Here is a 57,671-nt window from a genome sequence, read left to right on the forward strand (position 1 = left end):
TTGGGCTATTGTAACGCGTATAATCATGCAGCTCGGGGCGATTCCAGTCCCGCATATCAAGTACAGAGCCGGCATAAGCCATAAAATCAGCTGAGGTCTTGGGTACTTTATAAAAATAGATATCGCTAGAATCTGTCGCTAAAGTATGTTGATGCTTTATTGCCATTATATCGGCTACAGAGCGATCATGTGTTTTCACAAATGCATTTTTTGCACGAAGATAGCGACCATTAAAATGAGCCGAATCCCATAACTCAACATCGAGCTTATCCACGGTACCAGCTAATTGAACCAGAGACTTGCCTCTTTGACAAATAGATAATAAAGGTGATTTCACCCAATACATGCATAATAAGGAATTATCAGCTAGATTAATTCGAGATAAACTAATGACACCGGATAACTGCACTTTAGTTTTGTTTATAATATCTAGCTGTAAATATTGAGTATTCACTCCACTAATCTGAATATTACCACCGCCACTTGCCTTCAGTTTACGCAAGACAATATAGCCTCCCAGCGTAGTGTCTCCCGAATTATCAATTGATAATTCAAGGAATCCTGAATGAATATTATTTCCTACAATGGTGCCCTCTCCCTCATAGGAAAAACCCTTTAAAACATTGGCATGAATTTCTGCCGTGACTTCACCAAAGTTAGGATGGCCTTTGGGCAATTTAATCAACAAATTATTCCCTTTAGGTTCAATAAGAACATTTCCTAAGTCTCGAGGATCGCCACGAAGAATGATTTCTTGATGTTTGTAACCGCTATGCAAACTGACATTAATTATTCCTTCAACCCGTACTTGGGTAAAGGGAGGGACGAAATGTTCCTGCGCTCTTCCTTTTAATGTTGGTGGGAGTACTTGTGGCTGATGAATGCAACTTGAAAGTAATAGGCTAAATATCAAGAAAAAATACCGCATCAACAGGATCCACGTTCTAGTTATCGAATTACCCTACATTAGATGAAGTTATCAAGATGCGCAAGATACAATTCCCATATTAAAACCAAGAATCGTTATTAAAATCGGAAATCATAATCTTTCCGGGACAAGTTTCATAATGCTCAAAATCTGGGGCTTTTTGCACCAATGATTGCAAGGATTCATTAGCCGGAATTAAGGCCGGTAACTGGATGTAAATATCGATTAACATACCCTTTTTGCAGCCCAAATAAACCTTTCGCGTTGCATTTCGCCCGAAGGAGCGGCGAATCATTTCTCTTAACTGTCCTCGTTGTACTGTATATCCTATATGTTCATGCAAAAACTGGCCTAATGCAGTTTGATTCGCCTCTCTATTTAAGCGGATTGCGAGAGAGAAATAATCATCAGCAGATAAGGTTTGACAGCTACCATGTTTGTTCCATTCATAGCGCTCAAGACAGCTACCATGGGCATAACTTGGCATCATTTGTTTTAGATTACCAGCGACAGTTGCACTTAAAGAAAGCGGGGAGTAATCGCAATTACGACTACGCATTAAACCATGACAATAATTATATTGTTGACCACAGTTTCGCTGGCTGGGCCATAAGCCATGTAATACGAGATGACTGGCTTGAAATGAATTAGAGCGCAGATGCAAACATTCCGGTTTACCCGTTTCATGCCCGTGAGCTTGGCAAAAGGCAGGCTGCCAACTAAGTGCTAACACATAAGAATCCGCCAAACCAGGACGTTGAATACAGGAACTATTAGTGCTTAACTGATAATTATACCCTCCACAATCGGTATTAACCCATCGCAAAGAATTAGCAGCAGGATTATTCCACTTAATTCTTAGCCACTTTGGATTAAACAGTCGATTAATCTCTTTGATTTCGTATTGTTGGCCCGGTTGGATGAATAGCTGCTCCGGATTAGTTTTTTTATTTTTAGACAGATAAGCCGGGCATGATTTACTAACAATCAAATGACCATTGACCTGGATTGACGAGTAAGAAAAAAGGGGGATTACCGCAAAAAATAGCACAATTAATCTTATCATTCGGTATCCAATTAAAGTCCGTATAAGCGGCAGATTATTCCTTTAATTTAACTCAAATTGGATAATTGAATCTAGATAAGACCAACGCTAGTCTCGTTTCAAATAATAAGAAAATAGAGCAGATGATGGGATCATCCCCCCTTTGTTGACGCACAAAGTCCGTCAACAAAGGGGGAAAGATGGAGGAAACAGCAAGATTATAAGGCGGTAACGTCTTCCGCTTGTAGACCTTTAGGTCCTTTAGTCACTAAAAACTCTACTCGTTGACCCTCGAGCAATGACTTACGATTAGCGGAGCTGTTGATCGAACGAAAATGAACGAACACATCGTCTTGACCATTATCACGACTAATAAAGCCATAACCTTTCTCATCATTAAACCACTTAACGTGGCCGGTTTCTTTTGTACCAGACATTTCAACTTTCCAAATTAAATTAAAAACAACTTGCACTAGTAGAACCCAAGGTAGAAGCATTTTATTGCGACGCGATTCGCTACTTTGAACTACAAAAGAGGGATTTCACGAAGAAAATGTTTCAACGAGGAATACAAAAAAGCACAAGTGGCAATATTATATCCTAGTGCTTATTAAATAGCGAGGCATTGATAAATATTTAACTAGCGTTTATCACTTAATACGTGGAAAAAGTAGGCTAAGCCTTAGCCAAACATTGTACCCAATCCGACTTCGATTTAATGAAGCGAGTTTTTAAAATGAATTTGTTGGGCTAAGTCTCAATCTACACTAATTCCGGCTGCCTAAACTCGACAAATTCTTTTTGTAATTGACTCGCTAAATCGAGAAGCAATTTATCTTGCCCTTTTGCTGCAGCAAATTGCACTGCAAGAGGCAGTCTTTCATGATACATAACCGGTATGGTCATAGCTGGCAAGCCGGCTTGATTAAATAACGAAGTAAAGGGCGAAAACTCCGTATTTTTTTGTAAATAATCTGCGAAATTATCATCGGTTGCCAGACTGCCAATCAACAGTGGTAATTGCGCTAAAGCCGGAGTCAAAATCACATCGATTTCCATGAATAATTCATGAACGGGCCGCATGTGTTGATAGACTTTATTTTTTGCCATAATTAATTGGGAAGCGCTTATCGTTTTACCTTGTGTCATAAACTCCCAGGTAACCGGTTCAAGCTCATTTTTCTTAACTTTTCGATTAAAAATCAACTCTCCATATTCGATTTCTGCGCAAGTATTCGCTGCAATCATGGTGATGACTGATTCGCCTATTTCAGCCAAATTCAAATCCAATTTCCGTTTAACAACATGATGCCCAAGCGATGTTAATAGGCGAATCGCTTGTTCTAACACATCAATACAAGGTTTAGCGACAGGTACGGGGGCAAATGCACCTTCTAGTAGGGCAATTGTTAGAGGACGTGAGGATTGGCGCTGCTTAGAAAGACGATGGACTGATTGCCCAGGATTTTTAAGATTCGCTACAGTCAATAAATCAAATAAGAGGGCAGAATCACGTACGCTGCGAGTTAAAACATGACTCGTAGCCAACCCAGACCAAGCTTCTCCTACTAAAGGGCCGGTGGATATTAAACCAGGTGTCGGTTTAAAGCCAAATAAGCCGCAGCAGGACGCGGGAATACGAATAGAACCACCGCCATCATTCCCCGTGGCGACCGGGGCTATTCCCGCTGCAACTGCTGCTGCCGAGCCGCCCGAAGATCCTCCTGGAGTACGTTTTAAGTCATAGGGATTTTTGCAGGGTCCATGTAAAATAGATTCCGTCACATAGGATAAACCCAGTTCAGGGACATTGGTCGTAGCAAAAGGCAACATTCCTAAAGCAAGTAAACGCTTAATAAAATCACTAGTTATTGGGGAAATGGCGGAGGCACAAAAGCGCGAGCCCGCAGTATAAGGTACACCTTCTATCATAAACCCCAAATCTTTTACTAGAACAGGAACCCCATATAATGGCTCATCGCCTCGCATCAATTTCAGTTGTTGATAAGCCCAATCGCTACAATCTGCAACGATAGCATTCAGCACAGGATTAACTTCGTGCATGCGTTTGATTGCGCAATCTAAGGCTTCTTCAGCACTTATTTGTTTAGTCCTTATGAGCTTAGCTAAACCATGTGCGTCTTGTTTATAATATTCACTAAACTGCATAGGATTCTTCCTAAAATTTATTTCAGTTAATCCCCGCAACGTTGACTCGGGGCTTTATGGATTTGTAAAAACTGTTTAACTCTATATAAGAGCACCGTGTTCAGACCACGGGAGTCGCTAGATAATCGCGTTGAGTCAAGACTCTATATTTCTCGGGAGTTGTTCCCTCTCCCGCGAAAGAAATCATCCTACTAGTTAGCCTCTTGTGCGGGCGAGGGAGTGAATAGACGTATCGACCTCTCCCTTTTCTCGCGCAAGAAATCTGAATAATGGACCAGGCTCTTCGCGGGAGAGAGCTTCGCCTACCCTAGGTTTCTAAGCCATTCTCGCGAATGGAGACTTATAATCGATGGATTGGAGGAAGCGGGTTATTATCCTTCTTCTCAGACGATGAAGAACGTTGGAAATTAGACACCGCCTGCCAGAGTGGTTCCCCTCGCCATGCTTTTTGCGCGCCATTATCATGGTATAAAACTTGGGAAAGCAGGTGAATTTGTTGTTTTAAAACCGGATCATCCACTAAATTTTCTAAATCGATTAAATTTAACAAATTGGCCACAGGCCATTGCATCCGTCCCCATCTCAGCATGGCATCCCTTGCTTGTCTTGGATTATTGCTTAAACAGGCTTGTTGCACTTGCCTTAAAGCTTGGCCTTTACTGGGTTTATCAGGATTGGTCGATCGTTGCCGACGCCAAGCGATTATTGTCATTAGCCAAGCGATGGCAAATCCACCCGCAGCCCACCAAGCAAAACTCGTATGAGATTTCGCTGTTGGTTTTTCTAAGGGTTTATTGTCTTGGGGTTGAGGGCTTAATTGTTGTGCAGGTTTAGTGGTTACAACCGCTGGAGAAGTTGGGATCGGCTTATGTTGTCCTGCAGCAGCAACCACATTAATAGTAAACCCAGGCAATGAACTAATTTCTTCTTTGGCGGTCACTGTGTTGAACCAAGGTAGGTTTAATGGCGGAATCGTGACTTTACCCACTTTATTAAGCAAATAAGTTACTTTCACCGTTGAAGAACCGATGAGATCTTGCTGTTTAAAACTATTGTTCACTATCGGTTTATCGGGATAAATACTAAATTGATCAGAGCTACCAAAATTTAAAGTAGGCAGCAATTGCGCGGGTACTGCGACCGCTTGCAAAGTCACCTTTCGTTCAAGAGTATTCCCCTCAGTTAAAGAACTTGTGTTTTTATCATAACTTTCACTCAAGGTAATCTGTTTAGCAGGTAGCCAATTTCTTCCTTTATTTTGCGCGGGAATGGGCTGTACTTTAAGCACGACAGGCTGCGCTGCCACATTAACACGCCTAGGTCCATTCAAATCATAAACTAAGGCACTAAATGTAGGCGGATTAATTTTCAAATCACCACTTTTTTGCGGAAATAAGGCAAATTGCTGTTCTTCTACGGCATAAAGTCGCCCATTATTGGTGACTTGATAGCGTCGTCCGTCACCAAAAGGTACAAACAGTGCATCATCAACCTTTGGGGGTAAATAATTGGCATCGAGTAATCGGCTACTGTTAAACAATTTAACGGTATAAATAACTTGTTGATTGACAAAAGGCTGGCTCACATCGGCATCAGCCAACAACACCACATCTTGCTGTTGGGGTTGTTGCATAGCCCCTGGTTTGCTTGTACTGGGTTGATTGCCAGAAGGTGGATATTGGGTAATTTCAATACTGATTGGGTTGGTTTTTTCTTGGCCTATTCGCAAAGCAGGGATAGGTAGAACGCCGCTGCGCTTAGGCGTTAATGTGATGGTCCACTCACTCACGGCGCGAACTTTACCGTTCATGATGTTGTAATTTATATTACTTTCTGTCCCCACAATCGTAAAATCTTTTTGCAAGGGCGTTAAATCAGGCACCGAATTAATTTGATTCCCCTCAATTCTTAAATTTAAGGTGAAATTTTCCCCCATTTGCACTTGGGGTGCCTCGACTTGCAAAGTAACAAGCGCAAAGGCGATACTATTACAGCCAATCAAAAATAAACTTAATAATAATCGTTTCATTGATACCACCCACCTTCTCTACGTAGATGATCACGCAAAAATTTTTCTCGCATCAATCCACCGGGATCATCTGGAATTAATTTTAACCACTGGTCTTTTGCTTGTTGTTTTTCAAGTTCTTCAGCCGATTGCGTATTATCCTTGCCTGTAGCGGCATTTTTATTTTGTTTTGCTTTTGTCTGCTGATTTTTATCTTGCTGATCCTGACCCTTCTGGTTTTTATCCTGCTGATCCTGACCTTGCTGATTTTTATCTTGCTGATCCTGACCCTTTTGGTTTTTATCCTGCTGATCCTGACCTTGCTGGTTTTTATCCTGCTGATCCTGACCTTGTTGGTTTTTATCCTGCTGATTTTGGCCTTGCTGGTTTTTATCTTGCTGATTCTGACCTTGCTGGTTTTTATCCTGCTGATTTTGGCCTTGCTGGTTTTTATCTTGCTGATTCTGACCTTGCTGGTTTTTATCCTGCTGATTTTGGCCTTGTTGATTTTTATCCTGCTGATTTTGGTCTTGCTGGTTTTTATCCTGCTGATTTTCGCCTTGTTGATTTTTATCCTGCTGCTTTTGGTCTTGCTGGTTTTTATCCTGCTGATTTTGGTCTTGCTGGTTTTTATTTTTCTTTAAAAAATCTTCCAATAATTTACGATTGAATAAGGCATCTTTATTATTGGGATTTAGCGCAATTGCCTGATTATAAGCTTTAATTGCTTTCTCATATTGACCCAGATGAGCTAGTGCATTTCCCTGATTATAATAACTCTGCTCATTTTGCAGCGATTGATATTGTTTTGCTGCCTGATCATAATCTCCGGCGCGATAGGCCGCGGCTGCACGCCAATCTTGGTGCTGAAAGGTAGTCTCAGCCTGTTTATATTGACCTTGCTTCATCAGATTTTGCGCTTGTTGATCTTTAGTTGACCACAAATCAGCCCAGCTCCAGGCATAACTGTTACAAGCAAAAACAGATAATAATAACAGCCACCAAACTCTCATGAGGTTATCCTCTGTAACCATCCTCGTCTAAAAACTGGCAACAAAAAGAGTAGAGCCGGCAATAAAAACCAGCGCCCTTCATCTCGCCACAAAGGTATATCGTTAGATTCACTGAGCATAAATTTTTCTTGATTGACCGAATTTGTTAACCATTGATCGAGATCATCAGAGGTATCGGAGAATGGAATTAATTGTCCCTGACCCGCAGTCGCTAAATCTTGATATAAAGGACTCAAGGTTTTATTAGCAATAATTGGCATGACCGAAGTATAGATTTGCTTCGCAGCAAGATCTTTCGCGACTGCCGCGGCAGCAGAACTGGGTGTTTCCCCAGTCAGCACCAGTATTTGACCTTGTTTAAAGCCTGCATTCTTGATCAATCGACCAGCCTCTTCTAAGGCCGTATCCAGCTGCTGTCCTTCCACAGGCATAATGTCGGGGTTAAGTGAGGACAATAGCGCGTCTATTGTTTGTGCATCATCAGTAAGAGGAGAAACAACAAAAGGTTCGCTGGTATAAACTATTAAACCAAATTGGCCAACATCACGACGTTTAAATAAATCATGTAATTTAAACTTAGCTCGAGTTAGGCGATCAGGGGTTAAATCACTGACTAACATCGAATTAGACATATCCAACACGATTACTCTCGGCTGAATTTGTCTAAATGAAGGTACTGGCAAACGCGACCAAGTTGGACCGGCTAAACTAATGCATAGGCATAATCCACTGATAAGCAGCGAGAACAGCGCTAAATTGCGTCGTCCTTGCCCTTTTGATTGCACTAAATGTTCAAGTAAATGCTTATCACAGACTGCTGACCAAGCATCAGATTGCGGACCTTTTCGCCATATCAGCCAAAATAATCCAAGCAACGCTAAAATTGCCAAAAGCCACCAGGGACGAAGAAAATGAAACTCAGTCATAGTTGGGTACCTCCCGGCGAGAAAAAGCAGACTGTAATCCTGCTTTTTTGCCAAGCCAATAGAGTAGCAGTATGAGTGCCAAACTGAGTGGCCAAGAATAATAATCTTGTTGGGGCCGGATGGTTGCCTGATCCTGACTCACTGTTTCTAATTGGTTTATGCTTTCATAAATCTCTTGCAGAGATTGGATGTCTGTCGCACGGAAATAACGACCTCCGGTAATTTCTGCTACTTTTTGTAAAGTTTCTTCATCTAAATCTGAAGAAGGATTCGGGTTAAAAAAGAGCCCGCCCGTTGCACGCGGATCAGATTCCGACCCCAAACCAATCGTGTAAATTTTGATATCATCGAGTTTTGCCAATTCAGCCGCTTTTAACGGCAGTAACATTCCTGAATTATTCGCGCCATCGGTTAATAAGATAATCATTCGCCCTTGCGCTGGAACATCTTGTAAACGCTTGACTGCCAAACCAATGGCATCACCAATAGAGGTCGTTTGGCCGGCCAAACCGACTGTGGCATCTTCTAAACGCAGTAGCACATTTTGACGATCATAAGTAAGCGGTGTTTGTAAATAAGCGCGAGTTCCAAACAAAATCAAACCAATGCGATCACCCACGCGCGCTTGTACAAATTCTTCTGCAGCACGTTTGACCACCGCTAAGCGACTAACAGGGCGGCCATTTAGCAGCATATCTGACAGTTCCATACTACCTGATAAATCCAGGGCTAACATGATATTACGACCTTCGCGGGTCAGAGGCTGAGGTTCACCGACCCAACGCGGTCCTGCTGCGGCTATAGCTAATAAGCACCAAATAACAAAAAACAAATTGATCTGAGTTTGTCCTGCAAAAGCCGTTTTTTTGTTATCGACAATCGGCAGCAGAGCATTGTAGAAAGGCACCTTCAGCGCAGTAGGCAATTGCAGCACGGCTCGAGGAACTAAAAACCAAATCAAAAAAGGCAGCGGTATGCACAATAAAACCCATGGGTCAGCTAGCTCAAACATGGTGCACCTCGTTGCTTAATCCAAGCGTTTGCGCAGCGAAATAGGGGCTGCAAATCCGCATCACTTGTCGGTTGATAAGGCGTTTCCAATAGATGAGCTCGCAGCTTGTTAAAATCAATTTTCTTTGAAGTCTTATCCAAAAAATGAAGCCATGCCTCACCTTGGAGACTAGCCACTTCTTCTCTGGGAAAATACACCAAGGCCACGCGACGCAATAATTCAGATACTTTCATACTACAGACTTGGCTATTACGTTCCTGTTGATATTCCTGTTCATAGGTCTTCAGTAATCGCAAAGCTTGACGTTTTGGTCTTCCGTTTAAATAAGCACGCCGGGCTAGATAGCTTAAAACCGCGATAAGAATTAAAATTAATACGAGTAAAAGATACCATCCAGGTGCCAAAGGCCACCAACTAATTGGGGTGGGTAATTTAATGTCATGTAGTTTTGCCAGTATTGCTTGCGACTCAGCCACGCGATCTCCTAGGAAAAGTCTGACGTACAACCTGCGGTAAATTGGCTTCAGCCGTCAATTGCACGTATTGGATTTGCAAGCGCTTAAATTGCGCTTGTAAACGAGCAATTCGCTCTTCACAGTAATTTTTATAACCTTGAGTCACCTCATGAATTGTTGTATCCAGCAATAGTTCTTGCTGCCCATCCGTGATCGCATAATGTTGTGGTTTGGGGGGGGAAAGCTCCAAGGGATCGCAGATGTGATAAACCAAGACATCATTATGGTAACGTAAGCGACTTAAATGTTGTTCGCTATCTGCATCCATATTATAAAAATCGCTAATCAACACTAAAATACTACCTGGTCGCAAAACGCGACGAACCCGGGTTAAGGCATCACTTAAAGGTTTTGATTGGGAGCCATTATTTACTACTCCCATTTGCGTGTACTGACTTAATGACGCTAATAAAGGTAGAACTGCTGTTTCTCGGCTCCGAGGGGTAAACTCATTGTGTTCTTTTGCTGAAAAAAATAAACCGCCTACCCGATCGCCCTGTTTTATTGCAGTCCAGGCGAGCATTGCGGCAAGACGAGCAGCGATGACCGATTTAAACGCTAACCGGGTGCCAAAAAACATCGAGGGATTAAAATCGCTGAGAATAACAACAGGGCGTTCTCTTTCTTCCTGATAAAGCTTGACATGGGGGCGACCAGTGCGCGCTGTGACTCGCCATTCCATATGGCGAATTTCGTCACCGGCTTGATAGTTTCGGGCTTCGGCAAAATCCATACCTCGTCCACGTAATTTAGACAAATGATTACCTGCCCGTATAGCACTCCCCACGGGATTATAATGCACACGCTGTGCATAGCGCCTCAGAGCGATTAACTCATCCAGTTGAACTGTAACCCCTTCAGTCATAGCAAATCCTAAGGCACGGCAACCAATCGCAGTAAGGAATCGATGAAATCATCGCTGGTCACTCCTTCCGCTTCTGCTTCGAAACTTAATAGAATACGATGACGAAGAACATCATGAGCAATCACATGAATATCTTCCGGTGTGACATAATTGCGACCCGCCAACCAGGCGTGCGCTTTTGAGCAGCGATCCAGCGCAATCGTTGCGCGTGGGCTTGCACCGAAACGTACCCAGCGAGCCAACTCATCGCTATAAACTGCTGGATTTCGCGTAGCAACGACTAGTTGTACCAAATAATTTTCTAAAGCTTCACTGGTGTGAACTTGCAACACCTCCTGCCTTGCATCAAATAAAGTCACTTGACTCAAGGGCTGAATTGCTGCCGCTTGACTTCCTTCACCACCCGCAGCTTCTCGTCGGGCTAAGTTTAAAATGTCATATTCGACCTGCGCATCTGGATAGCCAATGCGGACATACATCAAAAAACGGTCCAACTGGGCTTCTGGTAAGGGATAGGTTCCCTCTTGTTCGATAGGATTCTGTGTTGCCATGACCAAAAATAATTCTGGTAATGGGTAAGTTTTGCCCCCAATCGTCACCTGTCGTTCGGCCATTGCCTCTAGCAAGGCAGATTGCACTTTAGCGGGTGCTCGATTGATTTCATCCGCGAGAATGAGATGATGAAAAATAGGACCGGGTTGAAAAACGAAAGAGCCATTTTCAGGATGATAAATATCCGTGCCAGTCAAATCCCCAGGCAGTAAATCGGGAGTAAATTGAATGCGATGGAAATCACCTTCGACCACAGAAGACAATTCTTTCACAGCACGCGTTTTAGCAAGCCCTGGCGCTCCTTCTACCAACAAATGACCATCTGCAAGTAAAGCGATTAACAAACGTGACACCAATCCTTTTTGTCCAAGAATGCGTCCATTAAGATGCTCACTCAATTGTAAGAGTTGTTGTTGCACTGCTTGCGTTGAACTAAGATCTAACTGCTCCATAAGCTTACCTTGTGCAAAAGAATATTATCCTAACGTGAAACTAAACCAATGCCAAGACGGTTCTGAGTCTGATCCTGCGATTAAATACAAAAATTTGCAAACTAAGTACTCTGAGGTACCCTATCTCTACAATTCATATTTCCAGCGAACTGGTAACAAACTACCCCCAGTTAACATTTTTTGGAGCACTATACATGTCAACTGCAATCGTATGGTTTCGGCAAGATTTACGTTGTCAGGATAATCCTGCCTTAGCGACAGCCTGCGAGCAACATCAATGGGTTATTCCGATCTATATCGCCGGAAAAAATCCTTTGGAATCAGTTGGTGCTGCACAAGGTTGGTGGTTGCATCATAGCTTGTTGGCTTTACAAAAAGAGTTAAAAAAACAGGGCTTGGATTTAGCTCTAAAACATGGACTTCCACTGGTGGTCTTGAAAGAGCTAATCAAAGAATTTCAGGTGGATGCAATTTATTGGAATCGTGGCTATGAACCAACGCGTATTGAGCAGGATAAAATCATTAAATCAGAACTAAAAACACTCGGTTTAACAGTTAAAAGTTTTAATGGTTATTTATTAAATGAGCCTTGGACAGTGAAAAATAAAGCGGGGGAAAATTTTAAAATATTTACCCCTTTCTGGAAGCAATGTTTGCGGCAAATAGAAATTCCCTCGCTAAAAACAATAAAGCATGGGCCCAGATATCCTGCCTTAAAATCTGACCAACTTAGCGATTGGAATTTATTGCCCAGCAGGCCAAATTGGGCTAAAGAATTTGCAGATTACTGGAAGCCAGGCGAAACATCTGCAACTCAAAAACTCAATTTTTTCATCGAAAATCATCTGCAAAATTATAAAAATTATCGTGACGAACCGTTTAGAGTAGCTACGTCTTATTTATCGCCGCATTTACATTTTGGTGAAATTAGCCCCTGGCAAATCTGGCGAGCGATGGAAGAGGCAAAACTGACAAAAAACTATCATTTGGGCTCGATTGAATGTTTTCAGTCCGAATTAGGATGGCGAGAGTTTTCCTATCATCTTCTCTATCATTATCCGAATTTACCACAGCAAAATTTCAGACAAGAATTTGATAATTTTTCTTGGCACAATGATCATCAAAACTTGTTGCGCTGGCAACGCGGTTTAACAGGTTATCCGATCGTGGATGCCGGGATGCGTGAATTATGGCGTACAGGTTATATGCATAATCGCGTTCGCATGATCGTCGCCTCGTTTCTAGTCAAAGATTTGTTGATTGATTGGCGCAAAGGTGCTGAATGGTTTTTGTATACTTTACTCGATGCAGACTTAGCAAGTAACTCTACTAATTGGCAGTGGGTTGCAGGTTCTGGCGTTGATTCTGCACCTTATTTTCGTATTTTTAATCCCGTTCTTCAGGGTGAAAAATTTGACCGTCAAGGAGAATATGTAAGAAAGTGGGTTCCTGAGTTAACATCCCTACCGCTTAAATGGCTGCATAAACCCTGGGAAGCACCCGCGCATGAACTTCCGATCCGTTTAGGCAGCGATTATCCCTACCCCCTTGTTGAGCATAATAGTGCCCGACAACTAGCGCTGGAAAAGTATAAGTCAATTAAATAATCAGCGGATTAAATGTGATTTCTTAGCATTAACTCGTCAGGGTAAGGTGATAAATAACTTTGACCCTCTAAATAGGGTTGTGGATGATTTATTAAATGATGATTAACTAAGGTAAGGGGTACAATTAAAGGTAGTAATCCCTGCCGATAATTATTAATAATTGTCACTAATTCTTGTTTATCATTTTTACTGAGAACTGTTTTAAAATAGCCTAGGCAATGTTGTAAAACATTCGCATGCGTATTCGGTGTCGCAACCAAACTCATAATCTTCATGAAATTATAAATATATTCAGAGGCCAAAACCGACAAATTTTTTTGATTTATTTGACTCACAAACTTACCCAAGTCTCGACTTTTACTAGGTTGATGAGCCATCAAGGTTAACTTATAACGGGTGTGAAACTTAATGAGTGCATTCACTGTAAAATCGGATTCTCTAGTGGTTTGCCAATCATGATAAATAAATAGTCTTTCGATAAAATTTTCACGTAGTTTGGGATCGTTTAATCGGCCTTCTTCTTCAATAGGTAAACAGGGGAATCTTTCTGCAAGCACCTTGGCAAACAGACCTTGTCCTAATTTAGGTGCGACTCCTTTGTCTTGATATACTTTAACTTGCTTCAGACCGCAGGTCGGTGATTGGCTTTTCAGTATATAACCACTAATATTAGTTAGTTGTTTTATTGTCGAATTAGCAAATTCCTGCATTATCTGAGTGTAATCTTGTTGCGGGTTATTCACCTCTACGAGACGGGGTGATTTAGGATTGCCCACCAAACGGATAGCTGCCCTCGGTATGCCTAAACCAATTGCAACCTCAGGACAAATAGGCAGAAAATCAACATAATTGGCAAGAAGCTCACATAAATAACTATTCCGTTTATGTCCTCCATCGAAGCGAACTTTTTCGCCAATAAGACAGGAAGATATTCCAAGTAAAATGCGTCTTTCCATCGTCGTTCCTTTTACTCTAGAAAAAAATACTTCTGCTTTAACGTTTTTCTAGATAATCTTTTTGCAACTCAAGCGGCATTAACTCCTGCAAGCGCTCATAAAGTTCAATAATTTCAACACAAAAAACCAATAATTGCTGCCGATCATCCCATAATTCATAATCAATTCCTTTGCGAAATGCATATTGTCGAGAGAGCATTTTTAGTAAACGGATATCCTGATTGGACAATCCGAGCTCAGAACTTAAGACAAGCAACTCAACGAGATTTTTGTGTTGATTGTTTGTTTTATAGTCATGAAGTAGATAGGCTTTTAAGGTTAACTCAAACGCCGAATACATGAGGGATACAACAGGATCTAAAGTATCAATGACTCCTCGCCCGGAAATAATTATTTCCGCATTATCTTGCAATAAATGCTCGGCACAATAAGCATGTTGAGTCGCAATTTTAATCAATTCTAAAGGCGAATAATATTTTTTATCCATTCACTTACCCAAAAACAAAGACTAGCGGTATAATACTCGTAATCGCTGTTCATTTCATCCGTTCTTAGCGCAGTCAAATGCAATCTTTCTTCAATAGTCCACTATCGATAGGAACATTAAATTTAGCACATCGCCTTATTCAAGGGCCTTTGGCAGGGTTTAGTTGCGCCCCTTTTCGAACCCTATTTGCGCAATTCAGACCCCCGGCTTACTGTGTTTCGGAAATGATTTCGGCCCATGATGTCATTCATAAGCATTCCCTGCATTCACGTTATTTGCATCGTGCTGTCAATGAAAAGCAGCTCTGCTATCAAATTGCGGGAACGAATCCGGTGATTATGGCGCAGGCAGCCACTCGTCTTGAAGCCATTGGGGCTAATTTGATCGACATCAATTGCGGTTGCCCTAAAACCAAAATTCGCAAAAAAGGTGCGGGAAGTGCTTTGCTGGAAAAACCTGAGGAACTCCTGGCGATTGTTAGCGCGGTACGCCAAGCCATTAAGATTCCGCTAACCGTTAAACTCCGTATTCTGGGAAATGAATCTGATTTTAAACTCGCTAAAAGTCTTGAAGAAGCCGGAGCAGACGCATTAATCATCCACGGTAGACGCTGGACCGAGGATTATGATCAAGCCAATAACTGGGAGCAAATAGCGCAAATAAAACAGCAGATAACCATTCCTGTTATTGCCAATGGCGATATTTCTGAGTACCAAAGTTTGCAAGAAGCCTTAAATCAGACCCGCTGTGATGCCTTCATGATTTCTCGTGCAGGAACGGGTAAACCCTGGTTGTATCAAAATTTACTTAACCAAGAAACCATCCAAATTAGTGCAAATGAATCGATTGGTCTTTTTTGCCAACATTTGCAAGGCTTGGCACAGTTAGAAAATGAATATAAGGCCTTATTACAAAGCAAATCGCTTGTCCGTTATTATTTCAGGAACCAGTTAGACGCGAATCAATTACAAGCTTTTTATCGCTTGGACAAACTTGCCCAAGTAGAATCTTGGCTTAGATCATTCTTGACTAAGCTCGATGACAGTGCATAATGCCAACATTGTGTGGATTTATGAAACATAATAGGAAAAATAAATGCCTAAACTCAAAACGATTATCGGCCATGCCTTTTTTATGGGTCGGTGGTTACAATTACCTCTTTATATCGGTCTTTTAGTTATTTTAGCAGCCTATGTTTATCGCTATCTGATTGAATTAGCGCATCTTGTTATCAATATTAATGGTTTTGATGATACCCATATTATGTTGGGAGTCTTAGATCTCATTGATGTGGTCATGATTGCTAATTTGCTCATCATGGTGGTACTTGGCGGTTATGAAACCTTTATCTCGCGCCTTGATTTACATACTCATCCTGATCAACCTGAGTGGTTGGATCATTTAGATGCAGGAGCGATGAAAATTAAACTTGCGCTTGCCTTGATCGGTATTTCTTCCATCCACTTATTAAGGACGTTTATTGATCCGACTAAACAAACTAATTATACGGTCATGTGGCAAGTAGTCATTCATTTGACCTTGCTTGTATCCGTCCTTTCTATTGCTTTTGCGAATCGGTTACTGACAAAAACTCAGGAAGAAAATGAGAGGGTGGCTTGACGGCATTGTTGCGTAGGTGAATTCCGAAGACTATTAACCCGTTCGGGCTGAGGTATCTTCACTTTTTTTTTGAATAATAGTCGAGCCAAATCCAGTGTTTTACTGAACCATTCAGCCTGAGGATGAGCGCCAGCGACGTCTCGAAGGCCTGCCTGAGGTACTCGAAGGGGGGCTTTGCACCAAGGCTTCGAGACAGCGCTACGCGCACCCGAGCATCCTGAGGCTCTCGAAGGACTCAGCCCGAACGGATGGAGCAACACCTATTTTTGCTCAAAAAAAAGTGAAGATCCCCCAGGCCTGCGGCTTCCTCAACCCGAACGGATTACGAACCTTTCTGGCATGTTTTTATCTAGATTTACGAAGAATTCAACCATGCGCAATGACGAAGAAACTAAATACTCCGCCCGCCGTCCACATTGAGAATCTGCCCGGTAATAAAAGGATTTTCCACAAGCGCCAATACCGCTTGCGCAATAAAAGCCGGATCGCCGTGTCGTTTTAGCGGTGTTTTAGCAATAATTTCATTCTGCAATTCCAACGACAGTGCATTCGCTTGCTCGGGCCAAGCAATCGCTCCAGGCGCAATCGCATTAACACGTACCTGTGGAGCAAACTCACGTGCTAAGGCTTTTGTTTGCATGACTAGCGCTGCTTTCGTTTGGCAATAGACAGTGTAATCTTTGAGTGGCCTTTCCGCATGAATATCCGTGAGATTAATAATGGCTCCCTGCTGCTTGGCAAGATAAGGTTGAGCGGCAAGACTTAATAAAAATGGAGCTTTCACGTTAGTCGTGAATAACGCGTCCCAATCGTTCTCTTCAAAATGAGTTAAGGGAGTACGGGTAAAAATAGAAGCATTATTGACCAAAAGATCCAACTGCCCCGCCCAGGCAATAGTCTCAACAATCAAACGCTGAGCTGCCTCGTGAGCACAGAGATCCTGTTGTAAAACAACTGCAGAATCCGGGCGTTGTTGATTGAGCAGCTCTGCTAAATTCTTCGCCTCAGGCGAGGAATGATGACAATGAATAAGCACTTTAAAACCTGCTTGATGCAGTTGTTTGGCGATGGCAGCGCCTATTCGTCGGCTAGCTCCAGTCACTAATGCGACTCTGATCGCTTGTTTATTGGCTTGATTCAAGGTAATGTTCCTCGTTTTATAAATTTTAATCAGTTATGAGTTTATTAAAATCGATTCACACTCAATTAGAGCAAGGCGACCTGCCTTTTGTTGAGTTTATGCAACTGGCGCTCTATGCACCGTATGTTGGCTATTATAGTGCAGGATTACAAAAATTTGGTATTCATGGCGATTTCATCACCGCACCCGAATTAACGCCTCTGTTTGGACAAACACTTGCTCACCAATGCAAAGAATTATTAGAAACGCTGTCATCACCGGTTTTGTTTGAATTCGGCGCTGGTTCAGGGCGTTTATGTGTTGATCTCTTAACCTCGCTAGAGCGCATGTCTTGCTTGCCCCAAACTTATTACATTCTTGAAGTAAGTGCCAATTTACGTCAACGACAGACTGAGTTAATTCAACAAGAAATTCCGCATTTGTTTGATCGCGTCACTTGGCTAGAGCGCTGGCCTGAACAAGCATTCAACGGTGTGATCATTGCCAATGAAGTACTTGATGCCATGCCGGTGCATCGTTTTTTGCAAACGCCAGATAGTATCCAGGAAAGTTTTATTCGTCTGGATGACCAGGGCGAATTAATCGAAGTTTTTAAACCTTGCACTAACCCACGTTTACTCGATTATATCAAAAACAATTTTCCGCAGGAGCAAGTCCCTTATCTTTCTGAAGTTAATTTATTTATCGATGATTGGATCTTGCAGTGTTCTAACATGCTCAATCAAGGGGCGATGTTTATTATTGATTATGGCTTCCCAAGGCATGAGTATTATCACCCGGATCGCAATACCGGTACTTTGATGTGTCACTACCAGCATCATGCGCACGCGAATCCACTCATTCATGTAGGCGAACAAGATATTACCGCTCATGTTGATTTTACTCATGTCGCTGAAGCTGCTTATACCGCTGGCTTTCATATTGCAGGCTATTGCAATCAGGCCTCTTTTTTGCTGGCTAACGGTTTGCTAAGCTTATTGGAAAATGAGGATAATGAGCCTGAGCGTATGAAAACACAGCAAGCGGTAAAACAACTCATTCAACCCAGCGAAATGGGCGAATTGTTTAAGGTGATTGCCCTCACCAAACAGATAGAATCAACCTTAAGTGGTTTTCAATTGCAAGATAAACGAGCGAGTTTATGATAAAAAAATACTTAACTACTGTGGAATTACAAAAAGAGTCGATGAAATTTTCAGCCGGCCACACCACTATATTCTCGGCGACAGAACGCGAGCCTTTGCATGGTCATATGTATGCGGTTTATCTAGCCCTCACAACTTGGGTAGAAGAAAACGGGATGACCTTTGATTATCGCTATTACAAAGAACGAATTCATAAATTATGTCGCTATTTAAATCAAACCTTTTTGATGCCGCAATTTTCACCTTTCTTAGAATACGCTGAAGATGAAAATTATTATTATTTCACTTTTAATCATAAGAAAATACCGTTTCTTAAAGAAGATGTAACCCTCATGCCAGTAACGAATATCACCGTCGAAGAATTGTCGCGTTGGTTTGTTGAGGAGTTAATTAAAGATAAGGCGGAATTAGATCGCCACCGCATTGAAAAAGTCGTGATCAAGGTCTTTTCAGCGCCAGGGCAATCAGCAAGCCACGAATGGCAACGCAGTTGAAAACACGATATAAAATCTGTATTCCCCATACCAATCGCGATTATTTTGACTATCAGGCTGAACATTTAAATCCAAGCATTGGCGCTCGCGTTTGGGTGCCTTTTCGCAATAAAACTCGTTTAGGGATAGTGATTGGTCAACATTCTTCGGAGGATGAAAGGACTGAACTAAAGTCAATCTCTACCGTGATCGACGACCAACCGCTAATCAGCGAAACGCTACTTCATTTGTGCCAATGGGTGAGTAGTTATTATCAATCCCCTTTATCGGAAGTAATCCCTTTAGCCTTACCTAAAAAATATCGTTTAGGAGCCAAGAGAGAATTACCTACCTGTGATTATTATGAATTACTTGCCCCACAAGAGACAGCGCAGAAAAGTCTCGCTCCTCGAGCTAAAAAACAATTAGCACTTATTGATTGTTTAAATCAGCAAGGTTCTCTAAGTAAATCGGCCTTGATGAAAGAAGGTTTTAGTCAGTCGCAATTAAATGCATTACTAGCGCTTAATCTTATTTCAATCACTCAGAAAATTGCCCTCCCAGAACAGCCCAGTCCACCGTCTGACGCCCCATTAGCCTTGAATGAAGAACAAGCTTTTGCTCTGCATAAATTGACGGAACACCTACAGGATTATCACTGTTTTTTACTGCAAGGTGTCACAGGTAGTGGGAAAACTGAAGTTTACTTACAGCTCATTACCCAGGTGTTAGACCAAGGACGGCAAGTGCTGATCTTAGTTCCCGAAATTGGTCTCACGCCGCAATTATTAGCCCGCTTTACTGCACGATTTAGTGAACCGATGGTCGTCATCCACTCTAATTTAAACGAAACAGAGCGACAAGTGGCTTGGCAATTAGCTAACGATAATCTAGTCAAATTAGTGATCGGCACACGCACAGCCGTTTTTACGCCAATGCCTTCTTTGGGTTTAATTATTATCGATGAAGAACATGATGCCTCTTTAAAACAGATGGATGGTGTACGATATTCTGCCCGCGACACGGCATTAATGCGTGCCTATTTAGCTAAGATTCCCATTGTCTTAGGTTCTGCCACCCCCAGTCTGGAGAGTATGCATAACTGTGTTTTGAACAAATACACACTTTTACGCCTTAACCAAAAAGCGTTGGCAACTTCTCCGTTGCGCTACCAACTTCTTGATATTCGCAATGTTAATTTGCAACAGGGCCTAGCCACTAAAAGCTTAACTCTCATTGCTGAACATTTGGCACAGGGAAATCAGGTTTTAGTATTTATCAATCGCCGCGGCTTTGCTCCGGTATTACTTTGTCATCATTGCGGCTGGATGGCTGATTGCCAGGCCTGTGATAGCCATCTTACTTTACATCGCAAATTAGGTAGGCTGGTTTGTCATCATTGCGGAATAATAAAAAAAATTCCTAGCCAATGTCGTTCTTGTCATAATACAGAATTGCTTCCTATCGGTGCAGGCACTCAACGTGTGCATGAGTTTTTACAAACCTATTTTCCCGACACAAATATTCTGCGGATCGATCGCGATGAGGTTAGAAAGAAGAATGAACTCGACCATCACCTAGAACGAATTAATAAAGGTGAAGCACAATTAATTGTCGGTACCCAAATGTTGGCCAAGGGTCACCATTTTCCACGTTTAACTTTGGTGGTCGTGCTGGATACCGATGCTGGTTTTTATAATCAAGATTTTCGCGCGCTGGAGCGCTTAGGACAACTTTTAACACAGGTTTCGGGGCGCGCGGGCCGGGCACAACATGCCGGGCAAGTGCTTATTCAAACTCATATTCCTAACCACCCCTTACTCAATCTGCTGATTCAACAAGGTTATGATGCTTTTGCCAAAGCGTTACTGGCGATGCGTCAACATGCCGAATTACCGCCCTATCATTTTTTAGCCGTCATTCGTGCGCAAGACAAACTCCCCTCTAAAGTGCTGCATTTTCTTCATACCAGCAAAGAACAATTGGAAACAGAAGGAATCCGAGTACTCGGACCCGCACCAGCTCCATTGGCTCGCAAAGCCGACCAACATCGCATGCAATTATTAGTCAAATCCTCCTCACGTAAAGTACTGCATCATGCACTGACGAAGCTCAGGCTCTGGTTGACAATGAACAAATTAAGCAATAATGTTCGCTGGAATGTGGATATCGACCCGATGGATTTATCATGACAACAACTAAAAAAATGGCCGTTCATCAAAAAGTCTTTTCGATTGAATGGGGTGATATGGATGCTTTAGGCCATGTGAACAATGGTCGCTATTTCGACTATTTTCAACAAGCGCGAATAGAATGGTTGGAAAGTATTAATTTAGTTCTGCAACAAGGTCAAGGTACAGGCCCAGTGGTCATTCACGTTGGTTGCACTTTTTTAAAGCCTATTATTTATCCGGCTACGCTTAAATTGACAAGTTCTTTGCACAGCCTTGGTCGCTCTAGTATGGTTATTGATCATGATATTTATCAAGATGATGAATTGATGACGCAGGGGACGAGTAAAATAGTATGGGTAGATTATAACAAGAACCAATCGGTCCCTTTGCCTGAAAGTCTTAGAAAATTAATTGAGCCGTTAGTGTAAGTTGGGCCTTGGCCTGCGGGATCTTCACTTTTTTTGAACAAAAATTGGTGCTGCTCCAATCAGTAGCTCGATCCGTTCGGGCTGAGTCCTTCCAGAGCCTCAGGATGCTCGGGTGCGCGTAGCGTTGTCTCAAAGCCTTGGTGCAAAGCGCACCCTTCGAGTGTGCCCCAGGACAGGCCTTCGAGACGTCGCTGGCGCTCCTCCTCAGGCTGAACGGTTCAGTAAAACACTTGATTTGGCTCGAAATAGGATTCAAAAAAAAGTGCCAATACCGCAGGGACTTCTTGGCCCAACGCTTCTTATTCGATATTTTCTTTCTCAACTTCCGTTTTACGAGATATACCCAATTTTTCTTTTAATCGAGCAACAGCATCGGGATCAAATTGACGAGTGCTCTTGTGCTTCACAACCACCGAAGCAACTCTTGCTTGTGGAGGGACGTTTTGCGCACTGTAGGCTGGTGCCCGCTCCGGATAAGAAAAACTCATTTCCGAACTATTTTGAGAATGATTCGCTGGATTTGATACTCTCGTGCCTTGGCCTGGCATTTTACTTGCTAGATTTTTACGCGCATTACGTGCACTTTTTTCAACGCGTTTTTTAATTTTAAGCGCAGCTTTCTCAGCCTCTTCTTCAGTAACCATCTCAACTGGATCACCTTTTAAATCGATCCGCATTTCTCTCGCTTTAAGGCAAGTTAAATAATCAATACGACGAGTAAATAACACTACCGCTTCGCGGAGTTTACTCTTTGATACTCCTGCTTCTAATGCTTGATCGGAGTAAGCTAGAATATCTTGCATAATGCCTGTTTTAAGTGGTCGAATTCGTAAGCTATTATCAAATATTAGTGGAAAAGCGCCTGCTAACCATGATAAAGCGTCGTTACGAGCTTTTTTAGATTTATTTCTTTGTGCTTTATTAATTACAGCTGTACGCGGATGAAGCTCTTGTCTTCTCATGCTACTACCCTTGTTTGATAACTTTTACCTATAGCAAGAACAACCCCCGCTTAAAAGGATTGTTAAAAATAGTGCGGGCTGTGGTTGCTATATTGGAAATAAATTTCCGTCTACAAAATGCGCATACAATGTACAGCGTTTACCTTTGATTTGCAAGCCCTGAATTCAATGATTGCAACGCAAAGAAAAGGTTAAGAATTTTTTCGAGTTCGCCATTTTAAAATGAATGAGTGTATACTTTATTTAAGTCAATCTGAGGGTAACTTGCCGATGGTTAAACTTTTTTTTATGGCATTATTAGCAATTTTTTTCCCATGGTTAGCCCTGTTAATCGAGGATAATCCAGGCGGCGCTCTTGTTGCTTTAATCATGCAAGCTACTATTATTGGTTGGTTTCCAGCAAGCATCTGGGCTTGGCGAACTATTCGTGATGCGAATAAAATCCAATTTGCAGAAAAAAGAAGAATAAAAGAAGCTAAAAAGGCAGCTAAAAAAGCAGCGAGAGAAGCAGCGCAAGCAGCGGAAAAAGAGGCCCTCGCAAAATCAAAAGAAACTAAAAAAGACATCGAATAAATCTCTGTCCATTTCTAATTTGGAGCTACTATGCAAACGCGAGTAATCGTTAATGGTGCGCAAGGCAAAATGGGAGCACTTGCTTGCGCAACAATTCAAAATCATCCCGAGTTTAAACTTGTAAGTGCTCTAGGTAGGGACGACAATTTACGCCAAGCTATTTCAACCACCGAAGCCGAAATTGTTGTAGACCTTACTCGTGCGGATTGCGTTTTTGACAACAGCTTAGCCATTATTGAGAGCGGAGCTCATCCCGTTATCGGAACTAGTGGCTTGCTTGATGAACAAATTCAAGTCCTTAAAGATAAGTGCGAGGCACAAAAGTTAGGCGGAATTATTGCGCCTAATTTCTCAATTGCTGCGGTCTTAATGATGCGTTTTGCTGCTGAAGCGGCAAGACTTTTACCTGAAGTTGAAATTATAGAAACTCATCATCAACAAAAATTAGATGCCCCCTCCGGTACAGCGATGAAGACTGCAGAAATGATCGCCAAAGCAAGAACCGTCCCAAATAATGAGCTGGCTTTGCATGAATTGGTACCTGGGGCACGAGGCGGCACCCATCAGGGAATCAAGATCCATTCAATACGTTTGCCTGGCTTCATTGCGAATCAACAAGTTATCTTTGGTACTCATGGAGAAACCTTGACGATAACTCACAATAGTATCGATAGAGCCTCTTTTATGCCCGGTGTTATTCTTGCCTGCCAACGAGTATTAGGGCTTGATAAGCTCTATTATGGTTTAGAGAATTTACTTGGCGTTTAGTGAATCGAACCGTAGCCGAGCTAAGGTTGCTTTGGCCTCCCATGAAGCCTAACTCGAACCCCTCTTTGAAAGCGAGGGGAACCAGGCTCCATCAGGTTAGGCCTAAGCACTATTAGCTATTCACCACTTTGATATGACTATTATTGTATTCAAAGGCTTCGATTTTAATTTCATCCAATATTTTAAGAATCTCAGGCAAGATCTCATTCGGGTCCGGTGCTGCATTAAGTTCTAAAATACAATCATAAACTCTTTGCGTAGGATTATATCTATCCGATTTTTCTTTTGGACGTATAGCAATGTCCGAATAGATGTTCGCTAAAATAGATGCTCTCTCGGCCCTATCCTTACGTGTATCCATATGACCTTGCATTTGCCCAATTCCATCGGGTCCTGACTTAAAAAAGCTCGTCACGTAGGAAATATTAGCTTGCCAATATTTCTTTTCTTCCAGTACAAGTCCTAGACGACTAAGTAATTCTAGTTGGTTTTCATCCGATAATTTTAGGGCTTGCATGATAAATTTTGAAAAGCCGGGTTTGATTAAGTTGAGCGCATTACCAATCTCCGCCACCTCATTATTCGATGCCAAAATATTGGATATCTCTATAGCGCGAGGATTTTTTACTCGTTCCTTAATCGCTGTCACGATATCGCCGGGCCAATAAGAATCGGCTGTTTTCGTGCCTGAGCAACCTTCAGCATTTTTATCGGCGCCCGCAAAACCATGACCCCAGACAAAAATATCTGCAGCAATGGTAACAAATTTTTTACGCTTTTCGCCTAAATCAGAATAACTTGGCCATTCGCCATATCTATCTCGATAGACCAGCGCTGAAATGGTATGACAACGGACAACCCAGTCTCTATCTTTGCAACTGACACAACCACCACAAGTTGTTGCGCCAAACTTAGGCCCCAATAAACGTTCATAGGTACTCAAGAACAGTTCTCTGCCATTGTAATCCCGAAAAGTTGCAGTACCATAACTGGAATTGAGTAAACTTCTATACTCGCGCGCGAGATGAGCCAAGTCTTGTCGTTCTTGCTTATAAGCTGAGTAACTTTCAACATCCGACTCTTTGCGATTTAGGATATATAAATGCCTAACGAGTACTTGTTGCCAATTTGGCAATGGCCCAAACTTTTCAAGATTTGCTCTGAGAAATACAATTAATTTGCCTTTAATTTGGCTTTCATCAAGCGGTGATTTCTTCAAATCAGAAAACGCAGCTTCGACCAACTCTTGTATTTGAGACTCATCCCAAAGACCTTCTAACTCAGGAAGTTGATTCAATAAAGCAAATGATTCTGCCATTTTCAAAATATTAAGGCAGTTTGGATTATCAGAAGTGGTGTAATCATATAGTTTTGCCATGTTAAGAGCATGGTTTGTCGGAATAATTGTTGCATCTTTGGTTTTAGATACCCACTTCAATACTTCCTGTCGTTCCTGTTCAAGATCATAATCTGGCTGGTTACCTCGAACGGGGCTAATTAGAGTTTGAAATAAAAAGAAATTACCATATTGGAGAAGGGTGTCCATATTGCGATGAGTATGGGCATCCAAAACTTGCTTGGGTTTTTTTAACTCAGTTCGAGGTACTAGGTGAGCAAAAGCATAACTTGGCTCATGCTTTTGCAGCGTTTCGCCCTGAGAATTAAGAATAAACGAGTTTAATCTACGAAAATTCGCAAATCCAGGAAGGCGGCGCAGTCGGCTAGGAATAAATGCAACTGCATCAGCAATGGTACCACCTGGTTTCATAATTGCGCGACGTATATTTTCTTTTAGAAAACACTGTTCATAATTTTCTAAGGTTAAAAACCAATAGGGTAATTTTCTTAAATTCGCCACATCTTTAGCAAACTTTTCGGAGCTTTCCGAACCAATATGAGCAAAGGTTTCTTCTAATCTTTCAATGCGGGACTCAAAATCCGTCATAGTGCTATTGTCTGCAGGGAACAACGCTTTAATAAACATTTGTTGATCAGAATTTATAAATGAATACCAAGCAGGCATTCGCTGCTCTTTAACAATCCCTGCCAAATCTTGCTGCAGCGTCGTGGTAGTACCCAATTCTTCTGATTTAGCCGTGACTAATTGCTTAAGAAATCGTTGTTGCTCAAGGGATAAAGCGGTAAACCAAGTGGGTAACTTCACATTATCTCTAATCGACTTAAGCGACTGTTGGAAAACCTCTGAGTGTGATTTTTTGGCTTCATAGAGAGCTTTGATTGCTGGCCAAGTCTTTAATTGAAAATTATTTAATTGAAATTTTAAATCCGAAATTGAAATATGGAGATTCTCGATAGAATGAAAATAAATTTGTTGCTCCCGGGGTAGCTGACGGAACCACTCTGGGGTAATTTTGATAGGATTTTTATCGATGACTTCTAATTCAGCAAGCGTTTCTTTAGAACAGGGAGGAAGTTGCTCATCCCACAACATTACAAGATCTTTTGCACTGTGGATATCCATCTGCATGAGGGTTACGATGTCATACCCCCCTTTGCTCATAATGACATATTCTTCTGCTGTATTTAATAATTCGCTCGCTATTAATTCATCACTATCTAGCCCTTTTTCACCTTCCAGCGGTGCGATTTGAGATTCTATCTTCTTTACTGTTTCAGAATATTTTAAATCGCAATGATCAACTAAACCACCGATTAAAAGAGCCGTATATTGCGAGAGAATTTTTTGATAGGTACTAATGTCCGCCTCAGCAGGTAAGGCACACTGAGTCTTGCACCATAAAAGATATTTCTTAAGCAGTTGCAGATCTGAGCCGGATTTCAGTGGTGTGGTTTCCAAAACAAAATTAAACGCTTGGTATAATATCTCGATGCGTTTCTTATATATATTCTGCAGGTTGGGTGAATCACTACAGCGTTCTGTCGTAATTTCTTCTACCCCCAAAATGAGTTTTAGATTAGCTAGTAACTCTTCTGTAATTTCAATCTTTTCAGCTACACGAACTATTTTTTTTATTGGCATGACGACAATCCTTTGGTTGCATAGGGTATTTATTATTCAATAAATTCTTTCACGAAACAATTTTTATATTCAATATACTTTTCGAATAAAATCAAAACCTAAGTTTGTCCTTAAATTGATATTTCATTCTGATAAAAGGTTCGTGCTACACTAATATCCCCCTAATCTCTACGGATGGTAAAAGGATGATAAGAGTGAAAAAAGGAGATTACATAGGATATTCTGATTCTGGCATTGATGAAGCTATCGAGAATGCATTGCGGCAAGCCGGCGAACATGCATACTTTGAAGTCATTGAAACACGAGGTTCACAAATCGGAGAAAACAAACGGCATTACCAAGCCACAATTACCGCGTTCTTAGATTAATAAATTGAGTTGATTCTCGTCATCTTCTGGCTTCACCGGATGCTTAAGAACAAAGATAGAACGCAGGGATCCGCCAGTCAAACTGGAGGATGAGCAATAAGGACTTAACTTAATGGTAGTGGCGCCTAGCTTGTCGCAAAATTAGTGCAATTACCAATAACCACGCTACAGGGAGTCGATAATGGGTTATACAGTTCCGCATTATATTAATGGTGAAAAATTTGACACTACCAGCGCAAATTCTCATACGATTTACAATCCAGCACAGGGGGAAGCCATTGGCAAAGTCAATTTTGCAGATAAAAGCGTTTGTGACAAAACAATCGCTGCGGCTAAAGCAGCCTTCCCGGCCTGGGCGGAAACAGCGCCTATCAAACGCGCAAGAATTTTATTTAAATTTAGAGATTTGTTAGAAAAATATCAGACCGACCTAGCCCAACTAGTCACTAAAGAACATGGTAAAACGCTGGAAGATGCCAAAGGCTCTATTGCGCGAGCTATTGAGGTGGTTGAGTTTCATTGCGGTTTGGTGAATCAATTGCAAGGCAGCTTTTCTGCAGATGTGACAACGCACATTGATTGCCATACCATTCGCCAACCCTTGGGTATCTGTGCAGGAGTCTCCCCATTTAACTTTCCAGTCATGGTTCCTGTATGGATGATCATTCCTGCTATCGCCTGCGGTAATACCTTCATATTGAAACCGTCTGAACAAGATCCCTCTGCGCCAGTTCGTCTGCTTGAATTATTAACCGAAGCAGGCTTGCCTGCTGGCGTCGCCAATTGTCTACAAGGCGATAAGACGACGGTCGAGTATTTATTAGCGCACCCAGATATTAGCGCCTTCACAGCCGTTGCTTCCACTCCCGTCGCGAAAGCCATTTACACCAGCGCAACAGCTCATGGCAAACGCGCCCATACTTTCGGCGGCGCTAAAAATCATTCCATTATTATGCCCGATGCTGATTTGGATCAAGCCGCTAATGCCATTGTTGGCGCTGCTTTTGGTTCGGCTGGAGAACGTTGTATGGCTATTTCTGCTGTCGTGGCGGTGGGCGACCAAACAGCCGATCGATTTATAGAAAAATTAGTTCCGCTGGTCAAAGCGATTCGTGTTGATGCAGGCGAAATTGCCGAAACTGATATGGGTCCACTCATCAGCGCTGCTCATCGAGAACGTGTTCTTGCAGCTATCAATCAAGGCGAAAATGAGGGTGCCAAGCTGGTCGTTGATGGTCGCTCATTTAAACACGCTAAACACCCGCAAGGATATTTTGTTGGTCCCACATTATTCGATCAAGTCCAAGAATCGATGTCGATTTATCAAAATGAAATTTTTGGCCCGGTACTAGTGGTGCTCCGCGTCGATAATTTTGACGAGGCTTTATCGTTAGTCAATCGTCATCAATACGGCAACGGTACTGCTATTTTCACACGTGATGGTTACAGCGCCCGCGAATACACCCAGCGTGTACAAGTAGGTATGGTTGGCGTGAATATACCTATTCCCGTGCCCATTGCTAACCATCCTTTTGGTGGTTGGAAAAATTCAGCATTTGGCGATACTAATATGCATGGATTAGAAAGCATCAATTTTTATACACGCCGCAAAACAGTAACCAGTAAATGGCCGGTCACTCAATTAACTCAGAATGCTTTTGTTATGCCAACCAATGACTAACGAAATTCTCGATAAAAATTGAACTTAGCCTTATTTACAGATGAAGGAGAACAAGGATGGCACGCATAGGATTCGTGGGCCTCGGACACATGGGCTTGCCTATGGCGATTAATTTAGTGAAAGCAGGGCATCAAGTAACCGGCTTTGATTTACAAGCACAGGCAGTAAAAACACTGGCGAATGCCGGTGGTTTCGCTGCCAACCAGTTAGCTGATGCAGCGAGAAACCAAGATGCGTTTATAACGATGTTGCAAACTGGGGAGCAAGTACGCCAAGTTTGCTTGAGCGAGAATGGGCTTTTTAGCAACGCTGCGGCCAATCAATTATACATTGATTGTTCTTCGATTGATGTCCAAACCAGTAGGGAACTCCATCATCAAGCCGCGCAAAGACAACTTTCTGTTGTGGATGCCCCAGTCTCGGGCGGTGTCGCGGGGGCTGCGGCAGCGACCTTGACCATTATGGTCGGCGGCGATGAGAAATCCTTTGCACAAGCCAAACCGCTGCTCAGCACCATAGGCAAAACCATTATTCATACCGGTTCAGCAGGTAGCGGTCAAGCGGCCAAAATTTGTAATAATATGATTTTAGGAGTATCGATGATTGCAATTTCAGAAGCCTTCATCCTTGCAGAACATCTCGGTTTATCCGCGGAAAATTTATTTGAAGTAGTTAGTAATTCTTCAGGTCAGTGTTGGGCTATGACCAAGTATACCCCAGTGCCAGGAATTCTCCCCGACGTTCCGGCTAACAATCACTATCAACCTGGTTTTACTGCGGCAATGATGCTTAAAGATCTGCGCCTGAGCCAAAATTCGGCGGCCACGGTAGGTGTTGAAACGCCCATGGGTGCTCTGGCAACAGCACTTTATCAGCAATTCAATGAGGCAGGCCAAGAGCAATTAGATTTTTCAGCAATCATCAAAGCAATTGCTAATGAATAGGTGCCTTATGAATCAGCAATTAGATCCTCAGGAAATTAATCAACAAACAATTGAGCAATTTTGGTCCAAAACTGCTAGCCTCTATGTCGATTGGCTTAAGCCTTGGAAAACAGTTTTACAAGGAAGCTTTGCAACCGCGGATGTGCAATGGTTTAGTGGAGGAAAGTTAAATGTCAGTGCAAACTGTATCGATAAACATCTTCCTCACAAGGCAAATCACCCTGCAATTATCTGGGAAGGTGACGAAGAAAATGAGCAGCGAACTTTAACTTTTGCAGAGCTACACCAGGAAGTTTGCCGTATCGCCAATGTATTAAAATCATTAGGAATTCGCAAAGGAGATACGGTGGGGATTTACCTCCCGATGATTCCCGAAGCCGCAATTGCCATGCTTGCCTGTGCACGTATCGGGGCGATACACACCGTTGTTTTTGCTGGCTTTTCAGCCAACGCATTACGACAACGCTTACAAGCAGCGGACTGTAAACTATTAATTACTGCGGATGGGTATCAACGCGGTGGCCAATTTTTTCAACTTAAACGACAAGCTGATGAAGCCGAAAAAAGTTTAGATATACCCATGTTGGTTGTCAAACATAGCGACGCCGCTATTTCATTTGATCCTCAATCCAATTATTGGTGGCATGAACTAAAGCAAGAGGCCAGCACGGATTGCAAACCCGAGCCTATGGATGCGGAAGATCCTTTTTTTATTTTATATACTTCGGGAAGCACTGGGCTGCCTAAAGGCGTTGTTCATACGACCGGTGGGTATTTAGTGCAAGTTGCCTATACTCAGGATCATATTTTTAACTGCAGTAGTGAAGAAGTCTTTTGGTGTACAGCCGATGTAGGCTGGATAACTGGGCATAGCTATGTAGTTTATGGTCCTTTATGTAACGGAACCACCACCCTTATGTTTGCCGGTGTTCCTAATTGGCCTGATCCTTCACGCTGCTGGAAGATAATTGATAAATATAAGGTCAATGTTTTTTACACCGCACCTACCGCCATTCGTGCATTGAAGCGCGAAGGCAATGCCTGGTTGGCAACGACTTCTCGCAACTCGCTGCGTTTATTGGGGAGCGTGGGCGAACCCATTAATCCCGAAGTATGGCAATGGTATAGGGAACACATTGGCCTAAATCGTACCCCTATCGTGGATACCTGGTGGCAAACTGAGACCGGCGCAGTTATGATTTGCCCGCAAGATGATCTAAATTTGGCCAAACCAGGCGCAGCTTGCAAACCCTTACCTGGAATTTATCCTGTTCTTCTTGATGATCAAGGGCATGAAATAAGAGGTGCGGCTGAAGGAAAATTAGCCATTAAATACCCTTGGCCCTCGGTTGCAAGAACGATAGCCGGTGATCATCAACGCTATCGCGAGACTTATCTGCTGAATGATTATTACATAACCGGCGATGGAGCTCGTCGTGATAAAGAGGGTGATTATTGGATTACTGGCCGTATTGATGATGTGATCAATGTTTCGGGACACCGACTAGGCACCGCCGAAATTGAAAGCGCACTGATTCTTCATCCAAAAGTCGCTGAGGCCGCCATAGTGGGCGTACCTCATGCCATAAAAGGACAAGGAATTCATGCTTTCATCTGTTTAAAAAATGGTATTCAGCCTGATCTAAAATTAAAAGAAGAATTACTAGAGACGGTAAAAAACAATATTGGCAGTATCGCAAAACCGGATATCATTCAGTGGGTAACCGATCTACCTAAAACCCGCTCAGGTAAAATCATGCGACGGATTTTGCGAAAAATTGCTGAGCAGGAAGACATACAACTTAATGAGCTTGGCGATTTATCAACACTGGCCAATCCTCAGACGGTTGACATCATTATAAAAGAAAAGCAAAAGTAGCCACTGTCTTGAAAAGACAATGGCTACCCATTGGAGACAGTCTCAAAAACTTGGCGAACTAACTTTGCAAAAAAATGAAGCAAAAATCGAAAATTTGCTGACTCTTTGTACATAAACAGATACAATCTGACGCCATACCGAACAAACCCTGCATTTTGCTATACCAGAGGATTAACGACAGATGACATCTCAGAGAAAATCTCGACTCATCATTGGCATAAGCGGTGCCTCGGGTATTATCTATGGGGTTCGTTTATTGGAATGTCTTAAAGAGTTTGAGATTGAAACCCATTTAATTGTGTCCAAAGCGGCCCAACAAACTCGCGCTTTAGAAACTCAGCTATCAGCAACTCAACTCAATAACTTAGCGGACAAATATTACAATATAAATGATATCGCTGCCTGTCTATCGAGTGGCTCTTATAAAACCTTAGGTATGATTATCGCTCCTTGCTCCATGCGCACTTTAGCGGACATTGCCTCAGGTAGTTCCGATACGCTATTAACTCGTGCAGCCGATGTGGTACTCAAAGAAAGACGCCGCCTTATTTTGATGGTCAGAGAATCTCCACTTCATCTCGGGCATTTAAAAAACATGGTGGCAGTTACTGAAATGGGCGCGATCATCGCCCCCCCTGTTCCTGCATTTTACAATAATCCCCAATCTATCGATGATCTTGTCAATCATAGCGTGGGTAGAATTTTAGATTTATTGGATATTGACCTTGGGGTTGTCCGTCGTTGGGGCGAAGACACTGATACTTCACAATAGGTTCATTGGCTTGATAAGTTTCTTTTCGGGCGATAATTCAAAACTTAGATTTTCTTGCTTTGACGAGAGAATTAAATCGTGCACATTCCATTTTGGAATCTCTAAAAGACAAATATTTTATGCAATGAATTTAATCATGGTGTAAAATTAATGACTTTTCCAGCCCGAAGACAATCATGAAAGAACCAATAGAAACAACCACCGTTTTTACAAGTCAGCCCCCAGATCTTCCCGAATTACCGGATGAAGTTTGGCTCCATATTTTGTCATTTCTCGACCCTGAATCACTCATTAAAAGCGTGGAACTAGTAAACCTTCAGTTTAGCAATTTTGCTAATGACGCTTGGATTTGGAAACAATTATTTCACTCCTATTTCTCCCAAGAGATTCCCTCACCCCTACCTAAAGATTTTAATTGGAAAAAAGAATTTATTACTCTATACACCGAACAATATGGGTTTCTAAAAGCTGAAACTCGAAAGCTCATCGCTTTAATTGTGGTAGGGAATATTGACACCATTAGGACGCTGAATATCAGTATTAAGGACCTAAAAGCAGATAGTCAGGTCTTGATTAAAACCGCAACACGATTGAATCAACAAGCCATTTTGGAGCATTTTTATTCCATTAGTGAACAAAAATTCCAAACAAAGACGGAAGGAAAAAACAAGCTAGAGCTACTTCGTTGGGCCGTTTTACGGAATAGAGGACAAGGAGATGAGAATATACTAAGGGCTAATAGACTAGCGGCTGAAGCTGGTCTTTGGGATTTAGTTTTAGAGCTTCTAAATTCTCCAGAAAATCCAATTCTCCTGAACGATTCTAACCTGCGCAAGCTACGTTCTGCTATCATTTGCAGTGAGCAAATGTATATGTTAAGAGCTTTTGATGAATTTATAGCTAACTATAATAGCAGCAACCCAATGGAAAAACCTTTGCTTCCAATAAACAGTAATTTACATGAAGCCATTGAAATTGCTGCCTCGGAAGGTAGTATGTCAATGTTCAGCCGATTTAATAATCAATTACATCAAGAATTAGACCGAATAGAACAAAATTTGAATGAAGCAATCACCTCTTCTTCCTCAAGCGACACAATTGAAGCCCACAAAAAAAAATTAGAAGAAGCAAAAGCCCTTTTGAGATCTGCAATGGCCTCAGCTATGGGATTAGCTGTCAAGCATGGCCATACTGCTCTTGTAAAATATGCTTTAGAAAACAAATTGATCGGCATTAACGAAACCTTAAATCATGATAATACTCTGTTATCTTGCGCGATTTCATCTGAGCAATTTAATATGCTGTCCCTTTTGTTGGATAACCAAGCTGATCCTGAGCCAGCACTTTCAGTAGGAATAAGTAATCTAATCTATTCGAGCTCTAGCCAGCGCGCAGCACTCGAGAAAATGGTCTTTGCCCTTTTGGATGCCTTTGAAAAAGGAGGAAAAATAACTAATATCAAAGCTCTAGAAGCGGCGACCGGAGGCAGGCTAGATATACTCAAACGGTTGTTTGATTTAGATCAAGGAAGGTTTATTAAAACAAATACGATACAAACACTACTTAAAAAATATTGCATTAAAAATTGTAGAGCGTTTTTGGAAGAACAATTAGAAGCAAAGACCAAAGAAACAGCAACACCACTCGCTCCTAGCGTAGCTACTGAGAATCTATATCGTTTTCATCAGTCGCCTACCCCTACCAATTCTCAATCCACTTCTGTGGATCAACAGGAGAAGAAGACCAAAAGTTTGTAAGGTTGCGAATCTTATAGATTTGATTGCTGATCGTTTTGGGCCTCCACGAAAGCGGAGGTCCAGGTTTAACCAGTATACGTTGGGACTTGGCCTAAACAAATTCATTGTCACAAGAAATAATTATCCTCTTCCTTCAACTACTTCCATTTCGGAATCCTGCGGACATCAAATATTCTCTGTAATTTATTTACCCTAAATGTCAAATTACCGCCTTTATATGGTACAGTTTTTACGTTTATCCTTTTTTTAAATCCTCTGATGCAGCCTCTCAATCGACTGCAAATTAACAGGAAGAAATGCCGAGAAAAGGATTAAATTAAACTATCGAACCCACATGCCAGATTAAACGATTTTATAACTTGAGATAAGCATGAAAGAACCAAACGAAGTTACTCCCGAATTCTCGGACGAAATTTGGCTCCATATTTTGTCCTTTCTTGACCTTGACTCTCTAATTAAAAGCCTTGGAAACTTGGAGCTAGTAAGTTCTAAGTTTCGTGATTTAATCAATGACAGTTTGTTTTGGAAAGATTTATTTGTTTCCTTTTTCCCTAAAGAAATCCCCCCCTCTTTAGCTGACGATTTTAATTGGAAAAATGCGTTTATTCCTCTCTATATCGAACAATATGGTTATTTGGAACCTGAAACTCAAAAACTCATCTTTTTAATTGCCAAGGGAAATATTGCTGCCCTTCGTAGGTTGAATATCCGTATTGATGATCTAAAGACAGATGGTCTTGTCTTAATTAAAACCGCAATACGATTGAATCGACAAGTCATTTTAGAGTATTTTTATTCTATTAGTCAGCAAGAATTACCAGCACAAACTGAACAAGACAGTCTCGCAAAACCGAAAACAGACAGCGAGCTAGATCTTCTTTATTGGGTAGTATCACCCAGAGAACAAACAGATATTTTTAAAACTAGCCTCCTCGCAGCGGAGGCCGGTCATTTAGATTTATTGCTTAAACTTCTCGACTCTCCAGAAAATCCGGCAACTCAAAATATTACGAAATTCCACCAACTATACTCTAGGGTTATTTGTAGCGGTCAAATGTATATGCTGACCGGGATTGAAGATTTTATCGCTCGTCATAAACGCCAAGCTTCATCAAATCCTCATTCTGCCAAGATTGTTAAGGCATCAGCTCTTCTCCCTAATAGCCGTATTGTTGCAGCCTCATTCGGTATCAATTCCATTTTCATCAGACTCAATAATCAACTGCAGCAAAAATTAATTGAAAATGAACAAGTATTAATTAGCGCTTCTGCCTCAAGCAAAGAAGTTAAACTATTTAAAAGAAAAGTAGTCAAGGAAAAGGCCAGTTTTGCTCAAGCAATGGAAAAAGCCATGCTTTTAGCCGCAGAGAAGGGGCACATTCCACTTATAAAATATGCCTTAAAAAAACAATTTATCTGCATTAACCAGAAATTATGCGGTGATAGTAGCCTTCTAACTAAAGCGGCACTAGCTTATCGCCCTAAGCTGGTACAATTTTTATTAGCGAACCAAGCTGATCCTGAACTAGTACTTCATGAGCTACTCAGACTAAACGCAAGAATTGAGCCTGAAGGCGAGCAAAAAAGGCAAAATGAAGAAATGATACTGGTCCTTTTAGCCGCATTTGAGAGGCAAGAAAAACGATGTGGCATAGAATTGTTAATGGAAGTTATTGTCCATGACAGATTAGATATACTCGAGCGATTGTTTGAGCAAGACAACCTTGTTACAGACACATTAATTCGAACACTTCTTCAGTTATCCTTTGGTAATTGTGCAAAATTTTTGGAAGGAAAATTAGAACAAGCGCAATCGGCAACTCAAGTTTCAAATAATAGCGATTCAGCAGTGGAAGAACAAACAGAACCTAATTCTATTGATGCTGATAATCGCCATCGCTTTTTTGACTCTGCCAGTGACGCTTCCCAACCTAATTCTGTCAATCAACACCTGGCGACGACATTACATGGTTGAATTGCTGGGCTAAGGCTCAGCCCAGGTTGGTTGAACCTCCGCGAACCAAAGCCGTCTCAAGTTTTGGTTTGATAAATTCTTAACCCAATGTTGCTCACCATAACTATATTTATCAAAATACTAATAGAAATTTCATAATAATTAGAAGCTAATGTCGGAAAATAATTGGGCAGATATTCAAGAGCGCTATAAAGGAAATAATATTTAATACCTACGGTGAAAGAAAAGGTAAAATACTTATTAAGAAAATTATTCCCTTTACTCCCGCCATTAGCAAAAAACAACAGAAGTAAACCGATTACACCGAATATAGGCATTTCCCAAATATTTAGATAATCAATTGGCCTCGGTGTTTTCTCAATCATCCCTAAAGTTTGCTGAGTAAACTCGAAATAATCAAAAAGAATGATGAGATAAAAATAGATAAAAAGTTCTATTTGCGAGAGACGCCCGGTTTGGATTTTTTCTTTCCCAGCCTGGGTGCTGAAAAAATTTAATACCTTAGAGTGTGTGCTTAAATTCATTAATATTATCCCTCCATTGTGGCCAATTAAATATAATTTATGCAATTTACTAAAATCTGATTACTTCTCAACTATACCGAATCTAGGAGGTATATAAAATGACCAAAGCTGAGCGTCTTTTTGTCGTGGGACATAGGGGAGCTGGGAAAGCCTGCCAATCCTAGTTTGGAACGCTACATACGACGAAGTATGCATGAGATCCTGGGCTAACAGGGAGAGAGGGAGTCCGGAACTATAACATTTTTACCACAGGCTCCTTCTCCCCAGTAGCTTCTTGCATGGGTTCTCCCACTACATGCTTTACCCCTAGGTCTTTGAAGATCTTATCAAACTCAAAGGGATACAAAGAAAAATTGGGTTCAACTACAAGATTATAATCACGTGTTTCGAATTGACTATTGAAGAAACATACCACACGAGTCTGAAAACCCTTTAATTTCTCAGGGATCATTGCCGCTGGAAATACTTCACCACTCCAAGGATCGCAGATAACAGTATCTTCGGGCCAATCTTTATAGCAGGAACTTTCGGAAGTACAACCTATAACTACAAATACATGACCACTAAAATTGACTAGTTTTACCAACTGAGCTTTCTCTTGATAAACTTTATAAAAAAAATATTTTGCGACTGCACTCATTTCATAGCAATTTCCTACCTCTGTTTCTATGCTTATTTCCGCATCAAGATAGGTGATTAGGTCATAGCCTTCTTTAGTTAATTTTTGCTTTCTGAAACCCGGGGCGGGGTGTTTTGTTTTAGATTTAAATAATTGATTTCTATTAGCTGGGGAAAAGATTGTTTTTGTTGATTCCTTTCGGAGTGCAGTTATCTCCTCTTCGATCCCAGATTCCGTATCGATACTTAATGAGTTGCTATCAGGATGTGATGAAGATTTTTTAACATGATCACGGACATAATTAACCGCCTCAACGCCTAAGTATAAATTAACCGCTAGAGGACTCTGTTCAGGAACTTGATAGACAGCCAATATATCCTCAAAGTAGAGTTTTTCTGACAGCGGTTTAAATCCGGAAGGCAGGGTGAGAGGTAATAATAAAGCATTTACTTTATCTTGCTCCTCAAAACTGAGATCTTTACCTACTAGATCGATTGGTAATTCTTTTTCATCATTTAAGGTCTTAGCCATCACTGCTGCCTTAGCTCTGCCTACTTGATCAATAAATGCTTCCAAAACAGTATCACTACACACTGATTCCATTAAATCATGCAAAGCAGTATTGCCAGGGGTGAATAGCGAATTGTAATCACTGGCTTCTTTAGGCTTTTCTGCTGCGCAAGAAATAGATTTTTTTATTTGAAATAAGTGTAAGTTAGCTGAATAATTCGAAGCGGTCTGTCGTTCTTTAGGAAAAAAAGCACTGCTATCTGCTGCATTAAATAAATCATTCGCAAGCAGATAATTGACTTGTTGTAACGCTTTAAATTGATCGTAATTTGTGAAAAAACTGACTACCTTATCGGGGGCCTGTTTGAGCAACTGACTAGCAGCAAAGGGGCTCAAATTGGCTAAACTCATAAATTCAGAAAACGAAGAATACAAACCCACTAATTGCTGACCTGTACGCCCAATTAATTCGGTAATAGGCGCAATGACCTCTTCGTGCTCTGGCGTGTTTAATCGTCTTATTTTTTTATAAAATCGTTTGAGTTTCTCTTCATAGACTTGGATTAATTGCTCAAAATCCGCACGTGAGCTCATTAATAATCCCAAATCCATTTCAGTTTCTTCTAGCCATTTTAGCGCGATCTGGGGATCTTTTTGATAGAGATCGGTGAATTCGGTTGCAGTGAGTAACATTATATTCCATTAAAATTTGCTCATTGTAGACAAATATTGATCATATGGCAATATCTTGCTTAAATTAGAATAAAGTGATTACAAATTTTAGCAGAGCTAAGGAGCCTTCATGCAAAATCCGTTAGAGACGATGATCGTTCATGCTCAAATACCAGCTATTGCTATAGCAATCACATCTCCTTCTGACGAGACAAGACTAGATGCTGCCGGAGTAACGAACAAAATAGATTCTCAAAAAGTGACAGCCACTACTGTTTTTGAAGCTGCTTCGCTGAGCAAACCCGTGTTTGCTTATCTAATAATAAAATTGGCTGAACGAGGAGAATTTAATTTTGATTTAGATACGCCTTTGCATGAATATGTCCCTGAAACTGGTTTTGGCCCGCCTAATATGAGAGACCATGAAAATTATAAGTTATTAACTGCGCGACTTGTTTTATCCCACCAAGCAGGCTTGCCTAATGAGTTTAAATCACTCGAATCGGAAAAGTATATTGCTGAAGCAGGAAAAAATTTTAATTATTCAGCTGTGGCTTATCGATTTTTAGCTGACGTTGTGGAAAGTCTTACTTCCAAATCACTTGAAACGTTAGCACAGGAAGCATTCGCTGAAATAGGTATGCACAATAGTAGTTTCATGCCACCAACGGGTTGTAGTCTCATTAGGCTCCCCGATGAGGCCCAAATACCAACGGCTGAATCCATTCAACAATTATTAAAAAATACCTTAGATAGGCATGGCCAATTAAGTATTATTTCTCATCAGGATAAAATATTCGTCGCTGAAAGAGCAGTCGATGGCAGTCTAGAAATGGCTGAAAAAGATTTAAGCCAGATTGATGAAACTAGTCTTCGAGAAATGAAAGCACGCTTTGCAGAAATAACTCCCTTTTTTTGGTCGCAACCCATGTCTGTTGAAGCACGAGAATTGCCCCTTGTTAATACTATTGTGGGGCATCTACCAGAACATGCCTCGACAATAGCAATTGGTCATCATCAGGATGGTTCAATCAATCTTTCGCAGCGATTTTATAAGATTCAACCAGCGGGCTCCTTATACACTACGGCTGCAGATTATGGAGAGTTTTTAAAGCAATGTATGACCGACGAATTTGTGAAAAAGGAAATGTTTGGGCTGAAGTTAAACGACGAAGGAGAGGCGGTATTTACCCCTATTGTTCCCAGTTTAGCTGTTAAAGAAGATAAGAAAGCCATTAAAAAAGGAGTTTCTCTAGAGATCTTAGAGAATTTGGCCTGGGGGCTTGGAATGGGCTTACAACGCAATCCAGATGGCAGTTTCACAGCTTTCCATTGGGGGGATAATGGTGGAACAGGCCGTAATTTCGCAGCCATTAATCTAAGCACCCAACAAGCAGTGGCTTGTTTTACCAATAGTGCCAATGGCCCCTTGGTTTTTCAAAAAATTGCTGAACCAGTGGTTGGCTCACTGACAAGAATCCGTCAATGGCTTTCACAACGTGAAGGACTTAATTTTAATTCCACTACCCTGTATCGAAATGCTATGACGAACACAAGAGACGAGGGGCAGAAAGATGAAGCATCAACTAGCTTCTCTAAATCACAGTTCTAGGCATTAGGAGATACTCCCTCTCCCGCGAAGGAAACCACCCCACTAGTTGAGCTTCTTGCACGCGCAGCATTCATTTCTTTAATAGCTGGTCTGTAACCTATATAATCATCCTCACACCAATTCAATCAATGGTTGGACAAATGCTCAACCGTTGCTAGCTAAAGGATGGCAATGTTTCAATCCGCTTTTATAATTCTACTAATGACTTTTAGCATTAGCGCTCAAGCAATCCTGCCTACTGATCCAATCCAGCATTGTTTAGATATTCGCAGGCTTGCAGACTTTACCACAAGACAGAAAATGGCCGCTAAAGAGCCGGGTGTATTGCGCTTTAAATTCCATAAAATTTCAGCATCTGAACTGCCGCTAGACAACCCTGTTGGTAATATGAATGAAGTTATCCAAGCATTAAATCATCAGATTGAAAATTGCAAGAAAAGCCATGGAGAATTTCAGTCAGTGACGATTGCTGGTCATAAATACAAACGTCAAGAATGGTGCCTTAATACCAACAACAAAATGCTCGCCTTGGCACAAGCAGCCCAAGGCGATTTTCAAAAATATTTAGCAAGTATCAAAACCGAATTTGACTGGTATAAAAGCGAGGGATGGCCTGAAAATCATGCCGGATTTAAAAAGGGTGAGTTTCAATTTACCGCCTATTACGCCCCAGCAGCTGTTGAAGCTCGCAGCCAACGCGACGGGTCATTTTTATACCCAATCTACAGTAATCCAGGTGTTGTAAATGTCGCGGCAGAATGCAGGAAATTGAAGTTAAAAGGTCCTCTTTGTGGTGTTGACCCACTGACAAAAATAGCGCATGGGTTTTGTCTAAAAAATGCCAACGGCAAATACTCTGTAGCACCAGACCGACACGAAATTAATCAAGGCGCTTTAGATCCAAAATATATCATTGGCTTTGTTAAAGATCCTAATGACCCGGCCTTTTTAATGCTTCAAGGCTCTGGTTCATTACTTCTTGATGAGCAATTATTTCATATCAATTACGATAGCGCCAACGGTAGACCGCGCACCATGCTTGGTCGTATAGTCCAATGCGCACAAGACCCAACCTGCGGTGGCAATCTTGATACAATCGAACGTTGTGCTAAAGATCCTAAATGCCATGATGAAGCAAAATTACGCTGTAATGTGTCTAAGGAAATTAAACTTAGTGCTGCATCCGAAAGGTTTATTCGTCAATATCTCGATCATCCTCTTAACCGTGATAAAGCCGCTGACTTGCGAAATCGCGATCAAAGCTATGTATTTTTTGCGAAAGAACAGGGTGGACCCTATGGTTCAGAAAATATTTCTCTCACCCCACATGCTTCATGTGCCACCGATCATAGGGTCATCCCTGTGGGAATGAGTTTTATCTTTAGCTGCAAAAAAACCACTTCATGGTGCATAGCCCAAGACGCAGGCGGTGCTATCATGGGAGCTCATGTTGACGTCTATAAAGGCGAAGGGGACCAAGCGGGTATGGAGGCCAATGCGCTAAATCACCCCGGTTCATTATTTGTAGCACTGCCAAAAACCCAGGTAGTCACCTCTAAATCACGCCCGTGAAGTGCGGGCGGGATAAGTTTGGTTGAAATAGTCGAAGGGGACTAATATAATTGCCGTTCAAAAATTTATCAGAGAGAGAATGACAATGACTAAAGATGAAATTATCTGCCGTATTGTGCTTTATATTACTCAAAATCCAAACCTGAAAAAAACCTGTTGTGGATGATGAAGAGCGATTTAGGTACAGTATTAGACTATAAAAATGAAACTCTAGTTAGTTATTTTTGTCATCACCATCCTGAATTCACAGTACAAGAAGGCCAGACAATATTTAATGATTTGAAAGCCTGGATGTGGCTAAAGGCGCGAAGAGAAACCTATAATAAAAAAACCTATCTCTTCGGCCCTCTCCTAATCCTTGATAAGATGTGGCACGCCTTCATTCTTCATACCAAAGATTATATCGACTTTTCAAACCAATATTTTGGCTCCTACTTCCATCATGAGATTGAACCTATAGGTTTTGAACATATCATGGAGGAAAATGAGTTAAGCGATTTTCTTCATGATTGTTTTGATCACTTTGGTGTCGAATGGATAAACCGTCGTTTTGATCTAGGAGCTTAATCGAAATACGGAGAGGGTCATTGGATACCTACTGTTCTCTTTTTAAATAACTCAAAGAGTACAAAGATTAAGACCTTCATATACATCATTTGAATAAGTTTCTCTTCTTTGTTTTCCTAAAAGTCCATGAGTAAGGAGTAATTCACTTTTTGTATATTGTCCTGAGGAATCGGATACAGGTGCAGATACAGTATATTCATCCTTCGATGTTTCTTCCGGATCAAAAAAACTTTGACCAGTTAGCTGCCTATATAAACTTATGAAGAAATAGCGCAGGCTTTCAAAAACAGTTGATGTAGCCGCCATAAAATTGAGGTGCACTAATTCATGCCAAAAAAGCGTTGAGGTCTTAAGATAGGTTTCGTCATACTCAATGCCACTTTCTTTCAATGCTTCCATGACATTTTTTGTGGGCTGGATCCCCATTTGTTTTACTGCACACAATTTCTTGATGGCAGCCTCTTTCAAGCCCTCCTCTCTCTCTTCATAATGCGAATTATAAAAAATTTCATGCCCTAGCTGAAAAGTTCGATCAAACGGTAGCGCATAATTTGGGGTAGCGCTAAATCCTATAAGCCCTGCTGTCATAGGTAGCAATCCGGAGCGTTTGCATTTAACAGCACAAATAATCTGCTTAGATTCCACTTTCTTCGCAAATGCTTCATACCCACACAGCCCTTGGGTCACAAAAGCTGGGTTTAGTTGAGGATAATTTCTCAGTATCTGCTCGGCTTGTTGAATTTGTAGGCTGTGTAAATCAAACACTTCAATATCAAGATTTTCTTCATTATCAGGCAAAATTGCATCGGGCAAAGCAAGCACATACACATAGATTTCGTCATTGGGAGCGTCTGGGGATTCGCTGGGTAATACTGGAAAAATTGGCGCGGCCTCAAATTCACTAGTCATACAAATTACACTATGAGATTCTGCATCCATTGTTTGTTTAGCAGCAGGGTGAATATCCAACGTGTCTACTGCTATTTTGAAATCTGGAATTATTTGGCGCAGCCCATATATCCACCACTTTTTTTGCTTGGAATAAAATTCAAATAGTCTATTTTTAGGTTGAAAGCCTTCTGCAAAAATAGTTTCTGGTAGTCTTGTGTCCGCTCTATAATATAACTTCATACTATTTCATAATCATTAATTGGAGCGCAATTATATTGACCCTTTCTGATCAATCAAGTTTAAAATAATAAATTAAAAAAGAGCTAAGAAACTTGCTAGATTCATTTGTATTCGGAGGAGACAGTGAGCCAAGACCCTACAGAAGGTAGTAGCCAAACGCTTCTCGTTTAATCTACAGTTTATTTATGTACGATAATCATAAAAAGTATTGAGGTATGTCATGTTTGCAGTTGAAGTGTAATAATTTATACGCGAGCTGTGTTTATCCAAACCAATCGATTTCGAGCTGATTTAGCGCAATATTGTCAATCGATGCCCTTTAAACTGATTCATCCTACCGATGATTTAATGGTCATTACTAAGATTGCAAAACGTTCCTTAAAAAAATTATTCAAAGCGGGCTTTTACTAGGGGGTTCGAAGTCCAGGCGGCCGAAAACGTACGCTAAGCGAAAATTTATTTGATTCATGTTATAATATTGCTCAATTTAATGAAGTTTGTAACTCCAAACCATAATGTATTCAAAAGTAATTGGATTTATCTCACTTACGTAATTGATACATAATATATTTTTTCCTTAGCGTACGTTTTCGGCCGTCTGGACTTCAAAGCCCAAGTACTAGACAAATATTTTTTAAAAAATATTCTAGAATAATGAATAATCCAAACTGGAAGCTATAATTTAATAAATATCCATCATGACTAATTTGAACTCACTATAGATAAGTTATAAAATGCATAGTTTGATCAAAAGTTGTTTATATAATAAAGGATTGTGCAGATTATGCTTGAAAAAACTGAAAATAATTTACCTAAAATTACAATCATTGGCGCAGGAGCAGCTGGCTTTAGCGCAGCATTAACTTTAGCCGAGCGTGGGTATAAAATAGAGCTAATTGATAAAGCAACTCTGAGTTCAGGTGCAAGTGGTAGAAATCCGGGTCGAATGGGTCATGGTTTTCATTACGCGGATATTGAAACTGCAAAGGCGTACCTTAATGCCAGTATTAAAGTTCAAAGAACTTATCCTGATTATCTTCTGGCGAGAGACGAACCTTTCAGCAGCCCTTTACGTCACGGGCGTTATTTTATTACAAAAAACTCAACTGTACCCAAAGAAGAGATTTTAGCTACCTATCATGCGATTAAAGAAGAGTATATACGTTTAGTTAAAAAAGATTCGGCCAACGAGGTTTTTGGTCCCCCTGAAGATTTTTTCCGAATATTAGACCCTACGGAATATAACCAGGCGGTGAATATGAATATTGTTGATATTGGAATTGAAACCGCTGAACACTTATTTGACTGGTCGCGTTTTTCTCAGGATATTAAAGAACGAATAATCCACTGCCCAAATATTACGCTAAAAGAACACACAGAAGTTACTCAGATAAGACGCAATCCGTTGGGTCTAGAGCGGTTTACGCTAGAAACTAAAACCGCTGAAGGTGAAGTTAGTACGAGCACTACTGATTATGTAATTAATTCTACTTGGCAAGAGATCAAGCGGCTTAACGACCAGATAGGATTAACTATGGTTCCAGGAGAAAGAACAAATCGCCTGAAAGCACTTCTTATTTTAGAATTACCTGAAAGCCTAGAAAATACAAATTCCATGTTCTTCTGTATGGGGCAACATTGTATGATTTCTAATATGGGGCAACAAAGAGCAATGGCTACTTATGCGCCTATTACTAATTTAGAAACTTCCACCGATTTAAGTTTAAGTAAAAAAGCCCAACGGTTGCTCGACAATCAAGCCACCCAAGAAGAGAAGCAAGAAATGGGTAAAAAAATGCTTGAAGGTATTAGCCATTACATTCCTGAAATAGCAAAAGCAAAAGTGCTCGATTTAAAATACGGTATTATTCAAACTAAAGGTAGTTTAACTTTAGCTGATTTACAAAACCCAACACACTCTTTTAACAGCCGGGACGATCACTGCGTTAAGGAAGAACAACTTGGATTAATATCTAATCCATGTATGAAATTATTTTATTTTGTGGAAAACGGAGAATTAGTTGCTGACTTAATTGATTCACAAGTGGCCGTGAGTAAAAAAATAAAAGCCTGCTTTAAATTAATTAAAGAGAAAGCCAAGGAACACCATCTATTATTTGATTCCACCATACAAAGTGCCGTTATTCAACATCTTGAACAATTCGAGTTTTCTTCTTTTGATAAAAACAGCATTGAATCTATAGCAGATAGGATCGTCAAAACAATGAGGGATAAATCTAATTTATTTCGATTTTTCCCTCATAATCCTGGCAACATCCCATCTCCTCTCGTCCAGGAAGAGACTAGTAAAAACTACCCTATGTAATATGAGATACACAAAGGAAGTGTAGATGAGCAGAGAAGCCTTGTATTGGAAGAACAAACAATTTACGGATGATTTGTTAAATAGACTTCCGGTCGCAATTTTTTGGAAAAATAAGCAAGGACGCTTCATGGGTTGTAATAAGTTATTTTCTATTTTTGCAAATCTAGGCTCTCCTAAAGAAATTATTGGTAAAACTGATTTTGACCTGCCTTGGGGGATTGAGCAAGCTAATTTCTACAGAAAAGATGACGAAGAAATCATGCGGCTTAGGAAACCTAAATTAGATATTGAAGAAATATTAATCTTAGCCGATGGTACTAAAAAAACACTCTTAACTAATAAAACTCCTTTGTTTGCCCCAAACGGAAAGATAATGGGCGTATTAGGCATATTTTACGATATCACCGAGCGCAAACAGATGGAGTTAGCTTTAGCAGAGGCTAAAGAAAAAGCAGAAGCTGCAAATAATGCTAAAACCGAATTTATTGCTAATATGAGTCACGACATTCGCACTCCCTTAAGTGGCATAATCGGTATGTCAAAGTTTTTAGAGGAAAAAGTGAGCGATCCTGAAGAAAAACAGTACGCGCATTGGGTCAATGAGAGCGGCGAGCAATTGTTAGGTTTGCTAAACGGCGTATTGGATGTTGTCTCTGCAGCCCATCTTTCAGAAAAAGATCTTCATGAAGATGTCTTTGACCTTCGCCAGAGTGTGGAAGATCTTGTTCAACTGGAAAAACCCACTATTCGGCAAAAAAATCTGCAATTTCTTGTAGAAATCGATCCTCAAATTCCCCAATACCTCGCTACCGATCGCATTAAATTAAATCGAATTTTACTCAATTTAGCGGGTAATGCGATTAAGTTCACCAAGAAAGGGTATATTGCGATACACATAAAGCAGCTTGCTCGGGATAAAAAGAAAGTGACGCTCAAATTTTCGGTGACGGATACTGGCTCCGGTATCCCCAAAGCTTTACAATCAAAAATATTTGAGCGTTTTTACCGTTTTTCTCCGTCTTACAAAGGTGATCACCGGGGGCATGGTGTGGGATTACATATTGTAGAAAAATACGTAAGCCTATTAGGTGGTGAAATACAAGTAGAGAGTAAAAAAAATATAGGAACAACCTTTTATTTTACTATTTCATTGGCTATTGGTAATCCAGAAAATGCAGCAACTCAACCTAAATCCTTAAACTCTGAAACTTTAGTTGATACTTCTCCATTAATCTCAGAAAAAATTCCCCTAAATTCAGAGTCAGTGACTAAAAATAAAAATTTGCCCACGCTTTTACTGGTAGAAGATAATCATATTGCACTGCGCATGGTAGAAAGAATGGCAGAGCTTGCTGGCTGTCATTATATTTCTGCCACCAGCGGGGAAGAGGCTTTTGAATTAGTTCAATCTACGAATATTGATTTGATTATTACCGATATTGGTTTACCAGGAATCTCAGGCAACCAATTAACTCGCCAAATTCGAGATTGGGAAAAAAATTCTAAAAAAAGACCTATGCCCATTGTTGGTTTAACTGCACACAGTCTCGTCGAAGCTATGAATCAATCACTTGAAGCAGGCATGAACCAATTACTTTCAAAACCGATAAAATTATCAGTACTTCAATCAATACTTTCAGACTACTTAAAAAAATGGATCGGCCCCAATGCCGACTAAAGCTTTAGGGACTAATTTACCCGATAGTGAGGATAAATTATTTTTATTGGAGGGGGTTTCGGCCAACAAATTACCATTTTAGCAGAGAGTTTAAAATGTGTAGTTATCTGTCAAAGGAGGGCTCCAAATTTATAAAAGGGTGCCTATATAGTGCCTTTTTCATATTTAAGCAGCTTCTAATTCAATATGAACACGTTGCCCAATAGCCGCTGCAATATTTACTAGTGCATCTAAAGAAAATCGAGAGATCCGTCCACGTAACATATCGTTCAAACGAGGCTGTGTAATTCCACAGTGGTGAGCTGCCTCTCGCAAACGAGTTAACGAATCACCTAAAAATCGTATCAGTTTCATTTATTATTTTTTTATATCCGTTTTGATATATCTTTCAAGCTTTCAGCTAATAATATGCAAAAACCTGCTCCTTCTTTGTGATGCGCAAAAGTACCGATGCAATTAACTCATGAACTATTTCGTCCTAAAATATGCCTTTTTGATCAATTCTTCAAAACTAGACCTCGCTATTGCTCTTTAAAAAATCTTTTAGGAAGTTGAATTATAGAGGATTTTTTCTCACGATGACTTAATATATAGTAAGGTAGGCGTCCTCTAAACATACCATACGTACGTGATTCGTTTTTCCACCTAGAGAACAAGGAGATTCACGATCTTCTTCAGTAATACCTCTAAACTCTTCCTCCTGTAGTTCGATATCCGCCTCTCTTAAATATCTCTTATCTTGACATCCTCTAAAGTTCCAAGCCGAAAAAGCAGTTCTTCAAAAAACTCTTTACTAATTAAATTTTGTTTCTTGAGACTTTCAATTCCTTTTCTTATTTTAATGAAATTTTCCTGATCAAAATTAACTCGCTCGTTAAGAACAGCCACCTTAAACCTATCCCTCCATTTCGTTTGCTCAGAATTCTTTTTTTGATAAGAAAGACTAAAAGCAGGACTGTCGTTGTGATAATAAAAAGTAAGCCTACTCTTAGTTTCATTCAAATAATAAATAAGAGAACTCAAGAGAAAAATAGAGATGAACATTAAAGTCAATGGTATATTTATAATGGTTAAATAATCTGGGTATTTAAACAAGGTTATAAAAAACCCGCCAATAACAAGTACCTCTAAAGTCAAAAAAAATTGAGCTATTATTGATAAGCTTTTTCGGCTAACTTGAGACTCTGGAGAAAAGGACACCAGTGGTATAGTTTCTTTAACCAGGCTTAACAGCGTTTTTCTTTCTAATAAAAGCCTACCATTTTCTTCAAATGATACTTTCGTGTGGTAAAAGTAATATTTTCTTTCAGAGTAAGTCTTCATAAATTAACTCGCAAAAGGGATCACGTTTGATTTCATTCTTGATTGATCTTGTTGGATATAAGCCTCTAATTGAGTCGATTCCGTAGGTGTTAACAAACCATACTTACAAAGCAAAAATAAAACCTGCTCGTTTGCCGGAGTGACTTGATGAATTCTACTCACGATTGCACGCAAAAATACTTCTGTTTTTTCTTTATCTTTTTTATCGATTGGAAGTGTAAAAGCCACTGTATTATCACGAAGAGAATAAAATCGATAAGCACATTTTTCTTGGTTATGACGATATAATCGATAGCTAGCTAACAGCAAAATAAAAGGAAAGAAAATAAACTGGATATGACCTGTAAAGTTAAATTGTGGGCTACCATAAAACCATTGTGCACTACGGACTGTTAAACCAAACGCAATATATGCGAGGAATAAAAGAAAAATTGGGCTGTAAAAACCACCGTAACTGTATGATGGATCAACCTCGTTAAGAGCGATGGAAAAATTATTTTTCCCCGCTTGGTCAATGCAACACAGTTCGGTTTTATTAAGAATATAAATTTTGGAACCGACTCTATATTCTAAATGAAAGATTTCTGTAACACTCATAAAGCATAAATATATAAAAATTTACCAAAAATTATACATGATTTGTAGAATTATGAAACAATGAATTAATAGCCAGCCAACATGGATTAACTTTGAACAACAATAATTAACCAATCTTCTTCCTCTAAAAATGAATTTTTACTTAATTTCTGAATTAAAACGTGGTGACCTCATTCTAATTAGGCATAACGGAAAACCTTATCATGTAGCCATCTATGCACCTAATCCTGAATATATTGGCGATGTAATCCATATTAGGTGGCCTGGCCCTACTCCATCCCCATAGACCACATCTTAATATGTTTACAGAACAAGTTCTGCAAAATAAGGAATAATGAAGAGCTTAACGTAAAGGTAAGCCCATTTTTCTAGGAATCTAAAACGAAGCGTGTGTCTGTGAAATACAGGCTCCATTAGCTAATGGTTTATCGCTATTTGATTCTTTAGACGTAGCGAAAAAGTTTGGACAATAACTATTTGTTACTATTAAAGAATTATCAGTGGGGGGCGCATTTTCTTTCTCAGTCGAATCAACCGTTTCACCCGAGCGCTTTTCAATAGCCCTCGTCTCTTTTTGAGCAAGCTTCTGTAACTCCTCGACCACATGGACATGTCCCATTATTTCAGCAATATCAAGGGGGAATATCTTGGTTTTCGAGTCAGGGTCTCCTGCCAGCTTCCGTTCCTTAAGTTTCTGAGTCAACCTTGACTCTATTTCTTTATCCTCATGAAGCTCTGTCATCAATGAATAAAACAGAGAGGCATTAAATATTGCAGGAATTTTAGCCTGATTGGGTCTTTTATCAATTAAGAATTTTATAATATCTAAAAATCCCTTGCTGGCAGCTAGGTACATTATTGTTGCACCAGTACTCATTGATGTATCAAGATCCACCTCCCAACGTTGAAACGCCACCAAGACTTCTAGTTGATCTTTTATGGTGGCATAATGAGCTGGGGTGTTGTTATTATGGTCTGGAGCATCCAGCTTCTCTTTCCGGTCGTGAAGCAATTGCAAAACTGCCATGTTTCCGTCTCTAGCAGCTAGATGCGCTATTGTTGTTCCATCTTTAGCCTGTGTATCCAATTTTAGACCCAAGCTGTAAAATAACTCTAAAACCTCAGTTTTACTATTCAGAGCAGCTTGATGAATTGGTGGATGTCCGTCTTTATTAAGTATATCCATATTCAAACCCCATCCGTGGAATAACTTTAAGAGGGTTGTGTTTCCGTAGAAAGCGGCAGTGTGGATTGGGGTTGAGCCATTTTGATTAGGTTTATCAAATTGAACTCCCCAATTCTTTAATAATCGAATGACCACCTCCTGTCCTTGGATAACAGCAATATTTGCAGGAATGGCTCCATTGACTCCTTTTTCAAAATCGACTCCCAAATCTTTAAGAATCATAAGGTCTTCGATTATTCCAGATCTTGCGACCATATACGCTACCGTATGCCCTTTATCATTGGTTTTATTTAAGTCACATCCTATTTTTTGAAGTTTACTTAGATTCCTACAAGAGCCCCAAAGTGCTTCAAGATGTGCAGCCGTGCAACCTTCACCCACCGGCCCCGTTGAATTCCTATCAATTATTCTCATGATTTTCTCTATGCCTTGTTTGACAGAAGACATTGTTGAAAGTGAATCGTAGGCCTTTTGATGAGCGTCACTCTTATCTATATTTTGCTTTATACAGTTTAATAGTTTATCAAAGGGTATATTTAATAAGGTGTTGACATTATTTACAGCGAGGCTAACAAGGATCTTGATTTTATCCTCTTCAATCAGCTTCTCAAGGAGAACAAAAGAATCTGTTGATGTTTGATATTTTGTTAATAGTAGAGAAACAACGTTGAGATTACGCAAGGAGACGGCAAACCGTTTCTCATTAAACTCATAATACAATTGAATGGCATTAGTTTCTTCTAAGGAGAGGGGAGCTGGTTTAGTAGTAACCGCTTGCACAGATCGCGGGCGAGGTTGCTGCTCTTTTTTTGTTGGTGTTGCAGCGGCCTTCTTGCCTGGTCCTTTCTTTCCTGTTGTTGGGGTTGCAACGTTCTTGTTACCTCCTTTTTTACCCGCACTTTTTGTCTCATCTGTAGGATTAGAGTTAGTTTGATGCTGCGGCTGTATAGCCTGTTCAATTGCTGCGGCGACGGCTAGATTACCTGCTGCTTTTTGTTTTGCCGCTTCCTGTTGCCAATCCTCTTGATTGGCGAGTTTTAATCCTTCCTTTGAAGGGAGGCCCTTATCGGCAATGGGGCGTAAGTGTTTGAGTAGTATTTCGTTTTCTGGCGTGAATTTTTCAACGATGACTAAAGCATGCTTGGCACGGGTAAAAGCGGTGTAGATGCGATTTAATTCGCGAATATAATGGTCATCACGATGTGCTGATTTTGCTTGATGGATAGGCTGCTTGGTCTCGCCTCGCTCATGGAGCCGTTGTTGCGCTTCTTTAAAGAGGGTTGGAGGGAATAGCCGATAAGCGACTACAAACTCTTTCTCTTGGCCTTTAATCTGCTCGGGGGTTAAAATAAGCTGAGTATTAAAATGTTTTTTTGCCTCTTCTTGTTGGCCTTCTAAAGTAACCACAACAAAATCAGACCCTAAGGGCTGTTCACGCATCCAAGTGCAAGCATCCAGCATGTTCATATCCAACAGATAAACATGTCCCTGAGAATTTTCTGCATACAACGTTTTTTCTATCTTAGTTGGCTCATCGGGATCGGCAATACCTCCCACTAAGCGGTGTTTAAACGCAATGACTTCATTGGCGGACGCTTGTACCTTGGGTGGGCAGCGATGCATCACCGTCAGCTCAATATGATTTTCCTGGGCTATATGGAGTTTCTTCAATATAAAAGAGCGAATCGAGCGTTCATCGAATAACTGTTGGTGGCTATCCGTAAAATAAACAACGGCTCCTTTTTTGGCCGCGAGGCTCAAAGAGATGAGTTGTCCAGGCGAAAAATCTTGCGCCTCATCCACGGTGATTAAATCATAGTAATCTTTCAGCGCTAAGGGGCTAAATTCGGGGGCAAACTGATTTTCCTTCGCTAAATTTTTGAGATAGTCGCTATAGACCTTATCAAGCCAGGAGCGCTCCTGTCGTTGTAGTTGTGATTGTTTCTTTCCTAAATCTAAATAGTCTTCCGGGGAATACCCTGAGCGAATACGGCATTCTTGATAAGCAGTTTTGCTATCGAGTTCGGGAGGAGGGGCTTCTCCTCGAGTGTGTGCCGCTTTTCTAGCTTTCTTGACATATTGTTTATACCAGCCAGTAAAGGTCTCGACACCAGCGGGCTCTAGGCCTCCTTGTTCAAGATGCTCTAATAACTGCTGATAAGTTTTAAACTCAAGCTGAACATCTTCTTTTTCCCTCGCTAGAGGTAAATTATCCCATGCTTCCTCCATCGATTTGACTAAAAATTCTGACTGAGTCACGTATAGAATTTTGATGGTTTTTTTCTTTTTGTTGTCAGCCTGGTCCAATTTTTCCGGGTTATTATCCTGTTGTGCTCGCTGCTGCATAGCGGTGATATAGGCGATTAATAGCGTGAAGGCACCACAGCTTTTACCTGAACCCGCAACCCCACCAACGAGAGCAGGACCCGGCAATTTAATCTTCAAGATTTGCTGTTGAGTGGGGCTTAGTTCAATGAGATTCTCTTCGTAATACTCTAATACGCCCAACTCGCATTCATTATCATCCTCGAGAGTTAGACTGGCTAATCTTGCGCTTAGTTCAGCTGCTGAGCAAGGTTCGAACGATGGCTCTTCGTCGAGACCATCAGGCGCTTCACTCTCTTTTTCTATCAACTCCTTAAAAACTTCTTTTTGGTTCTCTAGATAACGTTTTAGAAATCCTGGGCGCAGAAAGGGAGAGTTGTGATAATTGTGAGTGGGCAAATAATCCAGAATGACTGGATACTCTTCGCCATTAATTGTGATAAATGTAAACAGTAATCGTTTTTTCTTATTGATACGATAACTATAAATAGCTTCCACACCTTTTAACTTTTCTAAATCTGCCTCTGAAAAATCACCTTTTCTCAGGCGTTTTATCGTTTCAATGTGTTCTTTGATTAGCCGAGGATCACCTAAAACACCGCGGACATAATAAAATTTGGATTGGCTTCTGACAGGTAACTGGTTTGTTGGTTGTTTATCTAACGGTTCTTTCTCTCTCACAACAGTGTGCCTCTATAACAAGCTAAATGGCTGCAATTTGGCCACAAAACAAGGTCGTATCAAAACGAATTATTTTCCGAGCCACATTCCATTTTGGAATTGATAATTGCAGCGTGTGGGTTAGGATTCGCCAAGCATTGGTACATTCAATCTCAAAACCATCAAGCCTCGTTATCTTGCTCTTGTAATATTAAAGCTTTCCTATAATATATGCGCTTTATTTTGAGTGTTAGACTCCAATTAATACAGATTGTTTTTTATGCGAAAAAAGAATGAACAAAATCATGCTCTTGCTCGTGCGGGCTTTGTAGGGACCCTTACAGGAGGATTCATAGGTACAAACGTTGGACTCCTTTTTACCGCTTTTTTGATTCGTAACATGGAACAGTTTGATTCTAAGAAATTGCCCTCATTCCTATTACTTTGCTTATTATCAACTCCTACCTGTGGAATAGCGGGTGCAGCAGCAGGAGGAACACTCAGTGTTGCTGCTACTGAAATGGGGAGAAGAACCCTCTCGTTTTTTCAAGAGCTGTTTAGCGATCAAGATCCAGAAGCTGCTGAGGTTACTAGCGATCACAACCTTAGCTACCAATGATGACAAATTACCTACAAAAGATCTCTCGGGGGTCTTAGTTGTTCAAGAAGAAATAGAAAAAGCAAGGACAGGTGGTGGTTGGCTCAAAGGAAGGTATAGGAAAAATCATAAAACAGGCCAATACCAATGCAGGAAACTTTATATTCTTCCAATAAATAATGAGTATTTGATAGGTTCCTGGTATTACTATAGGCCAGCTACTAAAAATTGTCCGGTGTAAATTCATCATAAAGTACCTGTTAATAAATTCTTAATATAAAAAATATATACTTTGTGTCATTATTTGTCACGAATGGATCCCAGATGTTTTTCTTAGATCAATTTTTTGGTCATACTAAAAAAAACAAATATAAACCAATAAAACCCCAAATTATTCGCAAGGTTCCCGATCTCTTTGAAGTAGTGAATGATTTTGAAGATATTGGATTCGCTGATGAGGAACACCGGAACGTTAGAAAATTTAAGCGAAATTCTGATGATTCTTCTCAGCCAGAACTATTTTATTTTAAGCGTGCTGATGAAAAAGAAGTGGTTCTCGCAAACTACTATCGTTTGCTTTTAGGACCGGATCGAGCTCCTAAAACTACCCCAGTATATAAAATTGTAGAAGGTCAATACCAGTATGTTGGGTTGCTATCCAAAGAAATTGACGGCTTTAGGTCCACCTCTTCATTTTATAAGGAAAACAAGAAACGCTACGAAGAAGAGAAAGGGATTCAGTATCAAGAATGGGCTGAGATGGATTGTGCCGGTGTACTAGCTATTTCTATGGTGCTCGGTGAAAGCGATTTGAATGGGATCAATTGGGGAAAAAACTGCAACAACCAATTTGTCAGGATCGATTTTGGTCATTCAGGTAATTATGTTTTTCACAATATTACCTCAAATGATTTATTAAACTTACCGATTGTTAGAGATTATCACCCCAGTCAGTGGCCCTATAAATGTTATCATCAATCAGATACAACATGGGATCCATACGAACTCGCAGGAATCAATGAATTAGAACATTTCCGTAATCAAGAATGGAAATATTTATTGAAATCAATTTTGAACCAACAATTATTAAAAAATATCAATCAAGCCTATGCCATTAGTGAGGATTGTTCTAAGCCCCTAGTTAAAAGACTTGTTGAGTTGAAAAAAACGCTTTTTAAAATTCCTGAATTTAAGGAATTTATAAAAGAAAATTCTCAGGTAATTGATGAAATAGCAGCTGAGTTCGAAGCCTATAATGACAGCGTAGATGCTGATAATGGACCGCAAAATACCAAGGTCGACATTGCTGCAATCAGAGAAAGACATGAGACAATTTTTAACGCTTGTCGTGATAATCAGACACTTGAAGAGGAAAAAGATCCTTTAACATCAAAAAAAGAATTTAAACTGTTTAAAAAAGCTTATTTCAAACAATACAATAGTGAATTTTTTAAAAACCCATGGAGCACAATGAAATTAGCACTAGAGTCTGGTGAAAAATATACAACCATGGAGCAAGTTAGACAGTATGCACAAGAACATCAATCATCTAGGACTTACAAAGTATTACACTCTTCAATGCAAATATAAGGCTAAATTTAAGTTGTAAGCATGTCTCATCCTCGAAACTGAGTTCTTAATATTTCCTTAATCTAAGTCCATTAGAATCGCTCTCTTTTTAATAATGAGAACCCTATGAGCAAATTAACAAAAAATAATAGAGAAAACTTTATTGCCGCGGGATTGTCCCGTTCTTTAAATGGAAATCAATTAATAACGGCAGAGAAATCTAATTTTACAGCTGACAATGGTTTTACCTCTGAAGCCGCTGCGTTAGCATCCGATTTATCTAGCGCTTGCAATAAGCTAAATGAGCTTAGACGTGGCGGAAAGAAAATGCCCAAAATTATAGGCCTTTTAGAGACTAAAATTAAAGAAGCCTCAGAAAAACTGGAAGCTCTAGGTTATTCTGTAGAGAATATTGGCGAGGGAAGATATTCCATCATCCCACAAGACCAGAATGATAATCAGCTGGTAGTAAGTGGAACTTTTAGACAGTAAAAAGATACATCGGTCTTGCGCTTCTGTCCTTGTGCTGAGGCGCTTGCAAAAAAATTAAAGCGCTTTGTTTTTCCAAAATCGTCAAGCTAAACATCTAAAACCATTCAATCTGTGCAATTATTGACAAATAAGTTGCTTTTTTTTATAATATTTGCCTCTTATTTTCTGAAATTAAGGTTGTATCAGCTTGACTAGACTATTAAATCACTACAACTCCAGACTCAAAATTTCCTCATTTTTCTTATTTTTAATTACGAGTTTTTTTACCTTCATCGTAAAAGCTGAAGCGGATTTACAAGCGAGAGAAACTGCAAAATCACGCTATGCTTCCGGTGTAGAATCCATTTTATCTTCTCATGACTATTTTCAAACAAATCGCAGCCCTCTTTATTGGCGAATTAACCCTTATTATTTACCCCAATTAACGGATAGCTCTTGTTCACTGGCTTCTGTTACCATGATTGTCAATGCAGCCCGTAGTCACCAACATTTGATGACGCATCAATCATTAGCCTCTCAAGATGAATTATTGAATCAGGTCAACGATAAGCAATGGCGCGAAGCGGTTAAACAAGGTGGCGATGGCGTAGCTCTTAATCAATTAAAAATATATCTCGAAAAAGCCTTAACAGTTTATGGCCTAAAAAATTTTAGGGTCACAGTGAAACAAATGAACAATAATGAAAAAGAAAATGAATCCACGCTTCACCAAACATTAATCGAAAGCGAAAACACCGGTAAAACGTTTATCATTGCAAATTTTAATCAAAAATTTTTTACCGATTTCGAAAATGTCGGTCATTTTTCACCCATCGGCGCTTACGACCATTCTACTCGACGAGTGTTAATCATGGACCCCGACCGCAAATTGTATGAGCCTTACTGGGTTCCAGAGAAATTATTATTAAAAAGCATGTCAACTCTCGATATCGACGGAGGGAATTTTCGAGGCTACCTTATCGTCAGCCTACAATGAAACTCTGATCCTATTTAGTTTAGGAGGAGCTAGCTGGCGCCTTGGGACTTGGCCCATAGTCATCAGGTCCAGCCATATTTAGGTAATAATTCAATTTTGTAGACTACAATTAATCGTTCGGAGTCTGAGAGTTCCCAGCAATTTTTTCTCAGGTATCCGTTCTATACCTCTCCTAGGGAAATTCATTATTCGGTGGAAGGTTGGAAAGAAAACCATTCGTTTAATTTAGCAATTAACTCGTCCACTCCTTCCCGTTTTAATGAAGAAAAGCTTTGGGCGGAAATCAAGCCTTCCATTAACTCATAATGTCTTCGCACTTTTAGAACTGTATTTTTGGCCTCGCTACGACTTAATTTGTCTGCTTTGGTTAAAAGAATATGCACGGGCAATTGGCGCTCGACGGACCAATCAATCATCATCCGATCCAATTCTTTCAAAGGATGGCGGCTATCCATCAATAGGATTAAACCACGGAGGCATTGGCGCACATCTAAATAGTGAGCTAAATTTTTTTGCCAGTCTTCTTTGACCTGCTGTG

Annotated in this window: 50 protein-coding genes (2 of these 50 running past the window's edge); 26 read left to right on the plus strand and 24 right to left on the minus strand. The window is 40.5% G+C overall.

The genetic code is table 11. The annotated features are described in order from the left end of the window. The 11 genes from Ldro_RS08335 to Ldro_RS08385 all read right to left on the minus strand — a co-directional run. A protein-coding gene (locus Ldro_RS08335) for a GIN domain-containing protein (RefSeq protein ID WP_058495931.1) crosses the window boundary here: on the minus strand, positions 1-928 show its 5' portion. It extends 47 nt beyond the left edge of the window; the window shows 928 of its 975 coding nt (coding positions 1-928); the start codon lies at positions 926-928; its stop codon lies beyond the left edge, outside the window. A gap of 79 nt (positions 929-1,007) precedes the next feature. Beyond that, positions 1,008-1,994, minus strand: coding sequence for a ribonuclease T2 family protein (locus Ldro_RS08340; protein ID WP_083497917.1), 987 nt, complete (start codon positions 1,992-1,994; stop codon positions 1,008-1,010). A 197-nt stretch (positions 1,995-2,191) separates the two neighbouring features. Continuing rightward, positions 2,192-2,410, minus strand: coding sequence for a cold-shock protein (locus Ldro_RS08345; RefSeq protein ID WP_058496098.1), 219 nt, complete (start codon positions 2,408-2,410; stop codon positions 2,192-2,194). 325 nt (positions 2,411-2,735) lie between these two features. Continuing rightward, complete coding sequence (locus tag Ldro_RS08350) at positions 2,736-4,142, minus strand: amidase (protein ID WP_058495932.1); 1,407 nt, start codon at positions 4,140-4,142, stop codon at positions 2,736-2,738. 340 nt (positions 4,143-4,482) lie between these two features. Next, entirely contained in the window at positions 4,483-6,171 is a 1,689-nt protein-coding gene (locus Ldro_RS08355) for a BatD family protein (RefSeq protein WP_058495933.1), read from the minus strand. After that, complete coding sequence (locus Ldro_RS08360; protein ID WP_157066476.1) at positions 6,168-7,163, minus strand: tetratricopeptide repeat protein; 996 nt, start codon at positions 7,161-7,163, stop codon at positions 6,168-6,170. Before Ldro_RS08360 ends, Ldro_RS08355 begins: the two co-directional genes overlap by 4 nt. Then, complete coding sequence (locus tag Ldro_RS08365; RefSeq protein WP_058495935.1) at positions 7,160-8,089, minus strand: VWA domain-containing protein; 930 nt, start codon at positions 8,087-8,089, stop codon at positions 7,160-7,162. Before Ldro_RS08365 ends, Ldro_RS08360 begins: the two co-directional genes overlap by 4 nt. Beyond that, a complete protein-coding gene (locus Ldro_RS08370) occupies positions 8,082-9,101 on the minus strand; it encodes a vWA domain-containing protein (RefSeq protein WP_058495936.1) in 1,020 nt (339 codons plus the stop codon). The genes Ldro_RS08365 and Ldro_RS08370 overlap by 8 nt, the downstream gene beginning before the upstream one ends. Beyond that, complete coding sequence (locus Ldro_RS08375; RefSeq protein ID WP_058495937.1) at positions 9,089-9,577, minus strand: DUF4381 domain-containing protein; 489 nt, start codon at positions 9,575-9,577, stop codon at positions 9,089-9,091. Before Ldro_RS08375 ends, Ldro_RS08370 begins: the two co-directional genes overlap by 13 nt. Then, the gene (locus tag Ldro_RS08380) at positions 9,570-10,481 is read right to left on the minus strand and encodes a DUF58 domain-containing protein (protein ID WP_058495938.1); all 912 of its coding nucleotides are present in this window, start codon (positions 10,479-10,481) and stop codon (positions 9,570-9,572) included. Before Ldro_RS08380 ends, Ldro_RS08375 begins: the two co-directional genes overlap by 8 nt. Before the next feature lie 8 nt (positions 10,482-10,489). Then, the gene (locus Ldro_RS08385) at positions 10,490-11,485 is read right to left on the minus strand and encodes an AAA family ATPase (protein WP_058495939.1); all 996 of its coding nucleotides are present in this window, start codon (positions 11,483-11,485) and stop codon (positions 10,490-10,492) included. A gap of 194 nt (positions 11,486-11,679) precedes the next feature. Between Ldro_RS08385 and Ldro_RS08390 the strand changes: the two genes are divergently transcribed. Then, positions 11,680-13,092 carry a cryptochrome/photolyase family protein gene (locus tag Ldro_RS08390; protein WP_058495940.1) on the plus strand — a complete coding sequence of 471 codons (1,413 nt, stop codon included), beginning with the start codon at positions 11,680-11,682 and terminating at the stop codon, positions 13,090-13,092. A gap of 8 nt (positions 13,093-13,100) precedes the next feature. On the opposite strand, the gene Ldro_RS08395 is transcribed toward Ldro_RS08390, so the two are convergent. Both Ldro_RS08395 and Ldro_RS08400 read right to left on the minus strand, forming a co-directional pair. Further along, the gene (locus tag Ldro_RS08395; RefSeq protein ID WP_058495941.1) at positions 13,101-14,048 is read right to left on the minus strand and encodes a YbgA family protein; all 948 of its coding nucleotides are present in this window, start codon (positions 14,046-14,048) and stop codon (positions 13,101-13,103) included. A 37-nt stretch (positions 14,049-14,085) separates the two neighbouring features. After that, positions 14,086-14,535 carry a hypothetical protein gene (locus Ldro_RS08400; protein ID WP_058495942.1) on the minus strand — a complete coding sequence of 150 codons (450 nt, stop codon included), beginning with the start codon at positions 14,533-14,535 and terminating at the stop codon, positions 14,086-14,088. A gap of 77 nt (positions 14,536-14,612) precedes the next feature. Here Ldro_RS08400 and Ldro_RS08405 point away from each other — a divergent pair, with 77 nt between their 5' ends. Together Ldro_RS08405 and Ldro_RS08410 are read left to right on the plus strand one after the other, a co-directional pair. Next, positions 14,613-15,587, plus strand: coding sequence for a tRNA dihydrouridine synthase (locus tag Ldro_RS08405; RefSeq protein WP_058495943.1), 975 nt, complete (start codon positions 14,613-14,615; stop codon positions 15,585-15,587). Between the two features lie 43 nt (positions 15,588-15,630). Then, positions 15,631-16,155, plus strand: a complete 525-nt coding sequence (locus Ldro_RS08410; protein ID WP_058495944.1) for a TIGR00645 family protein — start codon at positions 15,631-15,633, stop codon at positions 16,153-16,155. Positions 16,156-16,546: 391 nt separating this feature from the next. Here Ldro_RS08410 and Ldro_RS08415 read toward each other — a convergent pair whose 3' ends face one another. Further along, positions 16,547-17,296: a pteridine reductase gene (locus Ldro_RS08415; RefSeq protein ID WP_058495945.1), complete on the minus strand. Its 750-nt coding sequence runs from the start codon at positions 17,294-17,296 to the stop codon at positions 16,547-16,549. A gap of 35 nt (positions 17,297-17,331) precedes the next feature. On the opposite strand from Ldro_RS08415, the gene Ldro_RS08420 reads away from it, so the two are divergent. From Ldro_RS08420 to Ldro_RS08435, 4 genes are read left to right on the plus strand one after another with little or no spacing between them, the layout of a single operon-like run. Further along, on the plus strand, positions 17,332-18,441 hold the full coding sequence (locus Ldro_RS08420) for a class I SAM-dependent methyltransferase (RefSeq protein WP_058495946.1): 1,110 nt from the start codon (positions 17,332-17,334) through the stop codon (positions 18,439-18,441). Next, positions 18,441-18,935, plus strand: a complete 495-nt coding sequence (locus tag Ldro_RS08425; protein ID WP_131764260.1) for a 6-pyruvoyl trahydropterin synthase family protein — start codon at positions 18,441-18,443, stop codon at positions 18,933-18,935. The genes Ldro_RS08420 and Ldro_RS08425 overlap by 1 nt, the downstream gene beginning before the upstream one ends. After that, a complete protein-coding gene (locus Ldro_RS08430) occupies positions 18,932-21,106 on the plus strand; it encodes a primosomal protein N' (RefSeq protein WP_193786645.1) in 2,175 nt (724 codons plus the stop codon). The genes Ldro_RS08425 and Ldro_RS08430 overlap by 4 nt, the downstream gene beginning before the upstream one ends. Further along, positions 21,103-21,516: an acyl-CoA thioesterase gene (locus tag Ldro_RS08435; RefSeq protein ID WP_058495949.1), complete on the plus strand. Its 414-nt coding sequence runs from the start codon at positions 21,103-21,105 to the stop codon at positions 21,514-21,516. The genes Ldro_RS08430 and Ldro_RS08435 overlap by 4 nt, the downstream gene beginning before the upstream one ends. A 299-nt stretch (positions 21,517-21,815) precedes the next feature. On the opposite strand, the gene Ldro_RS08440 is transcribed toward Ldro_RS08435, so the two are convergent. Continuing rightward, positions 21,816-22,478 (minus strand): ProQ/FinO family protein, encoded by a 663-nt coding sequence (locus tag Ldro_RS08440; protein WP_058495950.1) that lies wholly within the window; start codon positions 22,476-22,478, stop codon positions 21,816-21,818. Between the two features lie 270 nt (positions 22,479-22,748). On the opposite strand from Ldro_RS08440, the gene Ldro_RS17000 reads away from it, so the two are divergent. Beyond that, complete coding sequence (locus Ldro_RS17000) at positions 22,749-23,051, plus strand: YqaE/Pmp3 family membrane protein (protein WP_131764248.1); 303 nt, start codon at positions 22,749-22,751, stop codon at positions 23,049-23,051. Positions 23,052-23,081: 30 nt separating this feature from the next. Further along, a complete protein-coding gene (dapB, locus tag Ldro_RS08450; protein WP_058495952.1) occupies positions 23,082-23,819 on the plus strand; it encodes a 4-hydroxy-tetrahydrodipicolinate reductase in 738 nt (245 codons plus the stop codon). Positions 23,820-23,931: 112 nt separating this feature from the next. Here dapB and Ldro_RS08455 read toward each other — a convergent pair whose 3' ends face one another. Then, a complete protein-coding gene (locus tag Ldro_RS08455) occupies positions 23,932-26,820 on the minus strand; it encodes a hypothetical protein (RefSeq protein WP_058495953.1) in 2,889 nt (962 codons plus the stop codon). A gap of 185 nt (positions 26,821-27,005) precedes the next feature. On the opposite strand from Ldro_RS08455, the gene Ldro_RS16325 reads away from it, so the two are divergent. The 7 genes from Ldro_RS16325 (at position 27,006) to Ldro_RS08485 (ending at position 36,196) form a co-directional block, all read left to right on the plus strand. Then, positions 27,006-27,188 (plus strand): dodecin domain-containing protein, encoded by a 183-nt coding sequence (locus Ldro_RS16325; protein ID WP_131764249.1) that lies wholly within the window; start codon positions 27,006-27,008, stop codon positions 27,186-27,188. Between the two features lie 181 nt (positions 27,189-27,369). After that, complete coding sequence (locus tag Ldro_RS08460) at positions 27,370-28,869, plus strand: CoA-acylating methylmalonate-semialdehyde dehydrogenase (RefSeq protein WP_058495954.1); 1,500 nt, start codon at positions 27,370-27,372, stop codon at positions 28,867-28,869. 56 nt (positions 28,870-28,925) lie between these two features. Then, entirely contained in the window at positions 28,926-29,813 is an 888-nt protein-coding gene (mmsB, locus tag Ldro_RS08465; protein WP_058495955.1) for a 3-hydroxyisobutyrate dehydrogenase, read from the plus strand. Positions 29,814-29,820: 7 nt separating this feature from the next. After that, positions 29,821-31,692 (plus strand): acetate--CoA ligase, encoded by a 1,872-nt coding sequence (gene acs / locus Ldro_RS08470; RefSeq protein ID WP_131764250.1) that lies wholly within the window; start codon positions 29,821-29,823, stop codon positions 31,690-31,692. A gap of 181 nt (positions 31,693-31,873) precedes the next feature. Further along, positions 31,874-32,464, plus strand: coding sequence for a UbiX family flavin prenyltransferase (locus Ldro_RS08475; RefSeq protein ID WP_058495957.1), 591 nt, complete (start codon positions 31,874-31,876; stop codon positions 32,462-32,464). Positions 32,465-32,640: 176 nt separating this feature from the next. Then, positions 32,641-34,221, plus strand: coding sequence for an F-box-like domain-containing protein (locus Ldro_RS08480; protein WP_058495958.1), 1,581 nt, complete (start codon positions 32,641-32,643; stop codon positions 34,219-34,221). 370 nt (positions 34,222-34,591) lie between these two features. Continuing rightward, positions 34,592-36,196, plus strand: coding sequence for an F-box protein (locus Ldro_RS08485; protein WP_058495959.1), 1,605 nt, complete (start codon positions 34,592-34,594; stop codon positions 36,194-36,196). Between the two features lie 56 nt (positions 36,197-36,252). On the opposite strand, the gene Ldro_RS08490 is transcribed toward Ldro_RS08485, so the two are convergent. Both Ldro_RS08490 and Ldro_RS08495 read right to left on the minus strand, forming a co-directional pair. Beyond that, complete coding sequence (locus tag Ldro_RS08490) at positions 36,253-36,765, minus strand: hypothetical protein (RefSeq protein ID WP_131764253.1); 513 nt, start codon at positions 36,763-36,765, stop codon at positions 36,253-36,255. Positions 36,766-36,952: 187 nt separating this feature from the next. Next, positions 36,953-38,542, minus strand: a complete 1,590-nt coding sequence (locus tag Ldro_RS08495) for a hypothetical protein (protein WP_058495961.1) — start codon at positions 38,540-38,542, stop codon at positions 36,953-36,955. A gap of 109 nt (positions 38,543-38,651) precedes the next feature. On the opposite strand from Ldro_RS08495, the gene Ldro_RS08500 reads away from it, so the two are divergent. From Ldro_RS08500 to Ldro_RS08510, 3 genes are all read left to right on the plus strand, one after another. Beyond that, a complete protein-coding gene (locus Ldro_RS08500) occupies positions 38,652-40,133 on the plus strand; it encodes a serine hydrolase domain-containing protein (RefSeq protein WP_058495962.1) in 1,482 nt (493 codons plus the stop codon). A 171-nt stretch (positions 40,134-40,304) separates the two neighbouring features. After that, a complete protein-coding gene (locus tag Ldro_RS08505) occupies positions 40,305-41,705 on the plus strand; it encodes an MltA domain-containing protein (RefSeq protein ID WP_058495963.1) in 1,401 nt (466 codons plus the stop codon). Positions 41,706-41,870: 165 nt separating this feature from the next. Beyond that, positions 41,871-42,272: a glycine-rich domain-containing protein gene (locus tag Ldro_RS08510; RefSeq protein WP_420795406.1), complete on the plus strand. Its 402-nt coding sequence runs from the start codon at positions 41,871-41,873 to the stop codon at positions 42,270-42,272. Between the two features lie 51 nt (positions 42,273-42,323). Here Ldro_RS08510 and Ldro_RS08515 read toward each other — a convergent pair whose 3' ends face one another. Then, positions 42,324-43,403 (minus strand): hypothetical protein, encoded by a 1,080-nt coding sequence (locus Ldro_RS08515; protein WP_058495965.1) that lies wholly within the window; start codon positions 43,401-43,403, stop codon positions 42,324-42,326. 784 nt (positions 43,404-44,187) lie between these two features. Between Ldro_RS08515 and Ldro_RS08520 the strand changes: the two genes are divergently transcribed. Continuing rightward, a complete protein-coding gene (locus Ldro_RS08520; RefSeq protein WP_058495966.1) occupies positions 44,188-45,729 on the plus strand; it encodes an FAD-dependent oxidoreductase in 1,542 nt (513 codons plus the stop codon). A 25-nt stretch (positions 45,730-45,754) separates the two neighbouring features. Continuing rightward, the gene (locus Ldro_RS08525) at positions 45,755-47,407 is read left to right on the plus strand and encodes an ATP-binding protein (RefSeq protein WP_058495967.1); all 1,653 of its coding nucleotides are present in this window, start codon (positions 45,755-45,757) and stop codon (positions 47,405-47,407) included. A gap of 165 nt (positions 47,408-47,572) precedes the next feature. Here Ldro_RS08525 and Ldro_RS08530 read toward each other — a convergent pair whose 3' ends face one another. From Ldro_RS08530 to Ldro_RS08540, 3 genes are all read right to left on the minus strand, one after another. Further along, entirely contained in the window at positions 47,573-47,761 is a 189-nt protein-coding gene (locus Ldro_RS08530; RefSeq protein WP_058495968.1) for a helix-turn-helix domain-containing protein, read from the minus strand. Between the two features lie 369 nt (positions 47,762-48,130). Continuing rightward, on the minus strand, positions 48,131-48,730 hold the full coding sequence (locus Ldro_RS08535; protein WP_058495969.1) for a hypothetical protein: 600 nt from the start codon (positions 48,728-48,730) through the stop codon (positions 48,131-48,133). A 3-nt stretch (positions 48,731-48,733) separates the two neighbouring features. Beyond that, the gene (locus Ldro_RS08540; protein ID WP_058495970.1) at positions 48,734-49,327 is read right to left on the minus strand and encodes a hypothetical protein; all 594 of its coding nucleotides are present in this window, start codon (positions 49,325-49,327) and stop codon (positions 48,734-48,736) included. Between the two features lie 130 nt (positions 49,328-49,457). Between Ldro_RS08540 and Ldro_RS17005 the strand changes: the two genes are divergently transcribed. Next, entirely contained in the window at positions 49,458-49,613 is a 156-nt protein-coding gene (locus Ldro_RS17005; protein WP_083497918.1) for an NlpC/P60 family protein, read from the plus strand. A gap of 90 nt (positions 49,614-49,703) precedes the next feature. Here the strand turns inward: Ldro_RS17005 and Ldro_RS08545 are convergent, their stop codons facing one another. Continuing rightward, positions 49,704-53,519 (minus strand): ankyrin repeat domain-containing protein, encoded by a 3,816-nt coding sequence (locus tag Ldro_RS08545; RefSeq protein WP_058495971.1) that lies wholly within the window; start codon positions 53,517-53,519, stop codon positions 49,704-49,706. A 259-nt stretch (positions 53,520-53,778) separates the two neighbouring features. Here Ldro_RS08545 and Ldro_RS08550 point away from each other — a divergent pair, with 259 nt between their 5' ends. From Ldro_RS08550 to Ldro_RS08565, 4 genes are all read left to right on the plus strand, one after another. Continuing rightward, positions 53,779-54,117, plus strand: coding sequence for a hypothetical protein (locus tag Ldro_RS08550; RefSeq protein WP_058495972.1), 339 nt, complete (start codon positions 53,779-53,781; stop codon positions 54,115-54,117). Between the two features lie 402 nt (positions 54,118-54,519). After that, the gene (locus Ldro_RS08555; RefSeq protein ID WP_131764451.1) at positions 54,520-55,686 is read left to right on the plus strand and encodes a hypothetical protein; all 1,167 of its coding nucleotides are present in this window, start codon (positions 54,520-54,522) and stop codon (positions 55,684-55,686) included. A 105-nt stretch (positions 55,687-55,791) separates the two neighbouring features. After that, entirely contained in the window at positions 55,792-56,157 is a 366-nt protein-coding gene (locus Ldro_RS08560; RefSeq protein WP_058495974.1) for a hypothetical protein, read from the plus strand. 187 nt (positions 56,158-56,344) lie between these two features. Next, complete coding sequence (locus Ldro_RS08565) at positions 56,345-57,133, plus strand: phytochelatin synthase family protein (protein ID WP_058495975.1); 789 nt, start codon at positions 56,345-56,347, stop codon at positions 57,131-57,133. Between the two features lie 185 nt (positions 57,134-57,318). Here Ldro_RS08565 and yihA read toward each other — a convergent pair whose 3' ends face one another. Further along, a protein-coding gene (gene yihA / locus Ldro_RS08570) for a ribosome biogenesis GTP-binding protein YihA/YsxC (RefSeq protein ID WP_058495976.1) crosses the window boundary here: on the minus strand, positions 57,319-57,671 show its 3' portion. The gene runs 262 nt beyond the window's last position; only the last 353 of its 615 coding nucleotides appear in the window; its start codon lies off the right edge, out of view; it ends in the stop codon at positions 57,319-57,321.

The organism is Legionella drozanskii LLAP-1 (assembly GCF_001467585.1).
Taxonomy (GTDB): Bacteria; Pseudomonadota; Gammaproteobacteria; order Legionellales; family Legionellaceae; genus Tatlockia; species Tatlockia drozanskii.

Excerpts from the sequence above, each read along its gene's own strand:
- Ldro_RS08340 (WP_083497917.1), bottom strand. The coding sequence starts at position 1,994 with ATGATAAGATTAATTGTGCTATTTTTTGCGGTAATCCCCCTTTTTTCT.
- Ldro_RS08345 (WP_058496098.1), bottom strand. The coding sequence starts at position 2,410 with ATGTCTGGTACAAAAGAAACCGGCCACGTTAAGTGGTTTAATGATGAG.
- Ldro_RS08350 (WP_058495932.1), bottom strand. The coding sequence starts at position 4,142 with ATGCAGTTTAGTGAATATTATAAACAAGACGCACATGGTTTAGCTAAG.
- Ldro_RS08355 (WP_058495933.1), bottom strand. The coding sequence starts at position 6,171 with ATGAAACGATTATTATTAAGTTTATTTTTGATTGGCTGTAATAGTATC.
- Ldro_RS08360 (WP_157066476.1), bottom strand. The coding sequence starts at position 7,163 with ATGAGAGTTTGGTGGCTGTTATTATTATCTGTTTTTGCTTGTAACAGT.
- Ldro_RS08365 (WP_058495935.1), bottom strand. The coding sequence starts at position 8,089 with ATGACTGAGTTTCATTTTCTTCGTCCCTGGTGGCTTTTGGCAATTTTA.
- Ldro_RS08370 (WP_058495936.1), bottom strand. The coding sequence starts at position 9,101 with ATGTTTGAGCTAGCTGACCCATGGGTTTTATTGTGCATACCGCTGCCT.
- Ldro_RS08380 (WP_058495938.1), bottom strand. The coding sequence starts at position 10,481 with ATGACTGAAGGGGTTACAGTTCAACTGGATGAGTTAATCGCTCTGAGG.
- Ldro_RS08385 (WP_058495939.1), bottom strand. The coding sequence starts at position 11,485 with ATGGAGCAGTTAGATCTTAGTTCAACGCAAGCAGTGCAACAACAACTC.
- Ldro_RS08390 (WP_058495940.1), top strand. The coding sequence starts at position 11,680 with ATGTCAACTGCAATCGTATGGTTTCGGCAAGATTTACGTTGTCAGGAT.
- Ldro_RS08395 (WP_058495941.1), bottom strand. The coding sequence starts at position 14,048 with ATGGAAAGACGCATTTTACTTGGAATATCTTCCTGTCTTATTGGCGAA.
- Ldro_RS08400 (WP_058495942.1), bottom strand. The coding sequence starts at position 14,535 with ATGGATAAAAAATATTATTCGCCTTTAGAATTGATTAAAATTGCGACT.
- Ldro_RS08405 (WP_058495943.1), top strand. The coding sequence starts at position 14,613 with ATGCAATCTTTCTTCAATAGTCCACTATCGATAGGAACATTAAATTTA.
- Ldro_RS08410 (WP_058495944.1), top strand. The coding sequence starts at position 15,631 with ATGCCTAAACTCAAAACGATTATCGGCCATGCCTTTTTTATGGGTCGG.
- Ldro_RS08420 (WP_058495946.1), top strand. The coding sequence starts at position 17,332 with ATGAGTTTATTAAAATCGATTCACACTCAATTAGAGCAAGGCGACCTG.
- Ldro_RS08435 (WP_058495949.1), top strand. The coding sequence starts at position 21,103 with ATGACAACAACTAAAAAAATGGCCGTTCATCAAAAAGTCTTTTCGATT.
- Ldro_RS08440 (WP_058495950.1), bottom strand. The coding sequence starts at position 22,478 with ATGAGAAGACAAGAGCTTCATCCGCGTACAGCTGTAATTAATAAAGCA.
- Ldro_RS17000 (WP_131764248.1), top strand. The coding sequence starts at position 22,749 with ATGGTTAAACTTTTTTTTATGGCATTATTAGCAATTTTTTTCCCATGG.
- dapB (WP_058495952.1), top strand. The coding sequence starts at position 23,082 with ATGCAAACGCGAGTAATCGTTAATGGTGCGCAAGGCAAAATGGGAGCA.
- Ldro_RS08455 (WP_058495953.1), bottom strand. The coding sequence starts at position 26,820 with ATGCCAATAAAAAAAATAGTTCGTGTAGCTGAAAAGATTGAAATTACA.
- Ldro_RS16325 (WP_131764249.1), top strand. The coding sequence starts at position 27,006 with ATGATAAGAGTGAAAAAAGGAGATTACATAGGATATTCTGATTCTGGC.
- Ldro_RS08460 (WP_058495954.1), top strand. The coding sequence starts at position 27,370 with ATGGGTTATACAGTTCCGCATTATATTAATGGTGAAAAATTTGACACT.
- mmsB (WP_058495955.1), top strand. The coding sequence starts at position 28,926 with ATGGCACGCATAGGATTCGTGGGCCTCGGACACATGGGCTTGCCTATG.
- acs (WP_131764250.1), top strand. The coding sequence starts at position 29,821 with ATGAATCAGCAATTAGATCCTCAGGAAATTAATCAACAAACAATTGAG.
- Ldro_RS08475 (WP_058495957.1), top strand. The coding sequence starts at position 31,874 with ATGACATCTCAGAGAAAATCTCGACTCATCATTGGCATAAGCGGTGCC.
- Ldro_RS08480 (WP_058495958.1), top strand. The coding sequence starts at position 32,641 with ATGAAAGAACCAATAGAAACAACCACCGTTTTTACAAGTCAGCCCCCA.
- Ldro_RS08485 (WP_058495959.1), top strand. The coding sequence starts at position 34,592 with ATGAAAGAACCAAACGAAGTTACTCCCGAATTCTCGGACGAAATTTGG.
- Ldro_RS08495 (WP_058495961.1), bottom strand. The coding sequence starts at position 38,542 with ATGTTACTCACTGCAACCGAATTCACCGATCTCTATCAAAAAGATCCC.
- Ldro_RS08500 (WP_058495962.1), top strand. The coding sequence starts at position 38,652 with ATGCAAAATCCGTTAGAGACGATGATCGTTCATGCTCAAATACCAGCT.
- Ldro_RS08505 (WP_058495963.1), top strand. The coding sequence starts at position 40,305 with ATGTTTCAATCCGCTTTTATAATTCTACTAATGACTTTTAGCATTAGC.
- Ldro_RS08510 (WP_420795406.1), top strand. The coding sequence starts at position 41,871 with ATGAAGAGCGATTTAGGTACAGTATTAGACTATAAAAATGAAACTCTA.
- Ldro_RS08515 (WP_058495965.1), bottom strand. The coding sequence starts at position 43,403 with ATGAAGTTATATTATAGAGCGGACACAAGACTACCAGAAACTATTTTT.
- Ldro_RS08520 (WP_058495966.1), top strand. The coding sequence starts at position 44,188 with ATGCTTGAAAAAACTGAAAATAATTTACCTAAAATTACAATCATTGGC.
- Ldro_RS08525 (WP_058495967.1), top strand. The coding sequence starts at position 45,755 with ATGAGCAGAGAAGCCTTGTATTGGAAGAACAAACAATTTACGGATGAT.
- Ldro_RS08530 (WP_058495968.1), bottom strand. The coding sequence starts at position 47,761 with ATGAAACTGATACGATTTTTAGGTGATTCGTTAACTCGTTTGCGAGAG.
- Ldro_RS08535 (WP_058495969.1), bottom strand. The coding sequence starts at position 48,730 with ATGAAGACTTACTCTGAAAGAAAATATTACTTTTACCACACGAAAGTA.
- Ldro_RS08540 (WP_058495970.1), bottom strand. The coding sequence starts at position 49,327 with ATGAGTGTTACAGAAATCTTTCATTTAGAATATAGAGTCGGTTCCAAA.
- Ldro_RS17005 (WP_083497918.1), top strand. The coding sequence starts at position 49,458 with ATGAATTTTTACTTAATTTCTGAATTAAAACGTGGTGACCTCATTCTA.
- Ldro_RS08550 (WP_058495972.1), top strand. The coding sequence starts at position 53,779 with ATGCGAAAAAAGAATGAACAAAATCATGCTCTTGCTCGTGCGGGCTTT.
- Ldro_RS08560 (WP_058495974.1), top strand. The coding sequence starts at position 55,792 with ATGAGCAAATTAACAAAAAATAATAGAGAAAACTTTATTGCCGCGGGA.